This window comes from Caldanaerovirga acetigignens, assembly GCF_900142995.1.
In the GTDB taxonomy this organism is placed as follows: domain Bacteria; phylum Bacillota; class Thermosediminibacteria; order Thermosediminibacterales; family Thermosediminibacteraceae; genus Fervidicola; species Fervidicola acetigignens.
In genome coordinates this window covers 1-57467 of record NZ_FRCR01000009.1, presented here as the reverse complement: position 1 = coordinate 57467, position 57467 = coordinate 1, and the positions used below count along the sequence as shown (strand labels likewise).

Below are 57467 nucleotides of genomic sequence, written 5' to 3'. Positions count from 1 at the left end.
TTGTAGAGATAGAAACCGGCAGCGGTGAGATTCGCCGGGGACAGGTGCTAGAAGTAAACGGCGATAAAGCTTTGGTCCAGCTTTTCGAGGGTTCGACTGGACTTAATATAAACGACTGCAAGGTCAGGTTTGTAGGGAAGAGCATAGAACTGGGCGTTTCTATAGATATGCTGGGCAGGGTATTCGACGGCTTTGGCCGCCCGCGGGATAAAGGCCCGATGATAATACCGGAAAAAAGGCTTGATATAAACGGTAGCCCCATAAACCCGGCTGCCCGCGACTATCCTTCAGAGTTCATACAGACGGGAATTTCGGCCATCGATGGTCTAAACACGCTGGTAAGGGGGCAGAAACTGCCGATTTTCTCGGGTTCTGGCCTTCCCCACGCCCAACTGGCGGCGCAGATAGCAAGGCAGGCAAAAGTTCTCGGGACTGAAAGCAAATTTGCGGTAGTTTTTGCAGCAATGGGCATCACCTTTGAGGAAGCTGACTACTTCATCTCGGATTTCAGGCGCACCGGAGCCATAGATAGGTCGGTTCTGTTCATTAATTTGGCCAATGACCCCGCTATAGAGCGTATAGCAACGCCCCGAATGGCATTGACCTGTGCGGAATTTCTGGCTTATGAAAAAGATATGCATGTACTTGTAATTCTGACTGACATGACCAATTACTGCGAGGCCTTAAGGGAAGTTTCGGCTGCAAGAAAGGAGGTTCCGGGGCGTAGGGGTTATCCCGGGTACCTTTACACGGACCTTTCTACAATATACGAAAGAGCTGGAAGGATAAAGGGAAAGAAGGGTTCTATAACGCAAATACCGATTCTGACGATGCCGGAAGACGACAAGACTCACCCGATACCGGACCTTACGGGATATATAACCGAGGGACAGATAATCTTGAGCCGCGAACTTCACAGAAAGGGCATTTATCCTCCCATTGACGTGCTCCCGTCCCTCTCGCGTCTCAAGGACAAAGGTATAGGGAAGGGCAAGACAAGAGAGGACCACGCAGATACAATGAACCAGCTCTTTGCTTCCTATGCCCGCGGCAAGCAGGCAAAAGAGCTGGCAGTAATACTGGGTGAGGCCGCCCTTTCCGATACGGATAAGCTATATGCGAAATTCGCGGACGAGTTTGAGAGAAGGTATGTGGCCCAGAGGGAAGATGAGGACAGGAGCATTGAGGAAACCCTGACGATAGGATGGGAACTCTTGACCATACTTCCGAAAGTTGAGCTCAAGAGGATTAGGGACGAATACATCGAGAAGTACTTACCCAAAAAAGGAGAAGAATAAAAATGGAAATAAGGGCTAATCCAAACCGGATGGAGCTTTCAAGGCTGAAAAAAAGGCTTGTGACGGCAAAGCGGGGCCACAAGCTCTTAAAAGATAAGCAGGATGAGCTCATAAAGAAATTTATAGATATGGTGAAGCAGAATAAGGCCTTGCGGGAGGAAGTAGAGCGCGAACTTATAGCAGCCTTCCAAAGTTTTACGATGGCTCGCAGCCAAATGCCTGCAAGCGTTGTGGAAGAAAGCCTGATGATTCCCACGGCTGAAGTCAGCATAGATATTAAAAAGAGCAATATAATGAGCGTAAATGTGCCCCGCATAGAGATATCCATGGAAGAAGGGAAAAATTTGTACCCTTATGGCTTTGCAGGAACTTCTGCCGAAATGGACTTTGCCATCCGGACTTTGTCGTCCATCCTTCCGAAAATGCTGAAACTTGCCGAATTCGAAAAAGCGTGCCAGTTAATGGCAGATGAAATCGAAAAGACAAGAAGAAGGGTGAATGCTCTAGAGTACGTGCTTATTCCTCAGCTTGAGAAAACAATAAAGTATATAACTATGAAACTGGACGAAAACGAGCGCTCCAGCCGCACGAGATTGATGAAGATAAAGGAAATGGTAATGCAGGGGTAATGGAATGATAGTCATAATTTGAACCGCCTCTACAAAAGGGGCGGGTTTTTTGCTTTTAGAAAAAAACGCAGAAAAGTTAAAAAGTGTGCGAAAAAGATTTGAAGAATATTATGGTATGGAAACGTCATGACCGAATACTTCAAAAGGAGATGGCATAAAAAATACAATTTATGGCAATAATCTAAAATGAACATCCTTATCAGGGAGGAGACATTTGTGAAATTTATGAAAATAGTTGCCATAACGGTATTTTTTATGCTAGCAAGCTCCTTTTCATCATACAGCATGTCAGAAGAAGACCTTTTAGTTAAAGCCTTGACAGCTAACAAAGTCCAGATTGAATCGTTCGATGTGGCGGACTGGTCTGTAATAAATAGGAATTTTATGGAGTTTTCAGACATGAAGAAAATCGCAGAAAACGTTTTTAGAATTTTCCAAACATCAGATGAGAAATTAACCATAAGCCAGGAACAGGATGATATGTACAGAGTGTTGATACTTGAAGGTTTGCTGCATGATGGAAACTACGTTAGGATAGTAGTCCAGAGCGTAAAATTGCCCGAGGAGTTTGAAAAGGAACCACAAACCTATCTAGCGGTCAGCGCGTCTGGCAGCAATGTGAGAAAACTAAAAGAAGTGAAGCAAAAAGTAGCTTTTGCAGTTACATCAAACGGAGGGCAATCAAGAATTACCACTTGCCTTGCCGGGGGTATTTATGGTAAACTTAAGCGGGTAGAACAAGATAAAATTGTAACGGGAATTCTTGAAGAGCTCAGGACAAAAGAAGTGGAGAAGATGGAAGACCTCGAAATGCAAAACTTTATAGGTTACAGCCCGTTTTTCCAGGAGAGCCTTGAGATAATGGGAAAAAGATACAACATAAATATAGCCGTAAGGTATAGTGATCAGGATCAAAAAACCTATGTCTGGTTGGGGGTACCGGTTCTTTCGATTGAATACTAGATTCGGGGGGAAAGAGATTGGCCAGTTTCATAATAGAAGGTGGTGTACGCCTAAAAGGCACTGTGAAAGTCAGCAGTGCTAAAAACGCAGTCCTGCCCGTAATGGCTGCAGCTCTCCTCGCAGATGGAGAATGTACGATAGAGGATGTCCCCGAACTTGAAGATGTAAGGGTCATGAAGGAGGTACTCATAGCCCTAGGGGCAGGATGTGAAAAAAAAGACAGAGCTTTGAAAATAAATTCATCTGATATAAATAAATTTGAGGCCCCTTATGAGCTTGTAAGGAAAATGAGAGCTTCTTTTTTGGTGATGGGGCCTCTTTTAGCGAGGTTCAAAAGGGCAAAAATATCTTTGCCCGGCGGGTGTGCTATAGGAAGTAGGCCAATTGACTTACATTTAAAAGGATTTGCAGCTCTTGGAGCAGATATAGAAATGGGACATGGGTATGTAGAAGCTAAATGCGAAAAACTCAAAGGAAACATCATTTATCTTGACTTTCCCAGCGTAGGTGCCACCGAAAACATCATAATGGCAGCCGCAATGGCTGAAGGCCAGACCATCATAGAAAATGCAGCAAAAGAACCGGAGATTGTGGACCTTGCAAACTTTTTAAATTCGATGGGAGCCCACATCAGAGGTGCTGGGACAGATGTCATAAAAATAGAAGGGGTCAAGAGTTTAAAGGGCATCTCGTATACTGTGATACCCGACCGAATAGAGGCAGGGACATATTTAATAGCCGGAGCCATCACAAACGGAGACGTGGTGGTAGAAAATGTTGTAACAGAACATTTAAAGCCTCTTATTGCAAAACTCATCGAAAGCGGTGCGGAACTTGAAGAAAGCGAGGATGGCGTAAGGGTTATAGGAAAGGGAAGGCCAGGTCCGGTGGATGTAAAGACCATGCCTTATCCGGGTTTCCCAACCGATATGCAAGCTCAGATGATGGCTTATCTTAGCCTATGTACTGGCACAAGCGTGATAACGGAGACCGTATTTGAGAACAGATTTATGCATGTTGAGGAACTGAAGCGAATGGGTGCGAAAATAAAGATCGAGGGCAGAAGCGCGATTATTGAAGGAGTGGAGCGGTTTACCGGAGCTCCGGTGAAGGCGACAGACCTGAGAGCGGGAGCAGCGCTCATACTGGCCGGCCTTGCGGCCGAAGGCAAGACGACAGTCTTAAACGCCCATCATGTAGATAGGGGCTATGAAAATATTGTCGAAAAGGTAAAGGGGTTGGGCGGGAAGATAGAAAGAGCCGATTGAGGCTCTTTTTTATTTAAATTCATCATATTCCCCAAGATAAGAAAATAAAATTTTTAAAAGGACAAATAGGGGCAGGGGATATGATGAAAAATATTGCGTATTGTATCATTTTTTTTATGTTTTTACTAGTTATTGTTTTACCTGCGGCTATAGTTAGGAGCTGCAGCAGCCGTTTGTATGAAGGGTTAGATGAAAAGGGCAAAATAGTAAAACCCCAGGAATTAACGGTGTCCCTTTACATAACTTCAAAAAACAGGATAGAAAAAATACCCTTGGAAGAATATGTAAAGGGAGTAGTGGCAGCAGAGATGCCGGCATCCTTTAAGATCGAGGCTTTAAAAGCCCAAGCGGTGGCAGCCAGAACTTATGTTTACAAAAGAATGAGGTCCAAAGGGGGGACGGGTTGCAGCCTGCAAAAAGAAGCGGATGTCTGTGACGATCCTACTCACTGTCAAGCTTGGATAAGTACCAGCCAGATGTTGAAAAAATGGGGGATATTTGCATTTTATCATTATTACAGCAAAATATCCCAGGCAGTGAATAGCACCTCCGGCATAATCATCTTTTATCAAGGAGAACCTATAGATCCCCTTTTTCATTCTACTAGTGGAGGGAAGACAGAAAACTCCGAAGATGTATGGGGCAATTTTGTCCCGTATCTAAGAAGTGTGATAAGTCCCGGAGAAGAGTCTTCGCCGAAATTTATCGCGATAAAACATCTACCGGTGAGTGAAGTTGTTTCGAAGATAAGGCAAAAATGGCCCGATATCTCTATTGATCCGCAAAGGCCCGAAAGTCAATGGGAAATAATCGAAAGGAGCGAGGGGGGACGTATAAAGAAGATGCGGATAGGGAACAGGATAGTAAGCGGAACCGAAATAAGGGAACTGTTCGAGCTTAATTCGACTAATTTCAAATGGGAAAGGAATAAAGACCAAATAAAGTTTACCACTATAGGTTACGGCCACGGTGTAGGCTTAAGCCAGTACGGAGCAAATGCCATGGCTGAAAGGGGAGCCAGCTTTGTAGATATTTTAAAGCATTATTACACTGGTATTGAAATTAAAAAAATAAATTAAATAAGACAGACGCATAATGGAGGAAAATTATGGTCATAATAAAAATGAGGTGATGTGAATGTTCCGCGGAGGGCGGGCAATAAAAAAGTTTTCCTCCTTTATGCAAAAGGTGAGAAAAAGAGTATCTATTAAAAAATTACTTTTGCTGGGCTTCCTGGCGGTTCTATTTACTGCAAACGGTGCGTTTTGGTACTTGAGGCTTTCAAATAGTCCGCCCTCGGAGCCCAAAAGTCATTCTGAACCGAAGGAGTGGGAAATCAGTTTAAACGAAGGAGCAATATCCGAAAACCAACCTGAAAAGTATGGCATTTCGCAGGAAAATGAAGTGCAGGAAGAGCCAAATGGAGAAACAAAAATTTTTGATGAGGATAGGCAAAGTGAGAAACATGAAGCGGTACAGGCATTATCTGAAAATCCCGCAACCATGATAATGCCTGTGGTTGGAAAGGTTATTACAAAACATTCTTCAGACGAGCTCGTTTACTCGAAGACCCTAGAGCAGTGGTGTGTTCACAAAGGGGTTGATATAGCGGCTGATATTGGGACGCAGGTTAAAGCTGCAATGGCGGGAACGGTTGTAGAAATAAGGAATTCCGATCCAAAGCTCGGTGTTGTGGTAGTTATTGACCATGGCAATGGCATAAGGACTCTGTACGGGAATCTAATGGCAGACAATCTTGTACATAAAGGGAAGAAGGTCAAAAAAGGTGAGGTAATAGGCGGGGTAGGGAAAACCGCACCCTTTGAGGTAGAAGATCCTCCACATCTTCACTTTGAAGTGCTGATTAAAAACGAAAGTGTCGATCCAAAAAACTTTCTCCCCAATCTTTGAAACCTAATATTTTCAAAAGGCGTGGCTTAAGGTTAAAAAGCCGCGCTTTTTTTCTTCTAAGGATACGAAGAAACACATATATATTTACTAAAAACAGCTCTGAGGGGGAATAAATGTGAAGGACTACATGAGAGAAAGGGTTCTTGAAATCGCATCTTACATAATTGAAACGAAGGCAACCGTCAGGCAGGCGGCAAAAGTTTTCGGCGTGAGCAAAAGTACTGTCCATAAAGATATGACGGAAAGGCTTCCTGAAATAAACCCGGAAAAGGCTCAACTTGTAAAAAAAGTATTGGAATTTAACAAGGCAGAAAGGCACATAAGAGGAGGCAGAGCAACCAGAAGGAAATACCTCAATGTTAATTAATGCCATAGAAAAAGAAGGAGTTTTTACATAAATGTAGAATCTATACATTGCCATCTAATTTTTGACAGGAGGTTACAAAATCTTCATGGATATAGGCATAGACCTTGGAACAGCATCTGTTTTGATTTATGTAAAGGGAAAGGGTATCGTCCTCAGAGAACCCTCTGTTGTTGCGTTGGACAAGAATACAGGCAAGGTCCTGGCAGTAGGTGAAAGGGCGCGGGACATGCTGGGAAGGACTCCGGGTAACATAGTGGCCATAAGACCTATGAAAGGAGGAGTAATAGCCGATTACACCATAACGGAAATAATGCTAAAATATTTCTTAAAGCAAATAGTGGAGCGCAAACTCTTCAGGCCAAGGGTAATGGTATGCGTGCCGGCAGTGATAACTGAAGTGGAAAAAAGAGCGATTATTGAGGCATGTGTCGCGGCTGGGGCAAGGCAAACATTTCTAATTGAAGAACCCGTTGCGGCTGCCATAGGAGCAGGGCTTGACATTTCGAAACCGGCAGGGAATATGGTCGTAGACATAGGAGGGGGTACCACGGACATAGCTGTGCTTTCGTTAGGGGGAATCGTCTGTGGCACATCGCTGAAAGTGGCAGGGGATACTTTTGACGAGGCTATAATCAAATATGTGAAAAAAGAGTTTAATCTGGCAATAGGAGAGCGAACGGCGGAAGAAATAAAAATTTCAATTGCAACTGTTTTTCCTGAAGAAGGTTTCGAGCAGTCTCTAGAAATCAGGGGTAGAAGTTTGGTGAGTGGATTGCCTAAGACGGTCACCATAACCTCCTCCCAGACCTGCGAAGCCCTTCAGGAGCCGGTAGAAAAGATAATAGAGGCTATATTCAGCGTCCTCGAAAAGACTCCACCGGAGCTTGCAGCAGACCTTACGGAAAGAGGGATGGTGCTGACGGGTGGCGGTTCTCTTTTAAGGGGTTTGGACAAGCTTATTGCCCAAAAGACCAACATACCCGTTTACGTGGCAGAAGATGCGATCTCGTGTGTTGCCTTGGGTGCCGGCAAAGCTCTTGAATGTCTGGATGTGCTGGGCCAAAAAAATATACAAAGGAAAATGACCGAAAGGAGGTGGCAGAGGTGATAAGGGGGCTCTACACTTGTGCTTCCGGGATGCTGTCGGAAATGGCGAGGACCGACGTTATATCAAATAATCTGGCTAACGTGGGCACTTTTGGTTTTAAGAAAGATAGAGCGGTTTTCAGGGCTTTTCCGGAAATTAACATTCACCGCTTTGACGATCCGGGGCCGGCGGGGACAGGGTTTGGAAGGGCCGCCGTTCCGTTTATCGGGGTCCTGGGCACTGGTGCGAGCGTTGATCAAATCTACGTGGATTTTACTCGAGGCGAATTGCAGACAACATCTAATCCTTTGGACTTGGCAATAAAGGATGAAGTGCCGGGCGAAAGGTCATTTTTCCAAGTACAGTCACCGAACGGGGAGATTTTTTACACTAGGGACGGCAGTTTTACCATCAATGAAGAAGGTTTTCTTGTTACCAAAGAAGGACATTACGTGATGGGTGAAGGCGGGCCGATTAATTTGGGCGGCGGAACCAAGATAGTCGTGAATACCGAAGGCGAAATTTATATGGACGGAAGGATAACAGACAGGCTGAGAGTGATTGCTTTTGCGCAAAATGCGCTTTTTCAAAAAATAGGGGACAACCTTTTCAGGGTGCAAGGCCAGCCCTCGGAATCTAACGCGCAAATCATCCAGGGAGCTCTGGAACGCTCTAACGTAAATGCGGTATCGGAAATGATAAATTTGATATCAGCGTTCAGGTCGTACGAAGCAAACCAGAGGATGATTATGGCACATGATGAAACCTTGGCAAAAGCCGTTTCGGAGATCGCGAGGATATAAAAAACAAGGGCCGGACTGCTCGGCAGGGGCCCTTTGCTGCTGAATGACAGAGGCAGCAAAACTTAAAAAAATAATTAAGGAGGGACTTCGGTATGATGCGGGCTTTGTGGAGTGCCGGGTCGGGTATGCTCGCCCAGCAGCTTAACGTGGATGTCATAGCAAACAACCTGGCCAACGTAAACACAACGGGTTTTAAAAAAAGCAGGATAGAGTTTAAGGACCTGCTTTACGAGACTTTAAGGAGGCCTGACATTTATGAACCGGGACAAGGAAATCCGGTGGGACTGCAGATAGGACACGGCGTGAGGCCTTCTTCCACTTCGAGGACCTTTACAACAGGCAACCTTCAGCAGACGGGAAACACCTTCGATTTGGCCATAGATGGGGATGGCTTTTTTATGGTTGAAAGACCCGACGGGAGCCGAGTTTTTACAAGAGACGGTTCTTTCAAGCTTTCAATGGATGGAAACGACAGGTATCTGGTGACATCGGAAGGATATTACGTTCTCAGCACCGATGAAGATTATATTTCCATACCCCAGGATGTGACGGACATCAGCATATCGGCAGGAGGTGTGATCACCGGAAAGGACGCAACGGGAGCTATCCAGGAAATAGGTACCATAGCCATCGCCAAGTTTTTGAATCCCGAAGGACTGCTGGGCATAGGAAACAACTTGTTTGAACAAACCGCAGCTTCGGGGGAGTACATTTTGAAACAGACGCCTGAAGAGCCAGGATTCGGGAATATACTCCAGGGCTTTCTAGAGCTTTCTAACGTTCAGGTTGTCGAGGAGATGGTAAATTTGATAGTGGCACAGAGGGCTTATGAAATAAACACCAAAGCCATTCAGGCCGCTGATGAGATGTTAGGAGAGGCGAATAACCTTAGAAGATAGGGGGCTTTGAAACTTGATTGAACCATTGAATTTTTACTCGCCTTCCGGAAGTGCCGAAGCTAGAAAGGTTGAACTCAAAAGGGCGTGCGAGCAATTCGAGGCCATTTTTTTGAAGTATCTTTTAAAAGAAATGCGAAAGACAGTTCCGAATGGTGGACTTTTTGGCAACAGCCTATCATACGATATTTTCCAGTCGTTGTATGACGATGCTTTGTCAGAAGAAATTTCAAAGAATAACGGGATGGGAATTGCGGAAGAATTATACAAACAGCTTTCAAAATACGCTTAAAAAAGCAAAAAATAAAATGCGGAGGTTTCTTTGATGTTCGGAATTGATGAGATCCAAAAGATAATACCGCACAGATACCCTTTCTTGCTGGTGGATAAAATAGTGGAGGTGGAACCCGGGAAAAGGGCAAAAGGTGTAAAGAACGTTACGGCTAACGAACCCTATTTCCAGGGTCATTTCCCGGGTAAACCCATAATGCCTGGGGTCCTCATTGTGGAAGCCCTGGCGCAGGTGGGCGCCGTAGCCATACTAAGCTTGGAGGAAAATAAGGGGAAGCTCGCACTTTTTGCCGGGATAGACGAAATGAGGTTCAAAAGGCAAGTGGTTCCGGGAGATATCCTAACGCTAGAAGTTGAAGTTATTAAACTAAAAGGTCCTGTAGGTAAGGGAAAGGCACGGGCTACGGTAAATGATGAGACGGCGGCTGAAGGTATTCTCATGTTTGCCTTAGTATAAATAAAAAGCCGAAAGCGGTGGAAAAATACTCTTAAGGTGAGGAGAGGTGATGTAAGTGATGCCTCCAAAAACCTTAAGAGTATTTTTAACGTACACGTGGAGAGTTTTACTGCTTTTTATCATACTGGCTTTAATTACAGGCTGCTCAAAAAGTTCAGCAAGGACTTCACCGGAAAGCTCCCGTCAACAAAAAAAAGGGATGTTTGCCCTTAAAAAGCTCGAGGAAGACGTAGAGAAGCTGGTAAAAGAATTCGAGAAAGATTATTTTGCATTAAAGGCTCCTCCTGCGGAAAGCACAGGTGTTCAAGGAGCTCATGGAGCGCAAAACGGCGGGGAAAATCAGAGCAAACAGGGACATCAACAAAGTAAGGAAGGGCAGCAGGGGGTAAGTCAACAGAAAAGATCGAGTCTTCAGCCCGACTGGGCAAAGTACGAAAAAATGGTATTTCTCATCCACGGCGAATGGAATGAATTTAGAGAACTGGCCATGCAGCAAGGGGCACAAATTGATATAATAACCGCCTTTAACGAAAAGCTAAATGAAGTTACAAAGATGCTGACAAAACAGGACCTTTACGGCGGCTTGCTGGCAGCCAATGACCTTTACTACAGGACCGTGGCTTTCGAAAGCCTTTTTGAATCGAGCCGTGCCGTGAGCGCCAAAAGAACCCTGTATTATCTGCGAGATGCGGCTTACAGGGCCTTAAGCGACCAAAACGAGGAAGCTTCAGCCTCCATGATGAAAGCCCAGGAGGAATGGAAGATGGGCAAACCCCGGCTGAAGGATAGTTTAACGGGAAATAAAGTAGAGTTTTCACTTAAAGAATTGAAAGAAGCCGTTGAAATAAAAGATCCCAATCTGATTAAAATGAAATGCCAAATTGCAGAAAAAAACATTAAAGAGGCTGAAAAAAAGTTCCACTAAAGATAATCACAAGAGGGTCCCCAACCGGAAAACCGGTCTGAGACCCTTTAATTCAAGGGTTTCAGGCGCGGTAAAAACGACGCAGGTAGCAGGTCCAGCGGATTTTTTAATATCTACGGACAATAACCTTTCCCACTGCACTGAAAAACCTGATACTTTGGCGAGGTGTTCTACCTCGCCTTTTATTCCTCTTGAACCTACCGGAATAATATCGTGCACATCAGTTATGGCTAAAAGCCGTTTTACAGCCAAGGCATCGGCGATGTCGGGGTCTTCGAGGGATACTTCATTTCCAACTTTGGGAACGCCAAGACAGTAAATTATATCTCCGGACTTTGTTTTACCCATGCGTATTTCATCGATGCTTGCGATTCCGATTGTTGTAACTCCAAGTGCTGTCTGGCATGTTGGAATATTTTTCTCGGTGCTCACGGCATAGGGGACGCCATCAAGCCCGCAGGCGGAAAGCTCATCTTTGATTCCCCTAAGAAGACCTTCTCCCGTGGGGGACGGTTCGCACGAAATGGTAGCCGTCAATGTCAGAGGCTTTGCACCTATCGCAAAAAGTTCCATCAAGGTCACCCGACATGTAAATCTTCCGGTGATGTAAGGGGAAACCTTCACAAGGTCATGTTCCTTTTCCCCTATACCTCCGGCTGAGTCGCAAGCCACCGCAAGAAAATTTCCCCCGACAATCCTTATCAGCACCACATCTCTATTCGGCAAAGCTTCATTTTTTATCCACATAACTTTCCCCCTTTGTCCTTCTTATAAGCGAATAAACGAGGGCGGCCAGCGACAGATTTAAAGCCGATGCCACCGTGAGCGGGACTACAATTGCCGTAAAAAAGCCACTGCCAAAACCGGGAAAGAGCAGCAGGCTCGCCGGCGCTAATACGCCGTTTAGCAGTGTTGTCGTTATTATCGCCAAAGTTAAATTCCTTTTACCTATAATGGCAAATACCGCTGCAAAAAATGCCATTTCGATAGCTATTAGAAGGTGGATCGGGGCCGAGAGAGGAAAGCCTGCATTCATGCTGGTGAAGATGTGCCCTAATGAAGAGGTGAGGGCGCCGTAAGAGGGGCCCAGAAACAATGCTGCCATGTACCCCGGGGCTGAATCAAAGGCCACGGTTCCCGTTGGGCTTGGCAATTTTATGCCTGCACCTATGAAGCTCAGGGCTACAAAAATGGCACTAAGGGTGAGAGCTCTTGTCTTTTGGTTTACCATAAGGCTAATACCTCCTGCTTAAAAATTATTATAATAAACGAAAAAAGCCCACAGTCTAATTGCAAATTAGACCGTGGACTTTGCCATCATCCCCGGACATCTACCTTCCAAGGCAGGTCTCCTGGCTCCGGTTCATCGCCGCCTTAAGCCTTCCCAGTTTCCCAGTGGCCTTTTTAAGGGGCTTCCCGTTACAGTGGCGGGTCCGCGCCGGACTTTCACCGGACTTCCCTATTCTCCCCAAAAGGGGCACCTTGAAGGCGCATATTTCTAGTTTCACAACAATTATAAATCTTGCGAAGGTAACTTGTCAAGTATTATATTCCGGGGCCAAAAACCCTTCCCATCGTGCCAAAACCGTGGCAGAAACCGGGTCCCATTCCAAACCCGAGTCCCCAAAATCCTCTAAGCTGCGAAAGCTGTTCTTCAGTAAGAAGGCCTTTAATTTTTTCGTAATATTCCCATTTCAGGTCAAACATTTTATTTCTGAGGTCGCTTAATTCCTTTAGCTTCTCGTCGATGGCTTTCTGGTCGGGGTTTTTTGATAAGTATAGGTCATGCAGCTCAAGTCTGATTTTTGCCATGTCACTCCTAAATTGAGTCATTTTTTGGAAGAATTCTGCCTGTATATCCCTGAGTTTGCTGTACTGTTCATCAGTCAAATTGAGCTTAGATTGCAGTCCAAAATTACTGCCTGAGCTTGGAAAAACACCAGGCACTGCCGCTATGGCCACTGCAGCGGTTCCCAGTATCAATACCGCTGCTATTCCAAAGGCCAGGATTTTCTTTGTCATGTTATCCCTCCCTTAATAGGTTAAATGCCTTTCAAAGTCTATTATAGCCTTAAAATGTGAGGGATTTTTGAGGAGAAAATGAAGAAATTCTGATTGTGCAAAAATAAATAATCTGGGGCAAAAAATTTTTGCAGTGATCATAATAGATATGGCTTTGAAATTGGTAATTCTGTAATGGCATGAGTTTTGCTTTTATAGGTTGTGGGAAAAATAAGAGGGGAGGGTTTTTACAATGAGACGAATGAGGACCATAATAATGGGAGCTGCGGGAAGAGACTTTCATGTTTTTAACGCTTATTTTAGAGACAACGATTTATATGAAGTCGTGGCCTTCACGGCAACCCAGATACCAAATATTGAAGAAAGAAAATATCCTCCTATACTTGCAGGAAATCTTTACCCCAATGGCATACCTATTTACCCCGAAAGCGAACTAGAAACGCTAATAAGAGAACAAAAAGTCGACCAGGTTGTCTTTGCATACAGCGATGTTTCTCATGAAGAAGTGATGCACAAGGCATCGAGGGTTCTAAGCTCAGGTGCTGATTTCAGACTCATGGGTCCGAAGAGCACCATGATAAAGTCAACAAAACCTGTGGTTTCTGTGGGTGCTGTAAGGACGGGAGTTGGAAAAAGTCAGACCACCAGAAGGGTTTGCGAAATTTTGAAGGACATGGGTAAAAAAGTTGTGGCAATAAGGCATCCTATGCCATACGGGGACCTGTCGAAACAGATATGCCAGAGGTTCGCGACTTATGAAGACCTGGACCGACATAAATGTACAATCGAAGAAAGAGAAGAATATGAGCCTCACATCGATATGGGAATAGTGGTGTATGCAGGGGTGGACTACGGAGTGATCCTAAAAGAGGCTGAAAAGGAAGCCGATGTGATAGTATGGGACGGCGGAAACAACGACTTCCCATTTTACCATACCGATATGCATATCGTGCTGGTTGACCCGCACAGGCCGGGTCATGAGGTAAAATACCACCCGGGTGAGACCAACCTTAGAATGGCGGATGTGGTGGTGATAAACAAGATTGATACCGCTTCTCCAGAAGGGATCGATGCTGTGCGAAGAAGCATCGAAGAGGTTAACCCTAAGGCCCAGGTGGTAGAAGCTGCATCGCCCATATTTGTCGACGACCCGGCTAAGATAAAGGGCAGGAAGGTACTTGTAGTTGAAGATGGACCTACGCTCACACATGGCGAAATGACTTATGGTGCAGGATATGTGGCAGCCAAAAAGTTCGGTGCTTCTTGCATAATCGACCCGAGGCCGTACGCCGTGGGTAGTATAAAGGAAACTTACGCCAAATACACCCACCTTTCTGTAATCCTACCTGCCATGGGCTACGGTGAGACTCAGATTAAAGAGCTTGAGGAAACCATCAACAGGACTGAATGCGATGCAGTAGTGGTGGGTACACCTATTGACTTGGGGAGGATTATGAAAATTGACAAACCTGCGGTGAGGGTTAGGTACAGGCTACAAGAAATAGGCTCCCCGACATTGGAAGATGTACTTCAGAAGTTCAGATAATAAAAAAGGGCTGTTCTCTGCGGACAGCCCTTTTTGGCAAATTAAAATCGAGTTAACTGAAGAGCTCCTTGTCGATGCCGAACTTTCTCAGGCGATACTGAAGGGCTTGCCTTTTGATACCTAACAGTTGGGCAGCTTTTGTTATGTTTCCATTGGTGCTTTTTAGAGCATTTATTATAAGTTCCCTTTCATATTCATCCACCCGGGATTTAACAGTAGAAGATCGTCCGGCCCTATGTTCAACGTAGTTTTTGAAACTTCCAAAGCTCAAATATTTAAGGTCCGAAAGGGAAATATATCCTTCGTCTACATAATTCATGACGCCCTCTATAACGTGTTCTAACTCTCTTACGTTACCAGGCCAGGAATATTCTTTAAAAAGGTTTAGCACCTGACGATCTATGCCCTTTACGTTCTTTTTGAATTTTTGGTTGTATTTTTCGATAAAATGTATAACCAGATCCTCGATGTCTTCCAGCCGGTCCCTGAGTGGGGGAATTTCGACATAAATGACGCTCAGCCGGTAAAAAAGGTCATTTCTCAATCGGCCACTTTTAATCAATTCGACAGGGTGTTCGTTAGTTGTGGCTATTATCCTTACATCTACGGGGATATCACAAGTTGCCCCTATACGCCGCACGACCCCTTCCTGGAGCACCCTCAGCAGCTTGCTTTGCAGAGAAAGTCCCATGCAGTTGATTTCATCGAGGAGAAGCGTGCCTCCGTCGGCCTGCTCGAAAAGACCAGGTCTATCTTCGGCGCCGGTAAAGCTGCCTTTGGTGGTACCAAAGAGCAACGACTCTAGCAAAGTTTCGGGGAGAGCTGCGCAGTTTTGGGCGATGAAAGGTTTGTTACGGCGGGGGCTTTCAGAATGGATGCTCTGGGCGAAAAGTTCCTTGCCGGTTCCGGTCTCACCGTAGATCAGCACCGAAGAAGTGGTGCCGGCGACTTTTTTAAGAAGACACACAAGTTCCCGGATTTTTTGGCTCTTCCCTATTATACTGTCGAAAGTGTATCTCAAGCCGATGTTGACTGTGCGAATTTTTCTTCCTATGAGTTTCTGCTGTAGTTCCAGTACCTTCTGGGAAAGTTCATATAATTCCGATACATCTCTGGAAATCTCCAGGGCCCCTAGCACTTGGCCGTCTTCAACTATAGGGATGGTGGAATTTACAGTTCTTATCTCTTTCCCCTTATAGTTCAGATAAGCTTGATACCTGTTAAATATGGGCTTTGCACTTTTTATAACCTGATAAATTGTGCTCTCCTCAGGGGTAAGCGATGGAAAGACCTCGAGGAGCTTCTTGCCTATTACGCTGTTGGACTCCAGCCCTTCGATACGACTTAGCGTCTTGTTGTAAAAAAGTATGTTATAATCCCTATCGACGATGATGATGCCTTCGTCTAATGCGTTAAAAATTTTATTTACCGTTTCATAAGAGAGAATTTTTTTAAGGCGCTCCTCTTGCTTTTCCATTTCCATCACCCAATTATTGTTTTTCTACACGGGTCTTGATATTCCTGCAGGGAATTTTAAAAGAGGCGTCGAAATTGTTAAAGTCGGTTTCGATAGATTTCTAGTTAGCAGGAGGGTGTTATGTTGGAAAAAGAATTTATTTTAAATTTAGCTTTACAACTGACTAGAATAAAAAGCGTGGTTGAAAGCGAAGGTGAAATCGAAATAGCAAGGTGGATTTACGATTTTTTCAAAACGCTGGATTACTACAAAGAACACCCTAATTACCTTTTGCTTTCTGACCTAAAAGGTGACGTTTTGAACAGGAAAAACGTTTTAGCCTTGTTGAAGGGGCAAAAGGGAAATTCAAGGAAAACCGTTGTTTTAATAGGACATATAGACACCGTGGGTATAGAAGATTATGGAAATATAAAAGAATATGCTACTTACCCGGAAAAGCTAAAAGACATCTTACGAACTAAAGAGCTCGACGAAGATACGTCAAAAGACTTGGAAAGCGGCGAGTGGCTGTTCGGCCGGGGAATATTCGATATGAAATCCGGCGTTGCTATTAACATGGCTTTACTAAAACATCTTTCAGAAAAAGTAAGCGAGATGCAGGGGAATATTCTTTTCCTTGCAGTGCCGGACGAAGAGGGAAATTCCAAAGGTATGCTTTCAGCGACAGAAGACCTGGTGCGCCTTGCAGAAACTTACAATTTAGAATACGTAGCGGCTATAGATACCGATTATATGGCCCCCCGTTTTCCCGGCGATGATAAGAAATACATCTATATAGGGACGGTAGGGAAGATACTTTCCTGCTTTTACATCTACGGCAAGGAGACCCACGTGGGGCAAGCTTTCGAGGGTTTGGACGCAAACCTCCTGGCTTCGGAAATTTTAAAGGAGGTGGATCTAGCTTTTGACCTGTGCGATTTGGTAGAGGGCGAGGCGTCAACACCTCCCATAAGCCTCGGGCAGAGGGATTTAAAGTCCGAGTATTCCGTTCAAACCGTAAACGAAGCATACCTCTACTTCAATTACTCGACCCATAGCAGCAAGCCCAATGAGATTCTAGAAAAACTTAAAGTCAAGGCACAAAAGGCCTTCAAAAACGTATTAAAAAAACTCAACGACGATTATGCGCGCTATTGTCAGGCCTCCGGCATTCCCTGTAAAAAGTTGCCTTGGAAACCCCAGGTATTGACGTTTAAAGAACTTTACGATGAGGTTAAAAAGGAGACAGATGGGAAAATTATGGAGCACTTAAGGAATTTTAAAGATAAACTTATGGAGCAAAAACTCGATGATCGAATTTACTGTCTCCAGATAGTGAGGGAACTTACTAGGCAATGGTCTAACAAGAATCCTGCTGTGGTCCTGTTTTTTGCTCCGCCGTATTACCCCCATATATACGTAAAAGGCCAGAAAGAGAAAGAAAAAAATCTAATCATGGCGGTAAATTCGGCAGTTGCCGAAGTAGCAGCCCGCGTTCCGTATAAATTCGAAATAAAAAAATTTTATCCCTACATTTCGGACCTGAGCTACTTTTCGATACCCGAAGAAAGAGCCGTGGAGGCACTGACAGATAACATGCCGGGATGGGGCGAGATCTATTCGCTCCCCGTCGAATGCATAAGGAAATTAGATGTTCCGGTTGTAAACATAGGTCCTTACGGAAAAGATGCCCACAAGTTTACGGAGAGGGTTAATATCCCCTATTCTTTTGAAGTAGTGCCAGAAATTGTGGAAAAGACTGTAAGATTGTTGCTGGAGGGAGAAAAGTGATTCCTCTGGAAAACGCCCGGGTTTTTGCGCCGGAAGATATGGGGATTTGCGATGTGCTGATAGAAGCTTGAAAAATAAAAAATTGAGCCTGCATTTTCGATGCAGGCTCAATTTTTTATTTTAATCATAATGCCAGATAGCACAGTCCGTGCTAAAATCACAGAAATAATGCTATCCGCGAAGTGATGGAGGAGAGTCCCGATTCCTACTAGAACCAGTGCTGTATATAAAGGAAAACCAAAAGGCAGTACTACAAGGGATTCTCCAAGGGCGTGAAGTGGGGCTGTAAGCAAAAGCGCTTTTTCAAAAGTATAACCCTTATCTATTAACTTCGCTCCCACATAACCGAATATTACATGGATGAAGGCTCTAGCAGCAATTACCGGTCCTAGCATGACCAAAAATCCGATCGTAGAACCGAGCCCAACCATAACAGCCACAAGCGGGCTTACCAAAAAGGCGAGCATGACGGGAACGTGGGAAGCTAAAGTGGCTGAAAATGGGGGGATGTATATTCGAAGATAGCCGCCGAAGTATATCGGTATTACAAGGGCAAGTGAAGTGAGGAGCGCTCCAATGACAAGATTTTTTGACTTCATAAAATTCCCCCTTTAAGGCATTTTTAAGTATATTCTAATGTATATACACATATATGTCAAGTGATTTTAAACATTTTCTGAAGGAGGGAAAAAATAAAAAAGAAAGCCTAATAAATTCCGGCTTTCAGTTTTGATGTTCAACTGAGCAGTATTCCTCTTTTCTTCAAAGCCTCGCAGGCCTTTTTTATGGAATCCTCGTTTATCGCCTGGACGGTATGAAGGTGAACTCCCTGGGTCAGCTCGGAAAGGAGAGAAGCATTGTTTTCGGACATTTTTTTAATGAACTCTTCCACGTCTCTGGAATTGTTGAGCATCAGCATTCCGTGTATTTCGCCATAGATTGGATGTTCGACTATTACGTCGAGAACCCTGCAGCCCGATTCAACGAAAATCATGAGTTCATCTCTTGTCTCTTTTCTGCCGTGGCGACATGCAACTTTTTTCGTGACCAAATCTAAAGGTTCCATAATCGCGTACCCTTGAGACGTAGCTAGAATCTCCTTTCCTGCGGCCCGAAGGATTGCAATGTCCTGGACGATAATCTGGCGGGTGACGTTAAACATTTTGGCAAGTTCGCTGCCGGATATGGGCTTTTTCGAGGATTTTAATACTTCGACAATTTTTTCCCGTCTTTCTTCGGCGTTCATTCGTTTCACCTCAATTTTTAGGCTGAATAAATTATATCAGATTTAAGCTTCAGATGAAATTAATTGTCCATTTTCGCATTTTACGATTTTTTACCGACCTTGTTTTGAAAAAAAATATGGGATATAATGAGGTTACGAAAATCGGAGGGATGTTTTTATGAAGGTTGGAAAAACCCTTGTGATTTTGTTGGTGATCCTGGCTGTGGCTTTTTTCTTTATAAAGGGAAGGCAAAACGATAATAGGCAGGCGGCAGATAGGAAAGGTCCGATAATTGTTGAGCAAGAGCCTTCGAATAACGGTAAAAATAACGATGTGGAAAAGGAAGAAAACAAGGAACATAATGATGAAAAGGATGCACCCGTGGCATCGGAAAAGTTAACGGGCGAAGCGGTATACATAGGCCAGATTGATGTAAACTCCATAGAAGTTAAGGAAGGAGAAATTTACGAGGCTTACAGGCTTTCGCCGCAGATAAAGGAAGGTTTTGAGGAATTGAATTTGGAGGAAAACGACAGGATTGAATTTACTTTCCACTTTGATGAAAATGGTCAGAAGGTAATTACCGGGATAAAAAAGAAGCCCTAGCTTACCGCCAGCAGCTTTTTGGAAAGTCTAGGCTTAGATTCCCGGCGACTATAGTCTATTGCGCTTATTTTTTTGAACAATTTTTTGATGTAAAATAATATTCGGCTTTGAAGGAGTAAAGCGCCAGAATAATTTACTGGAAATTGGGGGTTTTCGAAATGTTGACACATATAATTAAAAGGGATGGAAGCATCCAGGAATTCGACAGGACCAAGATAGAAAATGCTATTTTTAAGGCAGCAAAGGCGGTAGGAGGAAGCGACAGGAACATTGCAAAGCGCCTAACCGATGAGGTTGTGAAAATTTTGGAAGAAATTTATGTCGATTCAGTTCCATCAGTAGAAAATGTGCAGGACGTTGTGGAGAAGGTGCTCATAGAAAACGGCCATGCAAGGACGGCAAAGGCCTACATCCTCTACCGCAAGCAGCACCAAGACATGAGGGAATTTCGAAAGGTATTTTTGGACATAGAGGAAACCGTCGACAATTACATAGGTAAAAACGACTGGAGAATAAAAGAAAACAGCAACATGGGATTTTCGCTCCAAGGGCTCAACAACCACATATCTAGCGCGGTTATTTCTAAATACTGGCTGAGCAAAATCTACCCTGAAGAGGTAAGAAATGCCCACCTGACTGGAGATTTTCACATCCACGATTTGGGACTCCTGTCGGTTTACTGCTGCGGCTGGGACCTTAGAGATTTACTTCTTTCCGGTTTTACCGGGGTAAAGGGGAAAGTGGCCAGCAAACCCCCGAAGCACTTCAGGTCAGCCTTAGGACAGATAGTAAACTTCTTTTATACCTTGCAGGGTGAAGCCGCAGGAGCCCAAGCCTTAAGCAATTTCGATACATATCTTGCGCCTTTCATATACTACGACGGCCTGAGCTACAGGGAAGTAAAGCAGGCCATGCAGGAATTCATATTTAATTTGAACGTGCCGACAAGGGTGGGTTTTCAGACGCCTTTCGTAAATATAACTTTAGACCTGGTGCCACCAGAAATTATTGCCAAAGAGCCTGCCATAGTCGGTGGAAAGTTAATGGATAAGACTTATAGAGAATTTCAAAAAGAAATGGATATGCTCAACATGGCTTTTGCAGAAGTGATGATGGAGGGAGACGCCAACGGCCGGATTTTTACCTTCCCCATACCCACTTACAACATAACGAAGGAGTTTGATTGGGATAGTCCCGTCGTCGATAAAATAATGGAGATGACGTCAAAATATGGACTTCCTTACTACTCAAATTTCATAAATAGCGATATGAAGCCTGAAGATGTAAGATCGATGTGCTGCCGGTTGAGGCTGGACAATAGGGAGCTCAGAAAGCGAGGCGGAGGGCTTTTCGGAGCAAATCCTCTCACGGGGTCCATAGGTGTCGTAACCATCAACATGCCCCGCATAGGTTACCTTTCAAAATCTGAAGACGAATTTTTCGAGAGGCTTTCCCGCCTTATGGATATAGCAAAAACCAGTCTGGAGATTAAGCGAAAGGTATTAGAGCGTATGACCAGAGAAGGGCTTTATCCTTATGCCAGATTCTACCTAAGGGACGTATACGACAGATTCGGTGCGTACTGGCAGAACCACTTTAACACCATCGGTCTTGTTGGAATGAACGAAGCACTGGAAAATTTCATGGGATGCGGCATCGAAGACCCGGAGGGGAGGAACTTTGCGCTGAAAGTTCTCGATTTTATGAGAGAAAGGCTCACGGAGTATCAAGAAGAGGCGGGGGAACTTTACAACCTGGAGGCAACTCCTGCGGAAGGCGCTTCTTACAGGCTTGCCAAAAAAGACAGGGAACTTTTCGGAGAAAAAATCATAACCTGCGGCAAAGACGAACCGTATTACACCAATTCTACCCAGCTTCCTGTAGATTTTACCGATGATATTTTTGCGGCTTTGGATCATCAGGAAGAGCTGCAGTGTAAGTACACCGGCGGCACAGTATTTCATATATTCCTGGGGGAAAAAATCGACAAGACCACCTGCAAGGCTTTGGTGAAAAAAATCGCTGAGAACTACCGGCTACCTTACTACACTTTGACTCCAACGTTTTCCGTTTGCGAAGACCACGGTTATATCACCGGGGAGCATTTTGAGTGCCCGTCCTGCGGCAAGGAATGCGAGGTATACAGCAGGATAGTGGGTTACTATAGGCCGGTGCAGTGCTGGAACAACGGCAAGAGAGCTGAATTTGCAGACAGAAGGGAATACAAGGTGTATGCCGTTAATATATGATTTCATGCCAGTATCCCTTTCAGATTACCCGGGTGTTGTGGCATGCACCGTATTTCTGCCCGGGTGCAATTTCAGGTGTCCCTACTGTCACAATGGCCCGCTGGTTAAGCAATGCATCGGAGGAAAAGTTTCTGAGAGCATTCTTTTTGAATATCTTGAAAAAAGGAGAAATCTCGTCGACGGAGTGTGCATAACCGGCGGCGAGCCCACTTTGTGGAGCGACTTGGGAGAATTTCTGAAAGAGTTAAAAAATAGGGGATTAAAAGTAAAGCTCGACACTAACGGCTCGCAGCCAGAAATTGTAAAAGAGCTTATTCAAAAAGGTCTTGTCGACTATGTGGCAGTTGATATAAAGGCTTCGCCGGAAAAGTATAGCCTCTTTACTAAGTACAAGGAGCACATTGAAGGGGTTTTAAAGACTGTGGAGCTTGTCAAAACTTCTTCGGTGGATTACGAATTTAGGACGACCGTCCACGAAAGAATCCTTTCGTTAGAAGATATAAAAGCTATTGCACGCTGGCTCTCAGGGGCAAAGAGGTACGTGCTGCAAGGGTACAGGTACTCTGAAGGAGTGATTGACCCTGAATTTTGCGGTAAAAAACCGTGCGATAAAGCTTTTCTTGAGAGAGCAAAAGAGGAAATATCAGAGTATTTCGGTGAGATTGTTATCAGAAGTTAGGGGTGCATTAATGTGATTACGTGTCAGGTTTCCCTTTTACCTTTAGGGAGGGAAGATTACGAAAAAGTAGTGTTTAGAGTCCTTGACCAGCTCAAAGGTTTTAATGTTGAAATGGAGCTTACGCCTTTGAGCACTATAATCAGGGGTGAAGACGAAGAGGTATGGAAGGCGGTTCGGGCTCTCTTCGAAGAAGGACTAAAAGAGGGCGGCAAGGTCATATATACCATTACTATGACCAACCGGGGCGGGCGATGATAGTTGAGAATGGTCACCAAAAGCACGATATATGTAATAGGGAAATAATCCCCCCTTAAATGAACAATAGTGAGTTTTTGTGTATGCGCCCATTGAAGTCGGCAGTTGAAATAAAACTGCTTACTTCGATGGGATTTTTTATACTGGCAAAATTTCGATGTCTATGGTATAATAACATTAAACAGCTATATGCATATAACATATAAAGGAGGGAACAAAATATGTGCAACTGCCATAAAGCCCACCATTTTCGCTACTTAAAGGAAGGCTGTCCGGGCTTCAGAATGGAAAAATTCGTTCAGCCGTGCATGTTGCTTTTGCTTTACGAGAAACCCGCCCATGGCTATGAACTGATGGAAAGGCTCCAGCGGTGTGGTTTTTCAGGGAATGTTGATCCGGGAGTAGTGTACAGGAACCTGCGAAAGATGGAGGAAGAGGGGTGGGTCAAGTCGGAATGGGAAAGCAGCGAATCGGGGCCCGCAAGAAGGCGTTACATCATTACGCCTGAGGGGAAGGATGCCATTCACGGCTTTGCCATCCATGTCAGATATCAGATGGAGAGGTTAAAGGGTTTTCTCGATAAATACGAAAAAATTTTCGGAAACGGTGAGGGTAATGCTAACTGAAAGCGTAAAATAGGGGGAATTTAAAGTGTTTACGGCATCCATTTATGTAATTGCTATAATTGCCTTTCTCGTTTCACTAGCTAAAGATGTGAATAAAACCAGGGTGGCTCTCATCAAATCATGGAAGTCTTTCTCTAATATATTTCCGCCCTTGTTGACCGTTCTGTCTCTTGTGGGATTGGCATTGACAGTTTTAAATCCAGGTTTAATTTCAAAAATTATAGGAGCAGAAACCGGTATAAAGGGAATGATTATTACGTCCGTCATAGGAGCTATAACTTTAATCCCGGGTTTTGTGGCATTCCCCCTGGCTGCGTCGCTTTTGGAAAAAGGAGCCGGTATAATGCAGCTTGCTGTATTTATTTCGACACTTATGATGGTTGGGTTTGCGACACTCCCTCTTGAAATTAGCTATTTTGGCCGGAAGGTAGCCTTTTTGCGAAACGGCCTTGCTTTTATATTTTCATTTTTCGTAGCTTTTATCATAGGGATGGTGGTATCGTGAAAAACATAAGGGCTTATATTCTTTTTTTTACAGTAGCTGCTGTTGATTTCGCTATTGTTGTTTTCAATAGAGAGTTAGGCCTGAAAATAATTTCCAATACTTGGAATAATTTTCTCCAGATGACCGGCGTAATACCCCCCATATTCTTGCTCTTAGGACTATTGGATGCCTGGGTGCCCCGGGAGACGGTAGTAAAATTTATGGGGGAAAGGTCTGGCGCAAAAGGGGTGCTCCTCAGCATTTTTCTAGGGGCGGCTGCGGCAGGCCCCCTTTACGGAGCCTTTCCCGTTGCCGGCGTGATGATAAAAAAGGGTGTTAAGTTCTCAAATATACTTATATTTCTAGGAGCGTGGTCCACTTTGAAAATACCTATGTTTCTTTTTGAGGTATCTTCAATGGGTCATAAATTTGCTATAACCCGGTGGTTAGTCAACTTGTTCGGCATAATAACGATGGCATACCTAATAGAATTTCTCATGACCCGTAAGGAAATAGAGGAAATATATAAAAAACACGTAAGCGATTTTTAAACTTTTCTATTCCATTACGGCTCCTTTGCTTGCAGAACTTACTAGCCTTGCGTATCTTTCCAAATAATAACCTTTGGGTGCCTTTATAGGGGGCTTTTTCCACGAAGCGAGCCTTTCTTTTATCTCTTCGTCGCTCAATTTTAAATCGAGTTTCCTGGCAGGTATATCTATGCTTATAATATCCCCGTCGCGGACTGCAGCAATCGGACCTCCCTCCATAGCTTCGGGGGATACATGGCCTATAGAAGCACCCCTTGTACCTCCCGAAAACCTGCCGTCGGTTATGAGGGCCACTTCCCTGTCGAGTCCCATACCTGCAAGGGCAGCAGTTGGACTCAGCATTTCGCGCATACCGGGTCCTCCTTTTGGACCTTCGTACCTTATTACGACCACATCTCCTGGCTTTATCATGCCGCCTGTGATGGCCTTGAATGCGTCATCTTCCGAGTCAAACACCCTGGCTGGGCCTTCGTGTCGCATCATTTCAGGCGCCACCGCCGACTGCTTGACTACTGCACCCTCTGGGGCGAGATTTCCGTAAAGCACCGCGATTCCGCCTTCCGGAAGGTAGGGATTTTCAAGGGGCCTTATGACGTTAGAATCGAGCACCTTTGCGGATGATGCGATTTCCCCTATAGTCTTTTCGGATACTGTGATACATTCGGTGTTTAAAACTCCGAGTTCTAAGAGCCTATTTAATACTGCTGGGATCCCGCCTGCCTTATCGAGGTCTTCTAAGTGGTGCTCTCCTGCAGGGCTTAATTTGCATAGGTTCGGGACTTTTCTGGATATCCTATCAAAGGCGTCAAGTCGAAGGTTAACTTCAGCGGCGTGGGCTATAGCCATGAGGTGCAGAACCGTATTGCTCGAGCCGCCTATGGCCATATCAACTGCTATTGCATTTTCAAAAGCCTCTAAAGTTAAAATGTCTCGAGGTCTTATGTTATTCTTAACCATCTGCATGAGCTTTTTTCCTGCACGGTTTGCAAGCTGCAGGCGCCTTCCGGTCACGGCAGGAATGGTACCATTTCCTGGCAAAGCAATACCCAGGACTTCAGCCATGCAGTTCATCGTGTTTGCGGTGAAAAGCCCTGCGCAGGAGCCGCAACCCGGACATGCGTTGAGTTCTATTTCTTCAAGCTCTTCGAGGGTTATCTTTCCAGCAGCGTAAGAACCTACACCTTCAAAAGGTCCGGATATCAGGTCTATTACCTTTCCGTTATACCAGCCTGCCAGCATCGGACCCCCGCTCACGTAAACGGCAGGAATGTTCAAGCGTGCCGCAGCCATTAGCATCCCCGGCACGATCTTGTCGCAGTTACCTATGAGCAGCATTCCGTCGAATCCATGGGCCAACACCATGGCCTCGATGGAATCGGCGATTAGTTCCCTGGAAGCAAGTGGGTATTTCATGCCGAAGTGATTCATGGAAATTCCGTCGCAAATACCTATGACCGGGAATTCTATAGGAGTCCCGCCTTCTTCAAGAATACCCCTTTTTGCGGCGTAGGCTAATTGGTCAAGGTGATAATGCCCTGGAACTACCTCGTTGTGGGCATTTACTACGGCAATGAGTGGTCTTTGTAGTTCTTCAGGGGTATAGCCCATTGCATAAAACAGCGACCGATGCGGAGCCCTTTCGGGGCCTGATTTGACCCTATCGCTCAGCATTTTAAGTTCCTCCCTGCATAAGAATTTTAAAATCATTACGGAATAAGACATTTTTTGTTATTATATGAAACCGCAGTTAGCCTGTCAATAAAGGAATTTTATAAAAAACATCAAAAATTTCAAAAACCCTCTTGACAAAAGAGAATTTAAGATGTTAAAATATCGCTCAAAACATAAAATAGTCAATTGTGATGAAGGAGAGCAGGACGGCTGGCCGGTCAAAGAGAGCCGGGGAAGGTGAGAGCCGGTACCGAGCTGGCGTTCTTTCTCGCTCCTGAACAGCCCGGGTGAAAATTTAAAGTAGCCCGGAGCCGCTCTAGAGCGTTAAAAAATGAGGCCCGAAATAGAGAATTTCGGGTAAAGCAGGGTGGTAACGCGAGGAAGACCTCGCCCCTGATACGTTACGTATCGGGGGCGATTTTTTTTACCAAAAAAGGGGTGGGAAGATAATGCGGATTACAGGCGCTGAGGCATTAGTAAAGTGTTTGGAAGAAGAAAAAGTAGAAGTGGTCTTCGGTTATCCGGGAGGAGCGGTATTAGAAGTATACGATGCACTGTTTTATAACAAAAAAATTAAGCATGTGCTTACCCGTTCGGAACAGGCGGCAGCCCATGCGGCCAGCGGATATGCCAGGGTTTCGGGGAAAGTGGGGGTTTGTATTGCTACATCAGGGCCTGGTGCGACAAACTTGGTGACAGGCATAGCGACGGCCTATATGGACTCAATACCGATCGTCGCCATAACAGGACAGGTGCCACTAAGCCAGATAGGCGGCGACATGTTCCAGGAAGTGGATATAACGGGGGCTACTGCGCCTTTTACAAAACACAATTATCTTGTCAAAAATGCAAGCGATATACCAAGGATAGTTAAGGAGGCTTTCCACATAGCCTCCACAGGTCGGCCGGGGCCCGTTTTGATAGATCTGCCGAAAGATGTGGCAAGAGATAAAATAGACTTTGTTTACCCAAGGGAAGTGTTTTTAAAAGGGTATAAGCCTACGCTGCAAGGGCATCCGCTGCAAATTATAAAGGCTGCGGAGGCAATAAATAATGCAAAAAGGCCGGTAATTTTAGCCGGCGGTGGGGTGGTATCCTCCGGGGCTTATGAGGAGCTAAAAATTCTTTCCGAAACCGCCGATATTCCAGTAGCGGTTTCCTTGATGGGGATAAGTTCTTTTCCAGGGGAGCATTCTCTCTTTTTGGGGATGGCGGGTACCCACGGTATGCCCTGGGCCAACGAAGCCTTGAAAAAGGCCGATTTGATAGTTGCTTTAGGCTGTCGGTTTAACGACAGATTAACCGGTGGAGCAAGAGGATTCGATGAGAATGCGAAAATAATACACATTGATGTGGACCCGGCAGAGATAGGAAAGAATGTAAAAGTCGATATCCCAATCGTGGGAGACATAAAAAATGTCCTCTGCGAACTATTAAAGAGAATAGAAAAGCGGTCTAGAAAAGATTGGAAGGAATATTTGGAAGGTTTGAAAGGCAAGGAACTCGTAGAGGGGTGTAGCGATATTTCACCATTGGACATAATAGGGGAACTTTATGAACAAACGAAAGGTGATTTGATAATTACTACTGACGTGGGAGCTCATCAGATGTGGACGGCCAGGTACTATAAATTTAAGTACCCAAGGAGCTTCATAACATCCGGCGGGCTTGGCACCATGGGTTACGGCCTTCCGGCGGCCATAGGTGCTAAAATTGCAAACCCAAAAAAGCAGGTGATTCACATAACTGGGGACGGCAGTTTCCAGATGAATTTTGCGGAACTTGCGACGCTCAGGGAAAACGACCTTTCGGTGAAGATAATACTCTTCAACAACAGGGGCTTGGGGCTCGTAAAGGAACTGCAGGATATTCACTGCGGGGGAAGGTATAGCCAGGTACATTTCGGATTTCTTCCCGATTTTGTAAAGCTGTCCGAAAGTTACGGAATAAAAGCATTGAAAGTGGAAAGAAAAAATGCGCTTAAAAAAGCAATTTCGACGATGCTTCAAGAAGAGGGCAGTTTTCTCTTGGAATGCATATTGACGATGGAGGCGCGGGTAAAGAGTATGCTAAGAAAGGAGGAGGCTTATGAAAGCTACTTTGGCAGTATTAGTTGAAAATCATCCCGGGGTTCTTTCAAGAGTCGCAGGACTTTTTGCCCGGCGGGGCTTCAATATCGAAAGCCTCGCCGTTGGCCCGACAGACAATCCCGAGATTTCCAGGATGACGATTGTGGTGGATGGGGATGAGAGGATAATCGAGCAGATAAAAAAACAGCTTAACAAATTAATTGATGTGATAAAGGTGAGTTTTATAGAGCCCGAAAATTCCGTGAGCCGCGAACTTGTGATGATAAAGGTCAACACTGAACCTGAAAAAAGGTCAGAGATAATAGGTATAGCAGAGATTTTCAGGGCGAATATCATCGATGTCAGCAGGGATTCGATGATTATCGAACTTACAGGGGATAAGGATAAGGTCAATGCCATGGAGGAGATATTGAGGCCTTTCGGAATAAAGGAACTTGTCAGGACCGGGATAATAGCGATGAACAGAGGCAGTAAATGCATTGAATCCCCGGAGCAGTAAATGAGCGCCTGAAAAGGCGCAGAACATAAAAAATCATAAAAAATTTAGGAGGGAATATTCATGGCTAAGATTTATTACGACAGCGATGCAGATTTAAAGGTCCTTCAGGGCAAAAAGGTGGCGATAATAGGATACGGGAGTCAGGGGCACGCCCATGCTCTAAACCTAAAAGAAAGCGGCGTGGATGTGATTGTGGGATTGTATGAAGGAAGTAAGTCGTGGAACCAGGCAGAGCAAGCGGGACTTACAGTGAAAAATGTGGAAGAGGCGGCCAAGGAAGCTGATATCATTATGCTTCTCGTGCCTGACCATGTCCAGCCAAAGATTTACGAAAAGAGTATAAAGCCGGAGCTGAAGGAAGGCAAAGCATTAGCTTTTGCCCACGGCTTCAATATAAGGTTCAACCAGATTGAACCACCGGAATACGTGGATGTATTCATGGTAGCACCTAAAGGTCCAGGACACCTTGTGAGGAGGATGTACGAGCAAGGAGCTGGAGTTCCGGCGTTGATTGCGGTCTACCAGGATTACAGCGGAAAAGCGCTGGAAATAGGATTAGCTTACGCAAAAGGAATAGGTGCTACTAGGGCGGGTGTCATCGAAACTACCTTTGCAGAAGAAACGGAAACCGACCTTTTCGGTGAGCAATGCGTACTTTGCGGAGGGCTCACTGAACTCATCAAAGCCGGTTTCGAAACACTGGTGGAAGCAGGGTACCAACCTGAGATTGCATATTTTGAGTGCCTCAATGAGATGAAATTGATAGTGGACCTGATATACGAAGGCGGGATAAAATGGATGAGGTATTCTATCAGCGACACCGCCAAGTACGGCGACATTACGGTCGGAAAAAGAATAATAACGGAAGAAACAAGAAAGGAAATGAAAAAGGTTTTAGAGGAAATTGTCAGTGGCGAATTTGCAAAAAGGTGGATTTTAGAAAATCAGGCAGGAAGGCCGGTATACAAGACGCTCCTTTCGAAAGATGCTGAACATCCCATCGAAAAAGTGGGAGAAACCCTCCGCAGCATGATGCCTTGGTTGAAAAAATGAAAAATCTGGGGGTCTTATTATGACCAGGAGAATATGGATATTCGATACTACTCTGAGGGATGGAGAGCAAACCCCCGGCGTAGCATTAAATGCGAGGGAAAAACTGGAAATAGCGAAACAGCTTGCAAAAATGAAAGTGGATGTAATCGAAGCAGGGTTTCCGATAGCTTCAAAGGGAGATTTTGAAGCGGTAAAGACAGTCGCTGAAAACGTGAAGGGGCCTGTTATAGCGGCTCTAGCTAGAGCTAATCCCAAGGACATAGATACCGCTTGGGAAGCACTGAAAAACAGCGAAAATCCGAGGATACATACATTCATCGCTTCTTCCCCCATACACATGAAATACAAGCTCAAAATGACGCCTGAAGAGGTTTTGGAGGCTGCAGCCGAAGCTGTAAAAAGAGCCAAAAGCTTCACATCCGATGTGGAGTTTTCAGCAGAAGACGCAAGCAGGTCAGATCTGGAGTTCCTTTGCAGGCTTTTTTCCGTTGCCGTTAAAAACGGTGCAACGGTGATAAACATCCCCGATACAGTAGGTTATTCGACCCCTGAAGAATTCGGCGAACTGGTAAGGGTACTCAGGGAAAAAGTGCCTGAGCTGGACCGAGTGGTTGTTAGCGTCCACTGCCACAACGACCTGGGGATGGCAGTGGCCAATTCCCTCGCAGCGGTGAAAAACGGAGCGACTCAGGTGGAATGCGCGGTAAACGGCCTCGGAGAAAGGGCGGGAAATGCGGCTTTGGAAGAAATAGTAATGGCCCTTGTGACCAGGAAAGACGTCTACCAGGTGGATGTAGGAGTGGATACCAGGCAAATTTACCGCACAAGCAAGCTGGTGAGCTCGCTTACCGGGATCTTCATCCAGCCAAATAAAGCGATAGTAGGTGCAAACGCCTTTGCCCACGAGTCGGGTATTCACCAGCACGGCGTGCTCTCCGAAAGGTCCACTTACGAAATAATGACGCCGGAGTCCATAGGACTCCCATCCAACAGGATTGTCCTCGGAAAGCTATCCGGCAGACATGCGTTTATGCACAGGTTAAAGGAATTGGGATATGACCTTCCGGAGGAAGAGGCATTAAAGGCTTTTGAAAGATTTAAGGACCTTGCGGACAAGAAAAAGGAGGTTACCGATGAAGATATTGAGGCCATTCTTGGGGAACAGGTGGTCAATATTCCAAAAGTAATAGAGTTAGAATACTTTTTGGTTTCCTGCGGCAATCAATCCATAGCCACATCAACTGTGCGAGTGAAAAAGGAAGGTAAGGTTATAGAGGAAGCTTCAACTGGTGATGGGCCTATCGATGCCACTTACAAGGCAATAGACAGAGCTTGCGGCATAAATTGCAGACTTATGGATTATTCGATAAAAGCAGTATCGGGCGGAAAAGATGCCATGGGCGAAGTCGTAGTCAAAGTCGAAAGAAATGGAAAGATTTTTACAGGTCGTGGTCTCAGCACTGACATAATAGAAGCAAGTGCCCTTGCTTATGTAAACGCTTTGAATAAGAGTTTTGCGACGAATGGAGGGGTTATTTCAAATTAGCTTGCAAAATGAAGACTTTTGTTGTATAATCAAACACAATAATATTTTTATAAAAGGCGATGAAGAGGACAGTAGGTAACTTCCCAAGGTTACAGAGAGTCGGGCAAGGTGAGAGCCGATACCGAGGGATTTACCGAAAATCACCTCCGAGCTGCCGGGGTGAAGTTGAGTAGCTCCGGTCGGGCCCCTTTTTAGGGAATTGGCATCCGTTAAAGTGCCGGGTATCGGACTTTTTAAGTCCCGTACCTGCAGAGGTCCGCAACCGCAAGGTGCGGATGAAGAGGGTGGTACCGCGAAGGCCCTTCGCCCCTTATTTTAATAAGAGGCGAAGGGCCTTTTTTAATTTGGCAAAAAATTATACTTTTATAAGAGGTGGAGAAGGAGATGACTGGAGCGGAAGTACTTTTAAAAGCTCTTGAAGATGTGGGTGTAGAGGTCATATTCGGATTTCCGGGAGGAGCCGTGCTTCCTATTTACGATGCGCTTTACAACAACAGGAAGATAAAGCATGTCAGGACAGTCCATGAACAAGGAGCTGCCCATGCAGCGGACGGATACGCCAGGGCAACCGGAAAAGTAGGGGTGGTGATGAGCACTTCTGGTCCGGGGGCCACCAACTTGGTGACGGGCATAGCCAACGCGTATATGGATTCCGTACCTATGGTAGTGCTGGCCGGTCAGGTTTCTACCGATTTGATAGGGAAGGATTCTTTCCAGGAAGTGGATATATGCGGGATTACCCTGCCGATAACGAAGCACAGCTTTATGCTGAGGGACAAAAGGGAAATATTGAAGACTGTGAAAGAAGCTTTCCACATAGCGAAGTCGGGCAGGCCGGGTCCTGTAGTCATAGAACTGCCTAAAGACATAATGGCTTCGGAAACCAATGTGGAAGAACAAAAGAATGACATGAACCCATCTTTTAAAGCGCTTTCAGAGAAAATAAATTATATCAAATTTGAAAAAGAGAAAATTGAAAGAGCTGTGGAAATGATAATGAAGTCGGAAAGACCGGTAATTTATGCCGGCGGCGGTGTAAAGCTGTCAGGCGCTTTTTCAGAACTGAAGAATCTTGCAGAAAAGATACACTGTCCCGTCACAACAACTCTTATGGGTATCGGATGTTTTCCGCACGACCACGAGCTTTACCTTGGGATGCTGGGTATGCACGGCAACCCATGGGCAAATCTTGCGGTTAGTGAATGCGACCTTTTAATTGCGGTAGGGGCCCGGTTCGACGACCGGGTGACGGGAAAGACCGACGAGTTTGCAAAAAACGCCAAGATAATCCATATCGACATAGATTCTGCAGAAATAGGCAAAAACGTGAGGGCGGACCTTTCCATGCATGGAGACGCGAAAGAATTGCTTGCTGTGCTCGCTGAGGTTATTCCGGAAAAACGTCACGATGATTGGTTAAAGAGGATTGGGCATTTTAAAGGTAAGTATATTTTAAAAGATCCTGAAAATGGCTTGACCCCAAGGTTCGTAATAGAGGAAATAAACAAACTCACAGAAGGCAAGGCAATAATAGCGACGGAAGTGGGACAGCATCAGATGTGGGCTGCTCAATATTACAAATTTGAAGATTCTTCGAGTTTTATAACCTCGGGTGGCCTCGGTACGATGGGTTTCGGTCTCCCTGCGGCCATAGGTGCAAAAGTAGGAAGGCCTGATAAGGTTGTTTTGGATATAGCGGGTGATGGAAGTTTCGAGATGAACTGCCATGAGCTTTTAACGGCCCTGAGGTACGATATACCAGTAATAGTGGTGGTTTTTAACAACAAAAGCCTTGGAATGGTCCGGCAGTGGCAGGCAATGTTTTACGGGGGCAGGTTTTCCCATTCGGATTTGGGGGATGAAGCCGATTATGTAAGGATAGCCGAAGGATTTGGTGCTGCAGGGTACAAAATTACGAGGAGAGATGAAGTGCGCGAGACGATAAAAAGGGCAATAAATGAAGGAAAACCGGCTGTCGTCGAGGTAGTGATAGATAAGGACGAAAAGGCAGTCCCGATAGTCCCCCCTGGGAAACCCATATATCAGATGCTGGGGATAGATTGATATGATAGAAAAAATTGATGTAATTGAGAAGATTTCTGATATAATTAAACTGTCGGTATAGTGAGAGAAAAAAGTAAGAGTACAAGGAGGGATACTTTTTGAACGAGGAACGACTCAAAAAAATTCTAAAAGAGATGGAAAGGCAAAACGTACCGCAGCTTCTAATCTCCGACCCCGCTTCGATATTTTATCTTACGGGGAAGTGGATACATCCTGGCGAAAGGATGCTTGCGCTTTATATCGATGCCGGCGGAGAGTGCAAGCTTTTTGTCAATGAGCTTTTCCCCGTCAGCGAAGATTTGGGACTAGAAAAAATATTTTTTAACGATGTAGAGGACCCTGTGGAGCTTCTCTCAAAGCACGTAAAAGAAGGGGAAACTTTGGGTGTGGACAAAAACTGGCCTTCCCGGTTTTTATTGAGGCTCATGGAATTTAAGAAAGGCTGCAAATTTGTCGTCTCGGATATAGTCGAAAAAGTGAGAATGAAAAAGGATCAGTCCGAAATTGACTTGATGAGGAAATCATCTAAGATAAACAGCGAAGCTGTAAAGAAAATTTTAGAACTGATACCGAAAGGGTGTACCGAAAAAAAGATGAGACGGATGCTAATTGAAATTTACGAAGATTTAGGGGCCGACGGCTTTTCCTTCGAGCCCATCATCGCCTATGGTGCGAATGCTGCAGACCCCCACCACGTTCCGGGAGACTTTACTGTTAAAGAAGGAGATTCGATTGTAATAGATATCGGTTGCGTAAAGGATTCCTACTGTTCTGATATAACTAGAACTGTGTTTTACAAAAAAGCTTCGGAAGAGGCTAGAAAGATATATAGCATTGTGTTGGAGGCCAACATGAAGGCGATTGAAGCGGTTAGACCCGGTGTGAGATTTTGCGATATAGACGCGGCTGCGAGAAATTACATCGAAAGTGCCGGCTATGGCCGATATTTTACCCACCGAACAGGGCATTCAATAGGGATAGAGGTGCATGAGTTTGGTGATGTCTCTGCAGCGAACATGGAAAGGGTTGAGCCGGGCATGATATTTTCGATAGAACCGGGAATATATATACCCGGAAGGCTTGGGGTAAGGATAGAGGATTTGGTTGTGGTAACTGATAACGGGTGTGAAGTATTGACGGTTTGCGATAAGAATCTTACCATAATAGAATAGCATTAACATTAAAATTAATTTCTTGAGCAAATGAAGGGCGGGCAAAAGCCCGCCTTTTACCATTATGAATTGCTGTTTTTTGAGAAATATCTGCTATAATATAGTATAGTGCTATCGCGAGTGCCATTGCGGAGGGGAAAAAGCGGATGAAGGAATATTCGGCGGTTGTGTTGAACGGCGGAGAATCATCACGCATGTCAATGCAAAACAAAGGGTTATTGAAACTCGGGGGAGTTACAATATTAGAAAGGATAGTAAACGTATTAGAACCTCTTTTTTGTGAAGTCTTAGTCATATCCAACCATTCCGAGCATCTGGATTTTTTAAGAAATCGGTGCCTTTTATTTAAAGATGATATAATAGGTCTAGGCCCCCTGGGAGGGATATATACAGGCCTTAAAAAAATGCGGTGCGAGATGGGTTTTTTTGTGGCATGTGACATGCCTTTCTTGAATCCCGAGCTGATACTTTTTTTGATTGAAAAATCTTATGGATTTGATGTGGCTTGTCCACGGTTTGGTGAGTTTATAGAACCGCTCCATGCACTATATTCAAAAAAATGCATTGCTCCTATTGAGTATATTATAAATAAGAAAGGGACAAAAAGAGTAAGGGACCTTTTTTCCCAAGTAAATACCCGCTATGTAGATTTGCCAAAAGACAAATTCTATCCCGAATTTTTTAACATAAACACTTGGGAAGATTTTGAGAAAGCAAAGTTTTACTACGAGCAATATAACGAGATAAGGGGGTAAATTGCCTTTGAATTTACTAGAACTTGCTATTGTACTTGGAGTCGCTAGGATTGGAAGTTACGTAGCGGCAAGGTTACGACAAGTCAATGTTTTGGGGCAGATAGTGGCAGGACTTATCATTGGTCCTTCGTTATTAGGCCTTGTTCATTCTGAACACACCCTTGAGTTTATGGCCGAGATAGGCGTGGTGCTCTTAATGTTTTTGGCTGGCCTTGAGACCGATACGTCCGACCTTTTAGCGTCTGGATTTTCCTCCGCGCTTATAGCTTTGGGAGGAGTAGTGCTTCCTTTTCTATCAGGGGTTGCAGTTGGGCTTGCCGCAGGAATATCCCTGCCTGAGTCGTTGTTTTTAGGGACGATGCTTACCGCGACTTCAGTCAGCATAACAGTCCAGACATTAAGAGAAATGGGAAAGCTTAATTCCAAAGAAGGGATAGCTATCCTGGCTGCAGCGGTTATCGACGACGTTTTGGGCATTCTTCTTTTGACTTTTGTAATAGGGTTTATAGCGGGAGGGACCAATATCCTGCCGCTTGTTGAAAAGATTGGCGGATTTACAATTTTTATAGTTGGACTTGCAATAGTATTTAGCAGGTGTGAGAATTTGATAACAATGTTTATGAGGCCCGGCAATCGGTTTATAACATTTAGCATGGTAATTTGCTTTGCTGTAGCATATTTAGCTGAAAAAGCTGAAATTGCGGCAATTACAGGAGCTTATGCAGCCGGTTTGATTTTTTCAAATTATAAAACGAAAGATAAGATTGCAAAGGGAATAGAAGACCTGGCGTACTTGTTCTTTACCCCTATTTTTTTTGCAAGCATAGGATTGAAAGTTGACGTAAGGACTATGATAGGGGGGATAGGATTTAGTGTAGCCGTCATAATCCTAGCGGTCCTGGGGAAAATAATCGGCTGCGGCATTATGGCAAGACTGTCGGGGTTTGACTGGAGGGAGAGTCTTACAATTGGCGCTGGAATGGTGCCGAGGGGTGAGGTAGCTTTAATCATAGTGAATATGGGCCTTAAAAAAGGAATCGTTTCTCCTTCGCTATTTAGCGCTTCAGTTATGATGGTACTTGTTACCACTTTGCTGGCACCGCCGTTGATAAAATTATTTTTCAAAAAGGAGAGGGTAGGCAGTGTACTTAATGGTAATAATTCTCAACAAGCCTGAACTTTTGAAAAAGCTGCTCGGGGTCATGAAGAAAAATGGTGCTAAAGGTGCGACGGTACTCGACTCTATGGGGCAAGGAGTAATCATGAAAAGTTTTGAAGAGGAAAGACCTATGATAGCCAGCATAAAAAAATTAAAAGAAGAAGGGCTTTTTGTAAATAAGACTGTACTTTCTGTGATTGAAGATGCAGAAACTCTTTATAAAATAGCAGATGCAATAGAGAGTGAAATAGGTAGTTTTACTGAAGACAGCAAGTTGGGTATAATGTTTTCGATACCCCTCAATATGGTGAGAGGTGGTAGACTAGGCCGCTACGAAGGACTATTCGAATAAGAAAGGAGGCCCCAAAATGCAGTCGGGATTTTCGACAAAAAGAGTTATAATTGGACCGGAAGGCTTCAAAAAAGTGGTCGATGTGGCATCGCCGAATAAAATAGGATTGCCGAACGGCCAGATAAATTCAAAAGAACTTGCTGAAATTAGACCAGGGGGTAGTTTCGAAGTAAAGGGCACTGTTTACCATGTTCTTAGTTGTGATACGTTCGATTATGTAATGTATTATCTTAAGCGCCGAACTCAAATAGTCTATCCTAAAGAAGGGGCCTACATAATGATGCGGCTCGATATATTTCCCGGGAAACGAGTAGGAGAGGCTGGGACAGGCTCGGGTGCTTTTACAGTATGCCTTTCCCGGGCGGTGGGCCCGGAAGGGCGGGTCTATACCTACGAACAGAGAGAGGAATTTTATAAACTTGCCGAGAAGAATATAAGGAGTTTTGCTGAATTCGACAATGTAGTAATGCACAATAAATCTATTGCCGATGGAATAGAAGAAGAGGACTTGGACGCCTTTTTCCTTGATGTTCGAGAGCCGTGGGATGTTATAGGGGAGATAAGAAAAGCGTTAAAGCCTGCCGGACATCTTGGGATTATAGTCCCCACTACGAACCAGGTTACGCAGACCATGGAAGCGCTGGAAAAGGGCGGTTTTTACATTGTCGAAGTCGTAGAAATTATGATGAGAAAATACAAGCTGGTCCCGGAAAGGCTCCGTCCGGAGGACCTGATGGTGGGGCACACGGGCTACCTTATTTTTGCGAGGAAATTGGGCGAATAAAAAGGGCAGTTGAGGAAAAACTGCCCTTTTTTGCTTGGGTCCTGCAAAATACGGGATGGGCTTAATTACCCATTCATGAGTAAACCTTCCACTTTTTCACCAGACGGGGCTTTTCTTTAGGTTGGTCGTAAATGTAAATCGAGTCGTATTCTAGCTGCAAATTGTCAATGGTACCGATTAAAACGCTTTCCTCGACAAAGTTAACTCTGGCCGCCACACCGCAGCTTGAGCTTATTTCTCTTGGCACCGGTACCAGTTGAAAGGATATGCCGGTCCCTTTCATCCTGGATTCGAACCTTAAAGCATGGTGAACCGAAGGAAAGGTTATCATGAAAAAGGGATAATTTACCATCAGTGGTCTACCTCGCAATTTTTATTGTGAATTCTTCGCCTGAATTTATTATTTCCACGTTATATCCCAAATTCCTCACAAGTCGGCAGACATTTTCCCTGGCTGTGGGATTGTCGACCAGAACTTCCAGATTTTCTTCGGGAGATTCTTCGAGAGCTTTCTTTGTCAATACGACGGGTATGGGACATGAAAGTCCCCTGGCGTCAAGCCTTCTGGACATTGAGAAATTCACTTCCTTTCTTTTGGAAAATATCAAGGGAGACGTTTAGAGCTGCTATGATAGTGAGTAAAGCTATTCCCACAATCACTGCCACTTTGCCGTTTAACCCGACCCCATTCGCAGATGCGGCAAGACCGAAATTATGCGAAAAGGCCGCGCCGACAAGCATCCCGAGAAAAGCTACTGCAGCGTCGGTGTCACCCTCGCCTGCCAAGATGCACTGCCTTAGAGGGCATCCACCGAGGAGGGCCGACCCGAATCCCGCGAGGAACATCCCGAGAAAATTCCACAAATGCATGCTGTGAGCTATGGGTTGGTTAGCAAACCCCGGATGAAATTTGCCCAGTGCCAGATTTAAAACTAGTGCCGTGATGAAAATACTGATGAATCCCGAGAAAAGATGGAAGTCTCTTAGAAGGAAAATATCTCTTATGCCCCCTTGCATACAGAGGCGCGATCTTTGGGCAAGAATCCCGATAATTAATCCAGCTGCGAGGGACGCAATAAACGGAGCCTTCATAGAACCGGGGCCTTTTTGGCTGAAGAAGATGAAGGAAGGTGAAAATGCAACTAACATAAGTAAAAAAACCGATATGGCGGGCATCAAATAAGCATTGCCTTGTGGGATTTTATAACTTCTACCGAGTGAATAGCCTTTCTTGATGAAAAAAAGCCCGTAATAAATCCCAAGGGCAAAACCGACAAATGCCGGGATCGCATTTAAATCTCCGGCTGCAAGCCTCAAAACCATGCGAAGGGGACATCCGAGAAAGGCTAATGCCCCTACCATGACGAAAAATCCTATGATAAAACGAGTGAGCGGGGCAGAGCCGCCACGGGCTCTAAATTCACCAGATATTAGAGATATGATGAAAGAGCCGAGGATAAAGCCGGGCACTTCGGGCCTTATGTACTGCACTGCTTCAGCTCTGTGAAGTCCCAACCCTCCTGCGATGTCCCTTATGAAACACGCTACACAAATGCCTTGATTTGGCGGATTTCCTAATACGGTTAGCATCACGGCTAAAGCTCCTACAGCGATGCCGGAAAAAATAACCACTCTCTTTTGATTCAAATTATGCACCTCCCCAAAATTGTGATGATATTCACTATGTTTCATGGAAATTATATTAAAAATATTTCAAGAATACCAATTGAAAATAGGAATTTAGCGCTAGGAAACAATAGAAAATTTCAATAGCTAAATAGTGTGCAGTTTTTCAAAGTTGAAATGTCAAAGATTGAAGTTTTAGGGTGGTTTGATATAATTGTCTTAACGATAAAACCTGAGATGGCGAATATTCAATGATGTAAAACATCGGGGCCGGAAAAATAACAGAAATATAAGGTGACACAAAGTCAAGATTTTTCCGGCTGGATAGGAGGTGAAAAACGGTGGAAAAAAAGATAAAACTTACGGAACTCACTTGCAGCTCTGGATGAGCGGCGAAACTTTCGCCTTCGGCGCTGTCGCAGGTTCTGCGGCAGTTACCAATTATGAAACACGAAAATCTGCTAGTGGGCCTTGAGACCTCTGATGATGCTGCGGTGTATAAGATTGCTGACGACCTTGCCATTATCCATACCATAGATTTTTTTACACCCGTTGTTGACGACCCTTACCTTTTTGGACAAATTGCGGCCTGCAATGCCTTGAGCGATATCTATGCGATGGGTGGAAGACCTCTTCTTGCTCTGAACATAGTCGGCTTTCCGGAAGATTTGGTGGAGGACGTGCTTCCTATTGTGTTAAAGGGTGGGGCGGACAAAGTAATCGAAGCAGGGGCTATAATAGCGGGAGGCCATTCCATAAAGACACCGGAACCTATCTATGGCCTTTCGGTTATAGGTACAGTACACCCGGCAAAAGTGCTTACTAATGCTGGTGCAAAGCCCGGCGATGTGCTTATACTCACAAAACCCCTGGGTACGGGAATTTTTACCACAGCCATAAAGGCCGACATGGTTGACGATGTATCTGTTAAAGAAGCAATAGGTGTTATGAACACCTTGAACAAAGCGGCTTCCGAGGCGGCTATCAAAGTAGGGGTAAACGCTGTTACCGATATTACGGGTTTCGGGCTGCTGGGTCATGCGTATGAAATGGCAGAAGCGTCGGGAGTTACGATAAAAATAGAAGCCGAAAAAGTACCGGTTATTTCAGCGATTTTCGAATACGCATCTATGGGGCTTTTGCCGGCGGGGCTTTACGCCAACAGGAGATATCTGGAGAACAAGGTTATATTTTTAAATGATATAAAAGAGGAACTGCAGGATGTTTTCTTTGACCCGCAGACTTCTGGAGGACTTCTGATATCCTGCCCCGAAGAAAAGAGCGAAATTTTGATAAAGGAGCTCAAAAGAAGCAATGTTGAGTGTGCAAAGATAGGACATGTTCAACAAAGAGCTGAATATTACATTATAGTGGAATAAAATGGGCATATTAAAAATACGGCCCATTTTTGTTTTATTTTGTTTATATTTTCTATATCAATTTATGGTAGAATTAAAATATAAAAGGCAAAAGGAGGCGAAGTGGATTGATTAAATTTTTAATTGCGGGAATAATAAGTTATATTATAGGGTCTATTTCTTCAGCTCATCTTATTTGCAAAAAATATTACGGAATAGATATACGAAAATACGGAAGCGGAAACCCCGGCACCACCAATGTCCTCAGAGTGGTCGGGAAAAAGGCGGCGGCTATTGTATACGTGGCCGACTTCATGAAGGGATTTCTTGTGGCTTTAATAGCTAAATTAATTTGGGGCGATACGCTGGGGCTTTTTTGCGGACTTTTCGTAATTATCGGACATGACTGGTCGCTTTTTCTTAACTTCAACGGCGGGAAAGGGATAGCCACGAGTATGGGGGTTGCATTCGCCCTTGCTCCTAAAGCTGCCCTATTTTCGACGGCTGTTGGAATAATTGCTATAGCTGCAACACGGTATGTTTCGTTAGGTTCAATATTTGGAAGTGGAAGTTTCCCTGTAATCCTTTTGTTATTGAGATATCCGGCAATTTACGTCATATACGGAATAATCATGGCTGCAATAGCCATATACAGACATAGGAGCAATATAGAGAGGCTTTTTGCCGGAAAGGAACATAAACTTGGAGAAAAGATTGAACGGTGATTGTCAGGTAATGTGAAAAATTACGGATTGCATAAGTGGTAAGGAAAGCCGCTTTTAGATCTTGTGACCTAAAAGCGGCTTTTCAATTAAAGATAATTTTGCAGGATTTCCTTTATTTCATCCTTTGTTGCTACTTTGCCGGAAACCTTAACTTCGCCGTTTACTACAAGTCCCGGAGTAAACATGATATCGTACTCCATAATTTTGTTTACATCCTGTACCTTTTCGATATTTGCCGTAATGCCAAGTTCCTGAAGGGCTTCCCGCGTATTTTGCTCGAGGGCCTTGCACTTTGGGCATCCTGTGCCTAAAATTTTAATTTCCATGATTTTTTACCTCCCTGAATGTTTAATTTCTTTATCTTTTAAAAACCGGCGTAATTATTCTATTTCTATTTGCCGGTTAAGATGCATAGAAGTTTTGAGACCATTTTCGGATAAAATTTTCAACTTCTTCCATCAAGACGTCGAGTCCGGTTTCGTCAGAGAAATTCTTGTTTTTCTTCATATCACATTTTTCCGAAACTACAATTTCGTCATCAGGTTTGATACCCACTGATTCTAAAGCCTTTGTGGCACACCTTATTTCGCAACCATTTAATGCAAGATATGCATCAGACTTTTTAGCATTTTCAATTATTCCTGGTATACCTAAGGGAAGCCCTAAGGCACAGACAAAATTTACATTTTTATGCGCTTCGCATGCTTTAACAGTAGCTTTTGTCGTCATAATTCCTACATTACAAGCACCTGAGCAGGGAAGGATCCCAATAATTTTTTCGCTGTTATTCACAAATATTCTTCCTTTCTTTTTTTGTTTTTTTATTCTTACACTAATGCGCCGAATATATAACCGGTCAATGTGGCCATTATGACTACCAAAGACACATAGGTTATAGTCTTTTTAGAGCCAAGCACACTGTTTATGACCAGCATATTCGGAAGGCTTAAGGCAGGACCTGCAAGTAGCAAGGCCAGGGCCGGGCCATGTCCCATTCCTGAGCCAAGAAGACCTTGAAGTATGGGAACTTCCGTGAGCGTTGCAAAATACATAAACGCACCGACGATCGAAGCGAGAAAATTTGCCATAATAGAGTTGCCACCTACGATTGTTGCTATATATTTAGCAGGAATTATTCCTGCGTCTACATTAGGTCGTCCCATGAGGAAACCTGCAATAAGAACTCCGCCGAAAAGAAGCGGCATTATCTGTTTCGCAAAGCTCCAAGTTGATTCGATCCAAGAGACGAGCTCTTCCTTTTTAAACCATGTGTATAGGATGCCCCCTAGAGTTATCAACAGAAGCGATGTGATGTACCACTTTACGTTATATACTGTACTGAAAAAACCTGCTGGTTGTGCGGGTTTTCCCCATGCTGCAAAAATCAATATCAATACTAAGTTGAGAAAATAAATTACCTCTTGATACAATTTCCTGCCTTTTTCCTCTCCGGGAGTCAGGTTCATATTGAGCTTTTTTGTCCTTTCCCTATCTTCTCTGCCATACAGTAGCTCCATTATGAGTCCAATTACAACTGCAAAAACTACAGCTCCTATAGCCCTTGCAACTCCCAGTTTCCATCCCAGGATGCGGGCGGTCATGATAATTGCGAGCACGTTTATAGCAGGTCCTGAATATAGGAAGGCTGTTGCCGGGCCGATTCCTGCTCCCCTTTTATAAATCCCTGCAAAAAGTGGAAGAACCGTGCAAGAACATACGGCAAGTATGGTGCCGGAAATAGATGCCACGGCAAAAGATAGCCATTTTTTCGCATCGCTTCCAAAATATTTTATAACCGCAGCTTGAGATATGAAATTTGCGATAGCACCTGCTATAAAAAATGCAGGCACTAGGCATGTCAGGACGTGTAGCCTTGCATAATCCTGTAGCATGTAAAGGGACTCGAGAACGGCGCCGGTAAACCTGGGGTTTGAAAGGGGCATATAATAAGCAAATAGAAAGATGACCACTATTGTGAGGAATTTCTGCCATTCTTTCATTATTTTATTTTTCCTCCTTCATAACTTCAATTTTCTTTAAAGACAACGCAAATTTGGCATTTATATCTGCTTGGATGACTTGATTGGCACATCTGAAAAAGTCTACTATACAAGGCATTCTTATCTTATAATTCACCATAAGGCCTTCTTTTTTACTCTCTATGATTCCTGCATTTTTCAAAATACTAAGATGCTTAGACACGGTAGGCTGGTCTATTTTTAAATTTTCGCTTATATTGCAAACGCACATCTCACCTTTAGTGGCAAGCAGCTCTATGATTTTTATCCTTGTCGGGTGGGATAAAGCTTTGAAAATTGAAGCATACATATCGTAAATCTCGTCGGACACTTATTAGTTTACCTCCTTTTAACAATAACTGTAATTTTCTACATTCCTATATTAGCATATAGAAAAATACTTGTCAAGAATAATTGACTTGGACATTTAAGTAATTTATAATATAAGAAAATACTTATATGTTGTAAATAAATGCTAATTAAAAAGGAGGTGGAGAGGAAATTATTACTAGTCTGGAGAGATTGCAAAGGATTATTAAAGCAATGAGTCAAAGTACACGCCTTAAGATCTTAATGCTCTTATCCAATAATGTACTATGTGCATGTGAATTGGAATATATCCTCGGAATTACGCAGTCAGCAGTTTCACAACACATGAGGATATTAAAAGAAGCGAATTTAGTTAAAGAATTCAGAGAAGGACAATGGGTATTTTATGCTCTGAATGAAGAATGTCTAAAAGAGGCTGGTGAAAAATTAAAAATAATTGCTTCCGGGCTCATGTCAAATGAAGGGATAGAAAGGGAAATTGAAAAGCTTGAATATCTTAAAGAACATCCAATAATTAACTGTGATAGACCAGCAATTTTTAAAAAAAGATTATAAAATATTTGGGGGTGACTATTTGATGGAAAATACGCTGGAAAGAAAAAAAGGAGGTTTAGGCTTTTTTGAAAAGTATTTGACGGTATGGGTAATCCTTTGCATAATAGCGGGCATATTAATAGGTCAAAAACTCCCTGCTTTTCCAGAGTTCTTGTCGAAATTTACTTATGCACAAGTCTCAATTCCTGTAGCTATTCTTATATGGTTCATGATATACCCGATGATGGTGCAGATAGATTTTTCAAGCGTATTAAGGGTTGGAAAAAATCCTAAAGGGCTTGCCATAACTTTAGTTACTAACTGGCTCATAAAACCGTTTACCATGTTCTTTTTTGCGTGGCTCTTTCTTAAAAATGTTTTTTCTCCTTGGATATCGGCCGACCTTGCGCAACAGTATTTAGCAGGAGCCATATTCCTTGGAGCTGCTCCTTGCACAGCCATGGTGTTTGTTTGGAGCTATCTCACTGATGGAGATCCCAACTATACCCTGGTTCAGGTGGCCATAAACGACTTAGTGCTGCTTTTTGCTTACGCTCCTATAGTCATGTTCCAACTCGGCCTTGCAAAGCTCCGAGTTCCTTATGAGACGATAATACTTTCTGTCATACTTTACGTAGTAATACCACTCACAGCAGGATATTTGACTAGAAATTACCTAATAAAAACAAGAGGTATGGAATGGTTTGAGAAAACTTTTCTTCCTATGTTAAAGCCTTTCACAATAATCGGTCTTTTACTTACCCTCATTATAATATTCAGCTTTGAAGGAAAGTATATAATTGAAAACCCGATACACATCCTCCTGATAGCTGTGCCCTTGACTATACAGACCTATTTCATCTTCATTCTTGCTTACGCTTGGGCGAAACTTTGGAAGGTAGACAGGTCCGTGGCTGCACCGGCAGCTATGATAGGAGCGAGTAACTTTTTCGAACTGGCTGTAGCCGTGGCCGTTTCCCTTTTTGGATTGGAGTCGGGAGCTGCCCTCGCAACGGTAGTTGGCGTTTTGGAAGAAGTGCCAATAATGCTTAGCCTTGTGGCTATTGCCAACAGGACAAAACATTGGTTTCCCGAGCATGAGAGAAAAAAGACATAGCTTTTAAATGGGGTGCTAAAAAAGTTTAAGGAGGGGATTTCTTAAAAATCCACCTCCTCAAGTTTTATTCCTCAGACCGTTGCCCAATTTCAAGACGGTTCTTTCATTATTTTGATAATCTAACATTTAACGGCTCTAATGCCCTTTCCAGTATTCCCAATGCATAGGCGATGAATACCCCATAATTCACAACAGGAATTCCTTTTTGCTTTAGAATGGAAAGCCTGTACAGCATTTCCCTCCTATTTATCATGCACCCACCGCAATGAATCACCAGTTTGAAGTCCTCCAAGTTTTCAGGGAAACCAAAGCCGCTGGACCATTCAAATTGTACATCAAAGCCAAGTATCTGCCTTAGCCACCTCGGTATCTTTACCGTTCCTATGTCGTCTTCCTGCCTGTGATGGGTGCAGGCTTCGGAAATCAGCACCTTATCGCCGGGCTTTAAGTTTTTTATGGCCTTTACGCCCTCCACAAGCTGCGCCAGGTCGCCTTTGTAGCGGGCAAAAAGTATCGAGAAAGAGGTCATGGGGATATCCCTGGGGGTGTCCTGAGCCACTCGGGCAAAGGCCTGGGAGTCGGTCACGACTATTCGAGGCTTTCTGGCAAGGGAGGATAATGTATTTTTCAGCTCGGTCTCCTTGGTGACTACAGCAATGGCGTTGTGGTCCAGCACATCCCGTATAGTCTGCTGCTGGGGAAGGATTAGCCTGCCTTTGGGAGCAGCTTTGTCGATGGGTACCACCAATACCACGATGTCGCCCGGGGAAATAAGGTCGCCAATAAGAGGATGCTCCGGGATGCTCGATGGAGCTTTGTTTATTATCTCCCGCTTGAGTTCCTCTATGCCCTGCCTTTTCAAGGCGGACACTTCTATGAGGTTAATATTCAGCCTTTTTTCCCAGTTTTTCTTATCTTCAGGTGTGTATCCGGCAACATCGCACTTGTTTACAACTCCGACTACTGGTATGTTTTTCTCCCGAATCCTGCCCAGGATTTCCACGTCAAAGTCGGTGACTCCTGCCGCGCCGTCTATTATTAAAACTGCAAGGTCCGTCTTATTGAGCACCTGGTAGGTCTTCTTTACCCTAAGTTCTCCGAGTGCGCCCTCGTCGTCGATACCTGCAGTGTCAATTATGACGACGGGGCCTATCGGTAAAAGTTCCATGGCTTTGAAAACCGGGTCAGTGGTGGTGCCGGCTACAGGGGACACCAGGGCTATATCCTGGTTGGTTATAGCATTTATTAAACTTGATTTGCCGGCATTCCTTCGGCCAAATATGGCAATATGGAGCCTGCTCGCTGTAGGCGTTTCGTTGAGGCTTGCTTTTTGCAATTTCCATCGACCTCTCTATTAAGTAAAGTTATTGTAGATTTATGCAAATCAATACTTTAAGTTAATTATATCACATATTGAGAACAACTACGATAAATGTTATTATCATATTAAGCAGCTTTTGTAATTTTCTGGAGAAGGAGGAGTTTGATTGCGGAAATATCTTATTGCGCTCTTTGTGGTTTTTTTCCTTTTTCCGGCCTTTGCCAATGGAGACGGAGGCAACATAGCGCAAATAGGAGAGGATGTAGTGATAAATGCAGGTGAGGTTTTAAACGGCGATGCGGTGGCGATTATGGGTGACGTGATTATAAATGGCAGGATTTCGGGTGATGCCGTAGCAGTAATGGGAGATGTGATTGTCAGCGGAACCGTGGAAGGTGACGCCACAGCTGTGGGCGGCAGGGTCATAGTCGAAGAAAACAGCAGGGTGCTAGGGAAGATAAACCAGGTGGGTATGGCAGGCGGCATCGGCGAAGTTTTGAGGAATCTGGGGAAGTACGGGTTTTACTGGAACCCTAAAATGTTGGGTCGAACCTACTTTCCCCAAACTACGATATTTAATTTTTTGCGCTTCCTAGGCATTCTGGCCCTCGGAGCCCTGACTATAGCCTTGTTTCCAAATAACGTGAAAACGGCTGCAAATACTGTTGACAGGGATGCTTTCGGCAAATTAATAAAAGGGCTTGGTTTAATGCTGCTCATACCGGTAGTCGTGCTGCTTTTAGTGTTAACGCTTATCGGCATTCCTTTGATACCAGCTGTCATGCTTTTGGCGGCTATAGCGGGATTTTTTGGATATGTTGCTGTAAGTGTGTTTATGGGGAGAAGGTTAAACGAACACGTTCGCATAGCTTCAAATCTTCTCACCGAATATCTCCTTGGAGCTTTGGTGCTCGGGTTGGTACAGCTCATGCCTTTCTTAGGATGGATCGTTTCCCCGGCGGTATTCATATTATCCTTAGGAATAACCTTTGATTCCAGATTCGGGACAAGGGGAGTGTAGAAATTTTATTTATCAAAAAAAACATTAACAAGAAATTATCATGTTATAATAGTGATGAGTAGATTACATCCATGAGGTGGAAAAATGTTTTTTCAGGTTCTTGAACTTTTCAAAGGTTTTAGGCTGATGGACCTTGTTGATATAGCGATAGTTGCCTACGTATCCTATAAAGCCATTCAGCTCATTCGGGGTACGCGTGCAGTACAGCTCATACGGGGAATTATAGTATTCGTTGTTTTTACTAAATTTAGTGAATGGCTCGGACTTTATACTATTAACTGGCTTTTGAAAAACGCGATGACGGTGGGTGTGATTGCGCTTCTCGTTGTTTTCCAGCCGGAGCTGAGGAGGGCACTGGAACAGCTCGGAAGGAGCAAGTTTTTTTCAAGTTCCCTTTTCGGATTGGGAGAAGAGGAACTCAACCTCCTCATAGATAACTTAGCCCAGGCAGCGGAGGAGCTTTCGAAAAACAAAATAGGTGCTTTGATAGTATTGGAAAGAGAGACAGGCCTTAACGAATATATAGAAACGGGGATAAGGATTGAAGGTTATCTCACTGCAGAACTCATTATAAACATCTTCATCCCCAATACTCCACTGCACGATGGTGCTGTAATAGTAAGAAATGATAAAGTTATGGCGGCGGGTTGTTATTTGCCCATGACGGAGAATCCAAACTTAAGCAAGGAACTGGGGACCAGGCATAGGGCTGCTCTGGGGGTTACCGAACAATCGGATGCAGTTGCGATAATAGTTTCGGAGGAAACAGGCGTTATCTCAGTCGCTAGAGAAGGCAAATTGAGCAGGTACCTGGATGTAAAGACTTTGAAAAATGTGCTGAAAGAAGTCTATCAGATAGGTGATAGAAAATCAAATTTCCTGCACTGGAGGAGATTAAATGGGTAAGTATTTCTCCGGTGATGTAGCTTTAAAGATATTGTCGGTGCTGGTGGCCTTTGTGCTCTGGCTTTATGTGATGAACGAACAAAATCCTCAAGTTACTTATGTAGTAAGGAATGTGCCAATTCAGTTAAAAAATTTGGATTATACAAGCCTTGCGCTAAAAGATCCATCCCAGCAGCACTTTGTAAATGTAAAAATTAGAGGCCGGCGAAGCGTAATAACGGGACTTAAACCCGAGGATATCGCTGCCGAGGCAAACCTTCGAGGCAGAATTGAAGGAGAAAACATGGTACCTGTCAGCGTAAATGTCCCACCAAATGTTGAACTGCTGGATTATTCTCCAAAAGAGATAGTGGTGGTTTTGGAGGCGGTAATCGAGGAGCAATTACCGGTTTATGTAGAAATTAAAGGAGTGCCTGCTGAAGGCTTTGCAGCCAAGTCGCCTGCATCTACTCCACAGGCGGTTTTGGTAAGAGGCCCAAGGAGCCTTGTGAACTCCTCTCGAAGAGCTGTAGTGGAAGCGGATATTAGCGAAAAAAACAACATGGTAATCGCATCACTCCCGGTGAAGGTTGTGGATGCAAAGGGCAATGAACAAAAAGGGGTTACCTATAGGCCCGAAACGGTGGAAGTGAGGATACCCATAGTGCCGGTGGCTACTTTACCGGTCGTGCCAAATATAAGAGGCAATCCTGAAGAAGGATATATGGTTAAAGAAGTAAGAGTTGAACCTTCGGTGGTTATGGTTACCGGCAATGTTGAGGTTTTAAAAAATATAAACCAAATTTCCACGGAACCGATAAACGTAAGTGGACTTTCCCAAAACGTATCGGTAGAAGTTGGGCTCAAGATGCCATCAGGAATTCAGCTTTTTGATGAGGCATTGAGCAAAGTAAGGGTGTTGGTGGAAATCGAAAAGACTGATATGAAGGCATTAAGTTTCACCGGCCATGATATTAGTTTCAGGAATTTACAGGCCGATTTGAGGGCAATTCCTGAGGATAGAGAATTTTTATTGACAGTTCAAGGGCCTAACAGTATCATAGAAAAGGTGGACGTAGATTCGTTTAAAATCTATGCTGATGCAGCAGGACTCCCGGAGGGTGAATATATTCTGAAGGTAAAAGCCGATGTTCCGGAACCTTATGAGCTGGTAAGCATAGAACCCGATACTGTTAAAGTAACTATAAAAAGACAATAAAAAGACAATAGAAATCTGATAAAGAGTACGGAGAGGAGAATTCCATGGGAGAAAGGCTTTTTGGCACGGACGGAGTGAGGGGCATTGCAAACAAAGAACTTACACCCTTGCTGGCCTTTAAGCTCGGCAGGGCAGGGGCTTATGTTCTTTCGGAAAATAACAGAAAGCCGACCGTGGTGGTTGGAAAGGATACGCGCATATCTGGAGATATGCTGGAAGCTGCACTCATAGCCGGAATTTGTTCTACCGGGGCGAACGTTGTAAAAGTTGGCATTGTCCCAACGCCGGCGGTAGCATACCTGACCCGCCATTTTGGAGCTGACGCAGGAGTGGTTATTTCCGCTTCCCACAACCCTGTGGAATACAACGGAATTAAAATTTTCGACAGTGAAGGCTTTAAACTTCCCGATGCGATTGAAGATGAAATCGAGGCCTTGTTAAATGATTGCGATGACCGGATAAAAAGCCCAACAGGGCCGGAAGTAGGTAGGGTTTTCAAGGAAGATGGTATTCGCCCTTATGCGGAATTTATAAAATCCGTAGCCAATCGCGATTTTGCAGGTATTAAGATAGCATTGGACTGCGCAAACGGCGCAGCATATAAGGTAGCTCCGCTGGTATTCAGAGAGCTGGGGGCGGAAGTCTTCGTCATAAACGACTGTCCCGATGGGTGCAATATCAACGTTAATTGCGGTTCTACCAATCCTAATATTATATCGCAATTTGTAAGAGATGTTAAGGCCGATGTGGGCCTTTCTTTTGATGGCGATGCTGACCGGCTCATTGCATGCGACGAAAAAGGACAGGTAGTTGACGGAGACCACGTAATGGCCATAAATGCGGATTACATGAAACGCCGCGGACTCTTGAAGAATGATACTGTAGTGGCAACAGTTATGAGCAATATGGGATTTGAAGTGGCGTTGAAGGGTAGGGGGATTAAAACGGTAAGGACTAAAGTGGGGGACAGATATGTGCTGGAGGAAATGCTGAAAGGAGGCTACAATCTGGGAGGAGAACAATCGGGGCACATAATCTTTCTAGACCACAATACTACTGGGGACGGCATATTAACGGCGGTAAAATTACTTTCGATAGTGGCGGAATCTAGAAAACCTTTGTCTGAATTGAGGAATATAATGAAAGTGTACCCCCAGGTGTTAGTAAATGTAAAGGTGAAGGACAAGGCTGGTTACGCTGAAAATGAAAGAATAAAAGAAGTGATTATAAAAGCCGAGAATTTATTGGGAGAAAACGGACGCGTCCTGGTTCGGCCGTCGGGCACCGAACCTCTAATCCGGGTGATGGTAGAGGGAGAGGACGAGAAGATTATAAACGAACTGGCCTTGCGGCTAGCCAATGTGATAAGAGAAGAACTGTCTTAAATTGACTCTTTTAAAGGAGGTGATGGAAGTCGAAAGCACTGGTCGACACGTTTAAAAAAAGGAGGAAGGGGGAGATATAGCATTAATTAAGAATATGAGTTTTTAATTAAAAAAACGGAGACCTTAAAAAGCGCCTGAGCTCTCGGAGGAATTTTCTTCGGGAGCTGACGAGGATGGGGTTTATCGAAATTTCGGCGGATGCCCCACGGTGGCCTGTCACCGTAAGAGGCCTACAAAACCGGCGAGCGATCGCCGGGACAAAGGGGTCTTCAGCAGGATGAATCGTAATGTTTTGAACCTTGAAAATTAAAAAGAAAGGCAGGAAAAAAGTTATGTGCGGAATTGTCGGCTATGTGGGAGACAGGGAAGCTGCTCCCATTTTGATAGATGGGCTAAAGCGGCTGGAGTACAGAGGCTACGATTCGGCGGGTATCGCTGTGTACAATTCGTGCAGCATGAAGGTGGTAAAAAGCGAGGGCAAGATAAAAGTTTTGGAAGAAAGGCTGGGGGGAGCTTATCCCGAAGGGCATATAGGGATAGGTCATACCCGGTGGGCTACTCACGGAAGGCCTTCGGATGTCAACGCACATCCCCACAGCGATTGTAGCAGGGATTTTATCGTGGTACACAACGGTATTATCGAAAATTTCCAGGAGCTAAAGGAATGGCTGGAATCGCAAGGACACAGGTTTGAGTCCGAGACCGATACGGAAGTTGTCCCGCATCTGATTGAGCATTTTTACAAAGGAGATTTATTCGAAGCGGTAAAGATGGCTGTAAAAAAGCTCGAAGGGTCCTTTGCCCTGGGCGTGATTTCCAGCAAGGAGCCGGAGACGTTGGTGGCTGCTCGCATGTCAAGCCCGCTCATAGTTGGCCTTGGAGAGGGCGAGAATTTTGTAGCATCGGATATTCCAGCCATCCTTCAGTATACCCGTCGCGTTTACATCCTTGAAGACGGGGAGATGGCGAAGATAACCAAGAGCAGCGTCGAGATTACGGACTTTGAAGGTAATCCCGTGTTCAAGGAAGTATTTGAAGTGAAATGGGATGCAGTGGCAGCGGAAAAAGGCGGATACCCCCACTTCATGCTGAAGGAAATCCACGAGCAGCCTAAAGCCCTGCGGGATACCATGACAGGACGGCTCTATCCCGAAAGGGAAGAAGTGCGGCTGGATGATATAAAGATAACTAAGGAGGAATTAGAAAATTTCAAGAAAATATTCATAGTAGCCTGCGGAACGGCCTATCATGCGGGCGTAGTTGGAAAATACGTAATAGAAAAACTTGCCCGCATACCTGTAGAAGTCGACCTTGCCTCGGAGTTTCGCTACAGAGAGCCCATGGTAGACAAGGATACTTTGGTGATAATAATCAGCCAGTCCGGAGAAACAGCCGACACTTTAGCGGCGCTTCGCGAATCCAAAAAACTAGGGGCTAGGGTGCTTGCAATAACCAACGTCGTGGGCAGCTCCGTTTCCCGGGAGGCCGACGATGTGCTATACACATGGGCCGGCCCAGAAATTGCCGTTGCTTCTACCAAGGCGTACAGTACCCAGCTCGTTGCTCTGAATTTAATAGCTCTTCACTTTGCAAAACTTCTTGGGACCATTTCCTGTGAGGAATTCGCCGAAATTGCACTGGCTTTGAAAAAGCTGCCTGACCAGGCAAAGGTCATCCTTGATTCTGAAGGCGAAATCAAAAAAATGGCCGAAGAGTACGCTCAAAGAGAACACATATTTTATATAGGCAGGGGTCTAGACTACGCAGTAGCTTTGGAAGGGGCGCTGAAGCTGAAAGAAATCTCTTACATCCATGCTGAAGCTTATGCTGCTGGCGAACTGAAACACGGCACTCTGGCCCTGGTGACGGAGGGTGTGCCGGTTATATCCCTGGTAACGCAGGAGCATTTGTACGAAAAGACCCTGAGCAATATTAAGGAAGTCAAGGCAAGGGGTGCGGCCGTAATTGCCCTTGCCAATGAAGGAAACAAAGATATTGCAAAATCTGCGGACCATGTAATGTACATCCCCAAAACCCACCCGATGCTGACGCCAGTGCTAGCCGTTATTCCGCTGCAGCTTTTCGCATATTACGCCGCCGTTGCTCGTGGCTGCGACGTGGATAAGCCGAGAAACCTCGCCAAGAGCGTAACGGTGGAATAAGCTAGTTTTGAAAAAGTGATTCTTGTTGTATATTTCAAATAAACCTTTTCCGCGTGCGAAAAAAGTAGTTCTGTTTGGGTAGGGAAAAGGGAAAGGGTTTAAGGGTCAAGCAGCATTGAACAAGAAGGGGGATAAGTGGTAAAGCCTTGATAGATGAGGGTTTTACGCCACTTATCCCTTTTTCCTTTTCTCCTTAACACTGCCCATTCGGAAAGACTTTTTTCACACAAAATAGGGCAGTATTTGGGAAAATTTAGTATAAAAACAGCTCAATTACGGAAAAACTTTATTGCCTCCCAGGAAATGCCAGGCAGAGTTTGTGCGGGTTTGAGGGATTGGAAATGGAAAAGGTTTTTTACAAATCAACACGAGGGGCAGTAATCCCCCTCAATTTATTGAGGGGATACACGGACCCTTCGCCCTGGTATTGACAACCGTTTTGCGGTATGTTACCATAATGGTATGAAGAGGGAAACTTGGAAATCAACCGGAACAGCAGTTTACAATATAAATTACCACTTTGTATGGTCAACGAAGTACCGCCGTAAGGTATTGTTACCACCAGTAAACGAAACCCTGAAGGGAGCAATTACCACTCTCTGTAAGGAACATGGCTACCAGTTGCTGGCTTTGGAGGTTATGCCCGACCACGTACATGTCTTTCTTTCTGCTCCTCCTAAGATAGCTCCGGCGGTGATAGCCAAAATATTAAAGGGTTCCACGGCTCGCCAGCTCTTTGTAAAGCATCCGGAACTTAAGAAAAAGCTCTGGGGCGGGCATTTATGGAACCCAAGCTACTATGTAGGTACAGCCGGAGAGGTCTCCAGCGAGACTATCAGGCTGTACATCGAAGCTCAAAAAACAGAGGGAGGTGAATGAGTGCCTCTAATCACACTCAAAGCCCAAATCCATGCGGACCCGCAGACTGAAGCTGTCCTGAAGGACGCCATGTTCTGTGCCACCAAGGTCTACAACGGGCTTTTGTGGCATCTGCGGAAAGAGCACAAGGTTATTTTTCTCCGCTCAAGTACGTGCAGAGTGGATTCAAAGTGGAAGGGGATAAAGTCAACTAAGTCTGGGCACCAACCGGGAAGATGGTGTAAGACAAGTCTCTTTCCGTATATCTCACCGTCCCGATATTGAATACGAACGGGTGCGTGAACTTTCCATCATCTACGACAAGGATTCCGGGCGAATAGAAGCCCGTCTGGTGGTGGAAGTTAAGGCCTGCGAAAACAACGGGACGGGGAAGGCAGCGGTAGACCTTGGTGAGACGGTCCTTATAGCTTGCGCTTTTGACGATGGTACGGTAATGCTTTACTCCGGCAGGTTCATCAAGTCGGTGAGGCGGTACTGGCAGAAGGTGCGGGCAAGTCTCCGGCAGAACTCCCGCAGGTGGAAGGAGATAGCACATAGGGAAAGAAAACAGGTAGAGCAGTTACTGCACATAGCCGCCTCCCATTTTATTGCGGAATGCATACGGCGGGGCGTGAAGGAGATAGCCATTGGTGACCTTAACGGGATCCGTCAGGGCATTGACTATGGAGACCGACTGAACCAGCGATTGCATGCCTGGCCGTACCGAAAGCTGATTGATATGCTTAAATACAAAGGGGCACTGGCGGGAATTCTGGTACGGGATAACGTAGATGAGAAGAGCACGTCCATCACTTGTCATGCCTGCGGGAAAGTTGTGGCTTCCAACCGGAGGCACCGGGGTTTGTATGTATGCTCCTGCGGGTGGAGAACACAGGCGGATATAAATGGTGCCCTGAACATCTACGAAAGGGCGTATCAGGTATCTCCCGTGAAGGGGAGTAGTGGCCGTGTGGCGCGGCCCGCGGTCGTGTCATATCTCCTAGGATGGCACGGCGTCGCCGAACCGAAGCGCGAAGGTGAACCTTTGCGTGCATCCGTTTTAGGATGCCCCTCAATTTATTGAGGGGAGGACGTCACACCAACTAAAAGACAACAATAGAATATATGCATGGATTTATCAGATAACAAGAAACTCGATTTTCGATTATTATAGAAAGAAAAGAATTGAGACTGATATTTTGGATTTACCTGAAAAAGGTATCACCATAGATGATGAAGACGAAATAATAAATGAATTAGTCTTATGTCTTAGAAATATGATCGAAAACCTTCCAGATAAATATAAACAGGCTATTATCCTAACAGAATTGGGCGGTTTGACCCAAAAAGAATTGGCTCAAAAACTGGGGATATCCATATCGGGGGCAAAATCAAGAGTTCAACGGAGGAGAAGGATGTTGAAAGAAAAGTTTTTTGAGTGCTGTGAGTTTCAATTTGATAGATTTGGGAATGTTATTGAATACCAGCATAAAGAAAGCAGTTGTAAATATTGCTGAATCTTATTAAATATTTGCGTCCTTTTTTAAAAATCTACGTCTATAAATAGTGAAGATAATGTTTATGGATGGAGGTTTTTATTATGAGGTGCTGTGAAATGCAAAGGAAGGACGCCTGCTGCAGTACAAATTGCGGGTGTGAAGAACCAAGTTATTTTACTGAAAAGAAAAAAATTATAATCGACTTTATGTATCTGGATTTAAGCGTATGTGACAGATGCCAGGGTACAGAAGGCAGCGTTGAAGAAGCCATTGATGAAGTTAAAAGAGTGCTTGAATTAACAGGAGTTGAAGTTGTTGTAAACAAAATTCACATTGATAGTGAAGAAAAGGCCATACAGTATAGATTTGAGAGTTCACCTACCATCCGAATCAATGGAAAAGATATACAATTAGGAACGAAAGAATCCCTTTGTGAATCATGTGGTGATTTATGTGGAGATGAAGTAGACTGCCGAGTATGGATATATAATGGCAAAGAATATAATGTTCCGCCTAAAGCAATGATAATTGACGCCATACTTAGAGAAATATATGGCAACAATGAATCATGGGATAATGATGAAAATATAAGAAAGCAGAAATATGAGCTTCCTGAAAATCTTAGAAAATTTTTTAAGGCCATGCGGGAAAAGGGTGAAAAGTAACAGCAAAGAAAAATGTCTTGATCCTCTAATTCATTTCAATTATTTCTAAATACTTTAATATTGAATGATATCATTTTTGAACTAGTATTAACACCTAAAATTTCACATATCATTGGTGCAATAGCAGTCTGAGGAATTGTTATATCATTGTAGCCTGGCTTAAATAAATTGCTTATACAGAAAAGTGGAATAATTCGCTCTTCTTCTCCTGTTCCTTGATGCAGCCCGTCATTTCTCATGCCATGATCAGATGTAACTATAATGTGATATCCCTGGTCAATCCATGCTGTTAAAAACCATGCAAGCAATCCATCAACAATTCCAGCCTGAGCCTTGTATTCTTTAGAATTGCTTCCATAAATATGTCCTACATAATCCATTCCCATAGTATGAATTAATAAAAAATCAGGATCATAATTTTTTCTTAAAATTTCTCCATCTACAAATACATGAGAGTCAGGATAAGAATCTTCAAAATAAAATTTTCCATATTGTATAGGATTTTTTTCATTCATCTGTTCCCTATCACATATTGGATCAAATGGAGCTTTGTTATAAAGCTCGCTTAAAAAATAATAAGCAGATGCAGATGTTTTCAAACCTTTATCACGAGCTAGGTGAAAAATACTTTCATTGCTTGAAAGTCTTATACTTTTATTAGTTGTTATGCCACTGCAACAGGGCACAACTCCCGTAAAAATAGTCTCATAAAGTGGCCTCGAAAGAGGAGGAAGTTCCGTTTCTACTTTATATAGAGCACCTATACCTTTTTCAACTAGATGATTCAAAAAACCCATTTCGTTAAAAGCTGTTTTGAAAGACAAGCCGTCTATCAAGATCATAATTGTCTTATTGATCTTTTTAATCATATAATTCACTCCTATGGTTAAACAGATACATTGTTATGTTCATTTTTTACAAAAATCCCGCCAGAATGCCCCCGATTTTAATCGGGAGATGAATGGCGACTTGCTATTTTTATCCGGTTATGCTAAAATTTAAGCAAACCGGAGGAGATACTATATGCAGACAGTAACACTAAAGGTAAAACTCCTATCCCCAAACAAAGGCAAACTGGAGAAGATGGTTCGCATGCTGGAGACATACCGCAAAGCCTGCACCTGGTTCCTGGAACAGGCCGAAACTTTGAACACTACCAGCAGGGCAAAGTTAAACCGGGAAACCTACCACAAAGCCTGTGAACTATTCGACC

62 protein-coding genes, 1 pseudogene, 1 riboswitch and 2 other annotated features (1 of these 66 running past the window's edge) are annotated in these 57467 nt (G+C 44.2%); of the genes and pseudogenes, 47 read left to right on the top strand and 16 right to left on the bottom strand.

The annotated features are described in order from the left end of the window. The 13 genes from BUB66_RS08100 to BUB66_RS08040 form a co-directional block, all read left to right on the top strand. Positions 1–1298, top strand: partial view of a V-type ATP synthase subunit B gene (locus tag BUB66_RS08100; RefSeq protein ID WP_073257384.1) — the 3' portion only. It extends 85 nt beyond the left edge of the window; only the last 1298 of its 1383 coding nucleotides appear in the window; its start codon lies off the left edge, out of view; it ends in the stop codon at positions 1296–1298. A 2-nt stretch (positions 1299–1300) separates the two neighbouring features. Next, positions 1301–1927, top strand: a complete 627-nt coding sequence (locus BUB66_RS08095; RefSeq protein ID WP_073257381.1) for a V-type ATP synthase subunit D — start codon at positions 1301–1303, stop codon at positions 1925–1927. 225 nt (positions 1928–2152) lie between these two features. Further along, positions 2153–2890, top strand: a complete 738-nt coding sequence (locus BUB66_RS08090; protein WP_244269804.1) for a YwmB family TATA-box binding protein — start codon at positions 2153–2155, stop codon at positions 2888–2890. Between the two features lie 17 nt (positions 2891–2907). Continuing rightward, positions 2908–4158: a UDP-N-acetylglucosamine 1-carboxyvinyltransferase gene (gene murA / locus BUB66_RS08085; protein ID WP_073257375.1), complete on the top strand. Its 1251-nt coding sequence runs from the start codon at positions 2908–2910 to the stop codon at positions 4156–4158. An 83-nt stretch (positions 4159–4241) separates the two neighbouring features. Next, on the top strand, positions 4242–5237 hold the full coding sequence (gene spoIID / locus BUB66_RS08080) for a stage II sporulation protein D (RefSeq protein ID WP_073257511.1): 996 nt from the start codon (positions 4242–4244) through the stop codon (positions 5235–5237). A 100-nt stretch (positions 5238–5337) separates the two neighbouring features. After that, positions 5338–6069, top strand: a complete 732-nt coding sequence (locus BUB66_RS08075; RefSeq protein WP_159431516.1) for a M23 family metallopeptidase — start codon at positions 5338–5340, stop codon at positions 6067–6069. Between the two features lie 115 nt (positions 6070–6184). Continuing rightward, a complete protein-coding gene (gene spoIIID, locus BUB66_RS08070; RefSeq protein ID WP_073257369.1) occupies positions 6185–6436 on the top strand; it encodes a sporulation transcriptional regulator SpoIIID in 252 nt (83 codons plus the stop codon). Positions 6437–6521: 85 nt separating this feature from the next. Continuing rightward, positions 6522–7544 (top strand): rod shape-determining protein, encoded by a 1023-nt coding sequence (mreB, locus tag BUB66_RS08065; RefSeq protein WP_073257366.1) that lies wholly within the window; start codon positions 6522–6524, stop codon positions 7542–7544. Continuing rightward, complete coding sequence (locus BUB66_RS08060) at positions 7541–8326, top strand: flagellar hook-basal body protein (RefSeq protein WP_073257363.1); 786 nt, start codon at positions 7541–7543, stop codon at positions 8324–8326. Before mreB ends, BUB66_RS08060 begins: the two co-directional genes overlap by 4 nt. 92 nt (positions 8327–8418) lie before the next feature. Beyond that, positions 8419–9225, top strand: a complete 807-nt coding sequence (gene flgG / locus BUB66_RS08055; RefSeq protein WP_073257360.1) for a flagellar basal-body rod protein FlgG — start codon at positions 8419–8421, stop codon at positions 9223–9225. 13 nt (positions 9226–9238) lie between these two features. After that, positions 9239–9514, top strand: a complete 276-nt coding sequence (locus tag BUB66_RS08050) for a rod-binding protein (protein WP_073257358.1) — start codon at positions 9239–9241, stop codon at positions 9512–9514. A 33-nt stretch (positions 9515–9547) separates the two neighbouring features. Continuing rightward, positions 9548–9970 carry a 3-hydroxyacyl-ACP dehydratase FabZ gene (gene fabZ / locus BUB66_RS08045; RefSeq protein ID WP_073257355.1) on the top strand — a complete coding sequence of 141 codons (423 nt, stop codon included), beginning with the start codon at positions 9548–9550 and terminating at the stop codon, positions 9968–9970. Between the two features lie 55 nt (positions 9971–10025). Next, positions 10026–10895, top strand: a complete 870-nt coding sequence (locus BUB66_RS08040) for a hypothetical protein (protein ID WP_073257352.1) — start codon at positions 10026–10028, stop codon at positions 10893–10895. Between the two features lie 6 nt (positions 10896–10901). Here the strand turns inward: BUB66_RS08040 and BUB66_RS08035 are convergent, their stop codons facing one another. The 3 genes from BUB66_RS08035 to BUB66_RS08025 form a co-directional block, all read right to left on the bottom strand. After that, positions 10902–11642, bottom strand: coding sequence for an AIR synthase related protein (locus tag BUB66_RS08035; protein ID WP_073257349.1), 741 nt, complete (start codon positions 11640–11642; stop codon positions 10902–10904). Beyond that, positions 11626–12126 (bottom strand): ECF transporter S component, encoded by a 501-nt coding sequence (locus BUB66_RS08030; RefSeq protein ID WP_073257346.1) that lies wholly within the window; start codon positions 12124–12126, stop codon positions 11626–11628. Before BUB66_RS08030 ends, BUB66_RS08035 begins: the two co-directional genes overlap by 17 nt. Positions 12127–12220: 94 nt before the next feature. Further along, positions 12221–12395: riboswitch (cobalamin riboswitch) on the bottom strand. A gap of 45 nt (positions 12396–12440) precedes the next feature. Further along, the gene (locus BUB66_RS08025; protein WP_073257342.1) at positions 12441–12917 is read right to left on the bottom strand and encodes a Spy/CpxP family protein refolding chaperone; all 477 of its coding nucleotides are present in this window, start codon (positions 12915–12917) and stop codon (positions 12441–12443) included. A gap of 232 nt (positions 12918–13149) precedes the next feature. On the opposite strand from BUB66_RS08025, the gene BUB66_RS08020 reads away from it, so the two are divergent. Continuing rightward, a complete protein-coding gene (locus BUB66_RS08020) occupies positions 13150–14463 on the top strand; it encodes a cyclic 2,3-diphosphoglycerate synthase (RefSeq protein ID WP_073257339.1) in 1314 nt (437 codons plus the stop codon). A gap of 52 nt (positions 14464–14515) precedes the next feature. On the opposite strand, the gene BUB66_RS08015 is transcribed toward BUB66_RS08020, so the two are convergent. Continuing rightward, positions 14516–15946, bottom strand: a complete 1431-nt coding sequence (locus BUB66_RS08015) for a sigma-54 interaction domain-containing protein (RefSeq protein WP_244269803.1) — start codon at positions 15944–15946, stop codon at positions 14516–14518. Positions 15947–16060: 114 nt separating this feature from the next. Between BUB66_RS08015 and BUB66_RS08010 the strand changes: the two genes are divergently transcribed. Further along, positions 16061–17710, top strand: coding sequence for a M20/M25/M40 family metallo-hydrolase (locus BUB66_RS08010; RefSeq protein ID WP_073257333.1), 1650 nt, complete (start codon positions 16061–16063; stop codon positions 17708–17710). A 107-nt stretch (positions 17711–17817) separates the two neighbouring features. Here the strand turns inward: BUB66_RS08010 and BUB66_RS08005 are convergent, their stop codons facing one another. Together BUB66_RS08005 and BUB66_RS08000 are read right to left on the bottom strand one after the other, a co-directional pair. Continuing rightward, complete coding sequence (locus BUB66_RS08005; protein WP_073257330.1) at positions 17818–18309, bottom strand: ECF transporter S component; 492 nt, start codon at positions 18307–18309, stop codon at positions 17818–17820. A gap of 137 nt (positions 18310–18446) precedes the next feature. Further along, positions 18447–18956 (bottom strand): transcription repressor NadR, encoded by a 510-nt coding sequence (locus BUB66_RS08000; RefSeq protein ID WP_073257327.1) that lies wholly within the window; start codon positions 18954–18956, stop codon positions 18447–18449. A gap of 157 nt (positions 18957–19113) precedes the next feature. Between BUB66_RS08000 and BUB66_RS07995 the strand changes: the two genes are divergently transcribed. The 7 genes from BUB66_RS07995 to BUB66_RS07965 all read left to right on the top strand — a co-directional run bounded on the left by BUB66_RS07995 (position 19114) and on the right by BUB66_RS07965 (position 24386). Next, positions 19114–19542 (top strand): hypothetical protein, encoded by a 429-nt coding sequence (locus BUB66_RS07995; protein WP_073257324.1) that lies wholly within the window; start codon positions 19114–19116, stop codon positions 19540–19542. 158 nt (positions 19543–19700) lie between these two features. Further along, on the top strand, positions 19701–21791 hold the full coding sequence (locus tag BUB66_RS07990) for a ribonucleoside triphosphate reductase (protein ID WP_073257321.1): 2091 nt from the start codon (positions 19701–19703) through the stop codon (positions 21789–21791). Beyond that, on the top strand, positions 21775–22470 hold the full coding sequence (locus BUB66_RS07985; RefSeq protein WP_073257318.1) for an anaerobic ribonucleoside-triphosphate reductase activating protein: 696 nt from the start codon (positions 21775–21777) through the stop codon (positions 22468–22470). Before BUB66_RS07990 ends, BUB66_RS07985 begins: the two co-directional genes overlap by 17 nt. A 12-nt stretch (positions 22471–22482) precedes the next feature. Then, positions 22483–22725 carry a YkoF family thiamine/hydroxymethylpyrimidine-binding protein gene (locus BUB66_RS07980; RefSeq protein WP_073257315.1) on the top strand — a complete coding sequence of 81 codons (243 nt, stop codon included), beginning with the start codon at positions 22483–22485 and terminating at the stop codon, positions 22723–22725. A gap of 221 nt (positions 22726–22946) precedes the next feature. Beyond that, complete coding sequence (locus BUB66_RS07975; RefSeq protein WP_073257313.1) at positions 22947–23351, top strand: PadR family transcriptional regulator; 405 nt, start codon at positions 22947–22949, stop codon at positions 23349–23351. A gap of 25 nt (positions 23352–23376) precedes the next feature. Then, complete coding sequence (locus BUB66_RS07970) at positions 23377–23856, top strand: permease (RefSeq protein ID WP_073257311.1); 480 nt, start codon at positions 23377–23379, stop codon at positions 23854–23856. Continuing rightward, positions 23853–24386 carry a permease gene (locus BUB66_RS07965; RefSeq protein ID WP_073257309.1) on the top strand — a complete coding sequence of 178 codons (534 nt, stop codon included), beginning with the start codon at positions 23853–23855 and terminating at the stop codon, positions 24384–24386. Before BUB66_RS07970 ends, BUB66_RS07965 begins: the two co-directional genes overlap by 4 nt. A 6-nt stretch (positions 24387–24392) precedes the next feature. Here BUB66_RS07965 and ilvD read toward each other — a convergent pair whose 3' ends face one another. Continuing rightward, positions 24393–26057: a dihydroxy-acid dehydratase gene (gene ilvD, locus BUB66_RS07960; protein ID WP_073257307.1), complete on the bottom strand. Its 1665-nt coding sequence runs from the start codon at positions 26055–26057 to the stop codon at positions 24393–24395. 182 nt (positions 26058–26239) lie between these two features. After that, positions 26240–26455, top strand: a binding site (T-box leader). Positions 26456–26506: 51 nt separating this feature from the next. On the opposite strand from ilvD, the gene ilvB (BUB66_RS07955) reads away from it, so the two are divergent. The 10 genes from ilvB (BUB66_RS07955) to BUB66_RS07910 all read left to right on the top strand — a co-directional run bounded on the left by ilvB (BUB66_RS07955) (position 26507) and on the right by BUB66_RS07910 (position 37531). Then, positions 26507–28174, top strand: a complete 1668-nt coding sequence (gene ilvB, locus BUB66_RS07955; protein ID WP_073257303.1) for a biosynthetic-type acetolactate synthase large subunit — start codon at positions 26507–26509, stop codon at positions 28172–28174. After that, the gene (gene ilvN, locus BUB66_RS07950; RefSeq protein WP_073257300.1) at positions 28146–28646 is read left to right on the top strand and encodes an acetolactate synthase small subunit; all 501 of its coding nucleotides are present in this window, start codon (positions 28146–28148) and stop codon (positions 28644–28646) included. Before ilvB (BUB66_RS07955) ends, ilvN begins: the two co-directional genes overlap by 29 nt. A gap of 60 nt (positions 28647–28706) precedes the next feature. Continuing rightward, on the top strand, positions 28707–29699 hold the full coding sequence (gene ilvC / locus BUB66_RS07945) for a ketol-acid reductoisomerase (protein WP_073257297.1): 993 nt from the start codon (positions 28707–28709) through the stop codon (positions 29697–29699). Between the two features lie 19 nt (positions 29700–29718). After that, positions 29719–31245, top strand: a complete 1527-nt coding sequence (locus tag BUB66_RS07940; RefSeq protein ID WP_073257294.1) for a 2-isopropylmalate synthase — start codon at positions 29719–29721, stop codon at positions 31243–31245. A 50-nt stretch (positions 31246–31295) separates the two neighbouring features. Beyond that, positions 31296–31559: a binding site (T-box leader), on the top strand. A 70-nt stretch (positions 31560–31629) separates the two neighbouring features. Further along, positions 31630–33309 carry a biosynthetic-type acetolactate synthase large subunit gene (ilvB, locus tag BUB66_RS07935; protein WP_073257291.1) on the top strand — a complete coding sequence of 560 codons (1680 nt, stop codon included), beginning with the start codon at positions 31630–31632 and terminating at the stop codon, positions 33307–33309. 98 nt (positions 33310–33407) lie between these two features. After that, positions 33408–34481 carry a M24 family metallopeptidase gene (locus BUB66_RS07930; protein ID WP_073257288.1) on the top strand — a complete coding sequence of 358 codons (1074 nt, stop codon included), beginning with the start codon at positions 33408–33410 and terminating at the stop codon, positions 34479–34481. Positions 34482–34627: 146 nt separating this feature from the next. Further along, a complete protein-coding gene (gene mobA, locus BUB66_RS07925) occupies positions 34628–35236 on the top strand; it encodes a molybdenum cofactor guanylyltransferase (protein WP_073257285.1) in 609 nt (202 codons plus the stop codon). Positions 35237–35243: 7 nt separating this feature from the next. Then, positions 35244–36413, top strand: coding sequence for a cation:proton antiporter (locus tag BUB66_RS07920; protein ID WP_073257509.1), 1170 nt, complete (start codon positions 35244–35246; stop codon positions 36411–36413). Further along, the gene (locus BUB66_RS07915; protein ID WP_425291875.1) at positions 36388–36747 is read left to right on the top strand and encodes a P-II family nitrogen regulator; all 360 of its coding nucleotides are present in this window, start codon (positions 36388–36390) and stop codon (positions 36745–36747) included. The genes BUB66_RS07920 and BUB66_RS07915 overlap by 26 nt, the downstream gene beginning before the upstream one ends. 16 nt (positions 36748–36763) lie before the next feature. Further along, positions 36764–37531: a tRNA (adenine-N1)-methyltransferase gene (locus BUB66_RS07910; protein WP_073257279.1), complete on the top strand. Its 768-nt coding sequence runs from the start codon at positions 36764–36766 to the stop codon at positions 37529–37531. Positions 37532–37604: 73 nt separating this feature from the next. On the opposite strand, the gene BUB66_RS07905 is transcribed toward BUB66_RS07910, so the two are convergent. From BUB66_RS07905 to yedE, 3 genes are read right to left on the bottom strand one after another with little or no spacing between them, the layout of a single operon-like run. Continuing rightward, complete coding sequence (locus tag BUB66_RS07905) at positions 37605–37883, bottom strand: putative Se/S carrier protein (RefSeq protein WP_073257276.1); 279 nt, start codon at positions 37881–37883, stop codon at positions 37605–37607. A 7-nt stretch (positions 37884–37890) separates the two neighbouring features. Continuing rightward, positions 37891–38103: a sulfurtransferase TusA family protein gene (locus BUB66_RS07900; RefSeq protein WP_073257273.1), complete on the bottom strand. Its 213-nt coding sequence runs from the start codon at positions 38101–38103 to the stop codon at positions 37891–37893. Further along, positions 38087–39178: a YedE family putative selenium transporter gene (gene yedE, locus BUB66_RS07895; protein ID WP_073257270.1), complete on the bottom strand. Its 1092-nt coding sequence runs from the start codon at positions 39176–39178 to the stop codon at positions 38087–38089. The genes BUB66_RS07900 and yedE overlap by 17 nt, the downstream gene beginning before the upstream one ends. 320 nt (positions 39179–39498) lie before the next feature. Between yedE and selD the strand changes: the two genes are divergently transcribed. Together selD and plsY are read left to right on the top strand one after the other, a co-directional pair. Continuing rightward, entirely contained in the window at positions 39499–40536 is a 1038-nt protein-coding gene (gene selD / locus BUB66_RS07890; protein WP_084098922.1) for a selenide, water dikinase SelD, read from the top strand. A 107-nt stretch (positions 40537–40643) separates the two neighbouring features. Next, on the top strand, positions 40644–41240 hold the full coding sequence (gene plsY / locus BUB66_RS07885; RefSeq protein WP_073257264.1) for a glycerol-3-phosphate 1-O-acyltransferase PlsY: 597 nt from the start codon (positions 40644–40646) through the stop codon (positions 41238–41240). A gap of 86 nt (positions 41241–41326) precedes the next feature. On the opposite strand, the gene BUB66_RS07880 is transcribed toward plsY, so the two are convergent. The 4 genes from BUB66_RS07880 to BUB66_RS07865 form a co-directional block, all read right to left on the bottom strand. Next, positions 41327–41566, bottom strand: coding sequence for a thioredoxin family protein (locus tag BUB66_RS07880; RefSeq protein ID WP_073257261.1), 240 nt, complete (start codon positions 41564–41566; stop codon positions 41327–41329). 76 nt (positions 41567–41642) lie between these two features. Next, positions 41643–42032, bottom strand: coding sequence for a putative zinc-binding protein (locus BUB66_RS07875; RefSeq protein WP_073257258.1), 390 nt, complete (start codon positions 42030–42032; stop codon positions 41643–41645). Positions 42033–42067: 35 nt separating this feature from the next. After that, positions 42068–43243 carry a permease gene (locus tag BUB66_RS07870; protein WP_073257255.1) on the bottom strand — a complete coding sequence of 392 codons (1176 nt, stop codon included), beginning with the start codon at positions 43241–43243 and terminating at the stop codon, positions 42068–42070. 1 nt (position 43244) lies between these two features. Next, a complete protein-coding gene (locus BUB66_RS07865) occupies positions 43245–43589 on the bottom strand; it encodes an ArsR/SmtB family transcription factor (RefSeq protein ID WP_073257252.1) in 345 nt (114 codons plus the stop codon). 191 nt (positions 43590–43780) lie between these two features. On the opposite strand from BUB66_RS07865, the gene BUB66_RS07860 reads away from it, so the two are divergent. Then, positions 43781–44143 (top strand): ArsR/SmtB family transcription factor, encoded by a 363-nt coding sequence (locus BUB66_RS07860; RefSeq protein ID WP_084098920.1) that lies wholly within the window; start codon positions 43781–43783, stop codon positions 44141–44143. 22 nt (positions 44144–44165) lie between these two features. Further along, the gene (gene arsB, locus BUB66_RS07855; RefSeq protein ID WP_073257249.1) at positions 44166–45239 is read left to right on the top strand and encodes an ACR3 family arsenite efflux transporter; all 1074 of its coding nucleotides are present in this window, start codon (positions 44166–44168) and stop codon (positions 45237–45239) included. Positions 45240–45345: 106 nt separating this feature from the next. On the opposite strand, the gene hydF is transcribed toward arsB, so the two are convergent. Then, complete coding sequence (hydF, locus tag BUB66_RS07850; RefSeq protein WP_073257246.1) at positions 45346–46575, bottom strand: [FeFe] hydrogenase H-cluster maturation GTPase HydF; 1230 nt, start codon at positions 46573–46575, stop codon at positions 45346–45348. A 151-nt stretch (positions 46576–46726) separates the two neighbouring features. Between hydF and BUB66_RS07845 the strand changes: the two genes are divergently transcribed. The 10 genes from BUB66_RS07845 (at position 46727) to BUB66_RS07800 (ending at position 56254) form a co-directional block, all read left to right on the top strand. Then, positions 46727–47581, top strand: a complete 855-nt coding sequence (locus BUB66_RS07845; RefSeq protein WP_073257243.1) for a DUF8173 domain-containing protein — start codon at positions 46727–46729, stop codon at positions 47579–47581. 84 nt (positions 47582–47665) lie between these two features. Next, on the top strand, positions 47666–48487 hold the full coding sequence (gene cdaA / locus BUB66_RS07840) for a diadenylate cyclase CdaA (RefSeq protein WP_073257240.1): 822 nt from the start codon (positions 47666–47668) through the stop codon (positions 48485–48487). Further along, positions 48480–49685, top strand: coding sequence for a CdaR family protein (locus BUB66_RS07835; RefSeq protein WP_073257237.1), 1206 nt, complete (start codon positions 48480–48482; stop codon positions 49683–49685). The genes cdaA and BUB66_RS07835 overlap by 8 nt, the downstream gene beginning before the upstream one ends. Positions 49686–49729: 44 nt before the next feature. Then, positions 49730–51070, top strand: coding sequence for a phosphoglucosamine mutase (glmM, locus tag BUB66_RS07830; protein WP_073257234.1), 1341 nt, complete (start codon positions 49730–49732; stop codon positions 51068–51070). A 332-nt stretch (positions 51071–51402) separates the two neighbouring features. Continuing rightward, on the top strand, positions 51403–53232 hold the full coding sequence (gene glmS, locus BUB66_RS07825) for a glutamine--fructose-6-phosphate transaminase (isomerizing) (RefSeq protein WP_073257505.1): 1830 nt from the start codon (positions 51403–51405) through the stop codon (positions 53230–53232). Positions 53233–53694: 462 nt separating this feature from the next. Further along, complete coding sequence (gene tnpA, locus BUB66_RS07815) at positions 53695–54111, top strand: IS200/IS605 family transposase (protein ID WP_073257228.1); 417 nt, start codon at positions 53695–53697, stop codon at positions 54109–54111. Then, positions 54112–54375 carry a hypothetical protein gene (locus tag BUB66_RS12360; RefSeq protein ID WP_198409406.1) on the top strand — a complete coding sequence of 88 codons (264 nt, stop codon included), beginning with the start codon at positions 54112–54114 and terminating at the stop codon, positions 54373–54375. A 10-nt stretch (positions 54376–54385) separates the two neighbouring features. Further along, positions 54386–55174 carry an RNA-guided endonuclease InsQ/TnpB family protein gene (locus tag BUB66_RS07810; RefSeq protein WP_198409405.1) on the top strand — a complete coding sequence of 263 codons (789 nt, stop codon included), beginning with the start codon at positions 54386–54388 and terminating at the stop codon, positions 55172–55174. Next, positions 55170–55607, top strand: a complete 438-nt coding sequence (locus BUB66_RS07805; RefSeq protein ID WP_073257225.1) for a sigma-70 family RNA polymerase sigma factor — start codon at positions 55170–55172, stop codon at positions 55605–55607. Before BUB66_RS07810 ends, BUB66_RS07805 begins: the two co-directional genes overlap by 5 nt. Before the next feature lie 83 nt (positions 55608–55690). Beyond that, the gene (locus tag BUB66_RS07800) at positions 55691–56254 is read left to right on the top strand and encodes a DUF2703 domain-containing protein (protein ID WP_073257222.1); all 564 of its coding nucleotides are present in this window, start codon (positions 55691–55693) and stop codon (positions 56252–56254) included. A gap of 35 nt (positions 56255–56289) precedes the next feature. Here the strand turns inward: BUB66_RS07800 and BUB66_RS07795 are convergent, their stop codons facing one another. Continuing rightward, positions 56290–57123 (bottom strand): alkaline phosphatase family protein, encoded by an 834-nt coding sequence (locus BUB66_RS07795; RefSeq protein ID WP_073257219.1) that lies wholly within the window; start codon positions 57121–57123, stop codon positions 56290–56292. A gap of 154 nt (positions 57124–57277) precedes the next feature. Here BUB66_RS07795 and BUB66_RS07790 point away from each other — a divergent pair. Further along, positions 57278–57467 (top strand): annotated as a pseudogene (locus tag BUB66_RS07790) (transposase); the annotation flags it as partial.

Coding starts and splice junctions, on each gene's coding strand:
- BUB66_RS08095 (WP_073257381.1), top strand. CDS start 1,301: ATGGAAATAAGGGCTAATCCAAACCGGATGGAGCTTTCAAGGCTGAAA.
- BUB66_RS08090 (WP_244269804.1), top strand. CDS start 2,153: ATGAAAATAGTTGCCATAACGGTATTTTTTATGCTAGCAAGCTCCTTT.
- spoIID (WP_073257511.1), top strand. CDS start 4,242: ATGAAAAATATTGCGTATTGTATCATTTTTTTTATGTTTTTACTAGTT.
- BUB66_RS08075 (WP_159431516.1), top strand. CDS start 5,338: ATGCAAAAGGTGAGAAAAAGAGTATCTATTAAAAAATTACTTTTGCTG.
- mreB (WP_073257366.1), top strand. CDS start 6,522: ATGGATATAGGCATAGACCTTGGAACAGCATCTGTTTTGATTTATGTA.
- flgG (WP_073257360.1), top strand. CDS start 8,419: ATGATGCGGGCTTTGTGGAGTGCCGGGTCGGGTATGCTCGCCCAGCAG.
- fabZ (WP_073257355.1), top strand. CDS start 9,548: ATGTTCGGAATTGATGAGATCCAAAAGATAATACCGCACAGATACCCT.
- BUB66_RS08035 (WP_073257349.1), bottom strand. CDS start 11,642: ATGTGGATAAAAAATGAAGCTTTGCCGAATAGAGATGTGGTGCTGATA.
- BUB66_RS08030 (WP_073257346.1), bottom strand. CDS start 12,126: ATGGTAAACCAAAAGACAAGAGCTCTCACCCTTAGTGCCATTTTTGTA.
- BUB66_RS08025 (WP_073257342.1), bottom strand. CDS start 12,917: ATGACAAAGAAAATCCTGGCCTTTGGAATAGCAGCGGTATTGATACTG.
- BUB66_RS08020 (WP_073257339.1), top strand. CDS start 13,150: ATGAGACGAATGAGGACCATAATAATGGGAGCTGCGGGAAGAGACTTT.
- BUB66_RS08015 (WP_244269803.1), bottom strand. CDS start 15,946: ATGGAAATGGAAAAGCAAGAGGAGCGCCTTAAAAAAATTCTCTCTTAT.
- BUB66_RS08010 (WP_073257333.1), top strand. CDS start 16,061: ATGTTGGAAAAAGAATTTATTTTAAATTTAGCTTTACAACTGACTAGA.
- BUB66_RS08005 (WP_073257330.1), bottom strand. CDS start 18,309: ATGAAGTCAAAAAATCTTGTCATTGGAGCGCTCCTCACTTCACTTGCC.
- BUB66_RS08000 (WP_073257327.1), bottom strand. CDS start 18,956: ATGAACGCCGAAGAAAGACGGGAAAAAATTGTCGAAGTATTAAAATCC.
- BUB66_RS07995 (WP_073257324.1), top strand. CDS start 19,114: ATGAAGGTTGGAAAAACCCTTGTGATTTTGTTGGTGATCCTGGCTGTG.
- BUB66_RS07990 (WP_073257321.1), top strand. CDS start 19,701: ATGTTGACACATATAATTAAAAGGGATGGAAGCATCCAGGAATTCGAC.
- BUB66_RS07985 (WP_073257318.1), top strand. CDS start 21,775: ATGCCGTTAATATATGATTTCATGCCAGTATCCCTTTCAGATTACCCG.
- BUB66_RS07975 (WP_073257313.1), top strand. CDS start 22,947: ATGTGCAACTGCCATAAAGCCCACCATTTTCGCTACTTAAAGGAAGGC.
- ilvD (WP_073257307.1), bottom strand. CDS start 26,057: ATGCTGAGCGATAGGGTCAAATCAGGCCCCGAAAGGGCTCCGCATCGG.
- ilvB (WP_073257303.1), top strand. CDS start 26,507: ATGCGGATTACAGGCGCTGAGGCATTAGTAAAGTGTTTGGAAGAAGAA.
- ilvN (WP_073257300.1), top strand. CDS start 28,146: ATGAAAGCTACTTTGGCAGTATTAGTTGAAAATCATCCCGGGGTTCTT.
- ilvC (WP_073257297.1), top strand. CDS start 28,707: ATGGCTAAGATTTATTACGACAGCGATGCAGATTTAAAGGTCCTTCAG.
- BUB66_RS07940 (WP_073257294.1), top strand. CDS start 29,719: ATGACCAGGAGAATATGGATATTCGATACTACTCTGAGGGATGGAGAG.
- ilvB (WP_073257291.1), top strand. CDS start 31,630: ATGACTGGAGCGGAAGTACTTTTAAAAGCTCTTGAAGATGTGGGTGTA.
- mobA (WP_073257285.1), top strand. CDS start 34,628: ATGAAGGAATATTCGGCGGTTGTGTTGAACGGCGGAGAATCATCACGC.
- BUB66_RS07915 (WP_425291875.1), top strand. CDS start 36,388: ATGGTAATAATTCTCAACAAGCCTGAACTTTTGAAAAAGCTGCTCGGG.
- BUB66_RS07910 (WP_073257279.1), top strand. CDS start 36,764: ATGCAGTCGGGATTTTCGACAAAAAGAGTTATAATTGGACCGGAAGGC.
- BUB66_RS07905 (WP_073257276.1), bottom strand. CDS start 37,883: ATGGTAAATTATCCCTTTTTCATGATAACCTTTCCTTCGGTTCACCAT.
- BUB66_RS07900 (WP_073257273.1), bottom strand. CDS start 38,103: ATGTCCAGAAGGCTTGACGCCAGGGGACTTTCATGTCCCATACCCGTC.
- BUB66_RS07880 (WP_073257261.1), bottom strand. CDS start 41,566: ATGGAAATTAAAATTTTAGGCACAGGATGCCCAAAGTGCAAGGCCCTC.
- arsB (WP_073257249.1), top strand. CDS start 44,166: ATGGAAAATACGCTGGAAAGAAAAAAAGGAGGTTTAGGCTTTTTTGAA.
- cdaA (WP_073257240.1), top strand. CDS start 47,666: ATGTTTTTTCAGGTTCTTGAACTTTTCAAAGGTTTTAGGCTGATGGAC.
- BUB66_RS07835 (WP_073257237.1), top strand. CDS start 48,480: ATGGGTAAGTATTTCTCCGGTGATGTAGCTTTAAAGATATTGTCGGTG.
- glmM (WP_073257234.1), top strand. CDS start 49,730: ATGGGAGAAAGGCTTTTTGGCACGGACGGAGTGAGGGGCATTGCAAAC.
- glmS (WP_073257505.1), top strand. CDS start 51,403: ATGTGCGGAATTGTCGGCTATGTGGGAGACAGGGAAGCTGCTCCCATT.
- tnpA (WP_073257228.1), top strand. CDS start 53,695: ATGAAGAGGGAAACTTGGAAATCAACCGGAACAGCAGTTTACAATATA.
- BUB66_RS07800 (WP_073257222.1), top strand. CDS start 55,691: ATGAGGTGCTGTGAAATGCAAAGGAAGGACGCCTGCTGCAGTACAAAT.
- BUB66_RS07795 (WP_073257219.1), bottom strand. CDS start 57,123: ATGATTAAAAAGATCAATAAGACAATTATGATCTTGATAGACGGCTTG.